The following is a 57671-nucleotide window of genomic DNA, read 5'->3' on the forward strand; positions in this document are numbered from 1 at the left end:
ATGTTAATGATAGAATGAAAGCGTTGACTAAGGTGGATTTATTCTCCGTTTCATTTATTTTTGTTGGTGTTCGTATCCTTTTTTATTTATTTGCTAAATACACCTAAATATTCGGGAGGGATTTCATGTTAAAAAAGTACGTTTTTATATGGACGATTATCTTTGCCATGATGTTTATGCAATTTCCAGGAGGTTCGATTATTTCAGCAAAAGAGATTGAAGTATCAAATATCACAGATATCAGTTACAAGAACCTAGCCGCAGGACTCGAATATACTTTATCTCGGTCTCCGATTGACCCACACAGTGATGCGGCAGGTAAAGAGTTAACAGATGGGCTTTATGGTGGAGTGGATCGCAACAATGCCAACTGGACCGGATTTAAAGGCGTACCTTTATCCGTCACCTTTGATCTGGGTTCCAAAAAATCAATCGAAAAAATTTCAGCCAACTTTCTTCGTGATTCGGCTAACAGCGTCTTTTATCCAGCTGCGATCACCTATTACGTATCCAATAATGGGAACGACTGGAGTGTCCTTTCGAATCAAAGTCCTAAAAATACCTTATGGGGTGCTGGACCTGCCGAAACAGACGATACGATTTGGAATGCCCAACTAGATGGTGTTACCAACTATCCGGAAGCATATTTTGTATATGCCCGCTATGTGAAGGTGGAGTTTATCCCGGAGAATTGGTCTTTACTTGATGAAATTGAGATTTGGGGATATGACGAATTGAAATCCGGAGCAGTAGAAATCCCTTATACACCTTCGACATTTACGACTCCGTCTCAAGAAACAACCGGAGGAATCAGTGATCTTGTCTTGTTGTATAATGGAAACTATGCAAATGCACAGGGAGATTGGACACGTGATGAAATCAAACCATATGTCTCCTATGTTGACAAAAATGGAAAAGCGCTGGATTGGCTTTACGATGGGGTCCTTTATCTGGCGATCACCGCACAGAGCGGCAATAATTTGGGAGGACTAACTTCTGCCAACCCTTCCAATAAGGAAGATTGGCAATGGTATATAGACAAAACATTTGCTGGAAATGGCGATCTCGAAGAGCTGAATCAAGCTGTGCAGGATGCAGGCGTTGAACTGAATGACCCTTCCCACAAAGTAAAAGTCGTATTAACCGTCCCCTATCCGAATATGTATCAAACAGACTTTGGCGATGTTGATGGTGACAGTCTTTCTGAAAACTTGAGTACTTATGAAGGAAAACAGAGAGTGGTAACCTGGTATTTAAATCAAATTTTCTCGAATTGGGAAGAAGCCAACTTTTCTCACTTGGAACTTAGTGGTATTTACTGGATGAACGAAAACATTGAAAATGACGTTCCTTTTGAAAAAGAAATAATTGAGTACACCAGTAATTTAGTTCATGAAGAACAGTTAAAATTCTTCTGGATTCCAAACTGGTATACCAATGAGATTCATGAGTGGCAGGAAGTTGGCCTTGATGCTGTAGCAATGCAACCCAACCATTTCTTCTATGATAACACTGAATATCGGGTCGAGTGGGGAGCACATCGCGCCAAGAATTATGGTACAGGTGTAGAAATTGAATTTGATGAGCGCTTAATGACTGATCCAAATTACTTTGAACGTTACTTGCGTTACCTAAACGGCGGCGTTCAGTATGGGTATATGACAAATACATTCAAGGGCTATTATCAAGGTAACGATACTATCCTAAGAGCTGCCTATGGCGAAAGAGCCGAGCAAAGAATGGCATACGATTTACTCTATGAATTCGTAAAAGGTAGTTATAAACCTAGACCTATCATTGAACTTACACCTTCCACTAGTGGAGCTACAAGTGAACCCATTGTTTTTACCGTGGAAGTAACCTTAACTGGTGAGGGTAATCATGTTGAGTCCATAAAATGGGCTGAGGGTGAACGGGATACTGCGTATTTCCATTCTAATGGAGTAGAGATAACGAATAACCAATTCACTGTCTTAAAAAATGGAACCTACTCCATTTATGTTAAAGACAGCCTTGGTATTGAAAGAGTACGAAGTTTCGAGGTTACCACGTTAATTCCTGCGGGATATACCAACCTGGTATCAGGCTTAGCTTATACGATTTCTCCTGAGGCGACTTTAGATCAACAAGGATTAACCGATGGAGTGTATAACGGAAGTCTTTGGAGTGGAAATTGGACGAAATTCCAATATACACCTGAAGCATCCATCGTATTCGATTTAGGTAAAATTAATACAATTCAAAAGATCAATAGTAATTTTAGTAATGGAGGTTATGGAATAGCTTTTCCTAATTCCATCACTTATTCTTATTCAGAAGATGGACTCACTTGGATACCGTTGAAGGAAGTTCAACCATCACGTAATGATTCTACTTCAAAGATGACCTGGGACGGTACCTCCGATGGAGTTCCTGGAGAAGAGGATACATCTGCTGTGTATGCTAGATATATTAAGATTGATATTATTCAAGATGCTGAATGGACATTTATGGATGAAGTTGAGGTTTGGGGATTAGATGGAATTCAATATTTAGATAGTCCTGTACTCTCGGAAACAACCAAACCACATGGACAAACTGCTGGAAATGTAAAAGTAGATATATCCGCAAAAGCGCTTGGTCTTGGAAATACAATTACTGAAATTAAATGGGCTAATGGGGAAAAAGATTCATTCTATTTTGCAGACGCCGGGAATTCTGTTAAGTTAAACAACCCATATTTAATGGTGCAAAGCAACGGGATATATACCATTTATGCTAAAGACTCAGCTGGAAATGAAGTACTGAAAACTGTTTCAATCACGAATGTTAAAGAAAAGTAAGTGAGTCACCTTAGACCCGGTGTTAAGTAGATATTCCTATATCCTCTTAACATCGGGCTTTTTTTATAGAATTTTATAACTATCTGTGATATTCAGTATCTATTAACAGAAACTTAATGATAAAGCCAAAAAAACTTATTTTTAAATCAAGATTTTCTATTAATTTGTTGCTAAACATCCAAGCATATGTTTCGCCCCAAGGAACGATGAAGTTGAATACATCAAGGTTTGGTAACGTAAAGCTTTAATTCAGGTCTAAAAAAAATGATATCCTAATAAAACATTAGGACATCCCATTACTCACTTTATTTCGTCTAAGGTTGGGATGGCAGAAATCGCCCCAACCTTGGTGCAAACAAGCGCACCTACTTTATTACTAAATGAAATAATTTTTTTAAGCACTTCAAAATCTTCTAATGCTGGTTTTACATTGGCGAACTGGTAAAGCGTTGCACCAACAAAGGCATCGCCAGCACCGGTTGAGTCAATGGATTTTACTTTTACACTAGGAACGATTTCGCTTTGGTAACCATTAGAGAGATAAGTTCCTTCACTTCCCAAGGTTATTGCGATTATTTTTGCACCCATTTGATGTAAGGCTTGCGTGCCTTCAGCTAAATCACTGATTCTTGTGATGATGTGTAATTCTTCTTCACTTACTTTTACAAAATCAGCTAACGCAATCCCCTTTTTAGCTAATTCGATAAATTCAGTCTGCTTATTTTTCCAAAGGTCGGTTCGAAAGTTAGGATCAAACGAAATAAACTTTCCCTTATTCTTTGCATTTCGCATTACAGTGAAGTACGTCGTTTGAAACGGATCATTTAATAAAGCTGTGGCCGATCCGAAGTGGTGAATAGCAGCATCATTCAGCTTATCCTCTTCCAGCTCCTCTTCTAGTAAAAAGGCGTCGGCACCGCGATTAAAAATAAAATCTCTTTCTCCATTTGCTTGTAATGATACAAAAGCCAATGTGGTCGGATGTACATCATCGAGCACAATCATTGATGTATTAACTTTGGCATCATCAAGTGTCTTTTTTAAAAAATGTCCGAACGGATCATTTCCAACTTTCCCACAAAATAGAGCTGTACCGCCTAGTTTTGCGATCGTGGCACACACATTTGCAGGTGCGCCCCCTGCTTGCTTTTGGAAATTTTCGCCTTTACTTAAATTAATATCGACATCTGTACAGAAAAAGTCGATTAATAATTCACCGATACATATAATTGATGAATTCATTCTAAACACCACCCTTTTATAAAAATAAAGCTCTAACCAATTACACGATTAGAGCATCAAATGGTTATTTCCAAATTGAATTAAGTTCAGTTAACGTTAAATTCAATACCTTTGTTGTTCCTTCATGCGAAAATAAAAGAAGTTCTTTGCTTCCCTCACTTGGGAAAAGTAAGCTCGTAATCGCAATCTCCCCGTCATTGGCAAAAACCTCAACGGATGAAGTATCCACGAATACCTGGAGCTTTAACCGTTGATGATTCAACTTCATTGGTGCCTCTTGTATGGCTGGAAAGGATGTCGAAAAGCTATTATCGCCAGACTTAGTTCGGTCCACAAATAATTTCTCTTCTAAAACATTATATCCAATCACCGTTTTTTCTTCCTCAGCATGGTTGATGACAAATCCAAACTGGTTTGAACTTCCTTTTTCAAATTCAATATTTATTTCCATTAAGGAAAATGTTAATGGAATTGTGCTGGCTTCATTCGTATAAATTTTCATTTCTTTTCTAATCGTACAAACTTCAGCCACCGGCTTTTGGAATAAGCGAACTCCATCCTCTGTTGCAGCTAACGATAATTCTCTTGGCAACGTCATCGCACTTCGCCACACTTCAGTGGGTACTTGATTGGCATAGCGCCAGTTGCTCATCCAGCCAAGATAAATACGTCTACCATCTTGAATATCAGACCAGCATACACCTGCATAATTATCCCGCCCGTAATCTAACCATAATACAGTGGTGTCAGCGTAATCATTGATAAAAGTCGTTCCATCAAATTGACCAATAAAATATTGCGTCCTTGAACCTTCAGCAGTCTTACCATTATCTCCAATGCTAACGATCATTACCCACTTAACCTTGCCATCTATAGGTAAGGCAAACAGATCAGGGCATTCCCACACACCATCATGCGAACCAGCGGTATGACCGAACTCACTAGCAAATTCCCATTCTTTTAAGTTTAGCGAAGTGTAAATGGTAATGGTTTGACCAGTTGCTAATACCATTACCCATTTTTGGGTTTCCTCATGCCAAAACACTTTTGGATCCCGATAATCAGTTATCGATACATTTGAAAGAACAGGGTTACCTTGATATTTCACCCACGTTCTGCCGTTATCCTTACTATACGCTAAGCTCTGCTGCTGAAGAGGACGGTCAGATTCTGGATAAGTGCCAGCACTTGTATAAATTGCAACTAATCCTGGTTGGTTTTTGTCAAAAAAGCCAGTGGTATTGTTCCAATCGACAACGGCACTTCCTGAAAAAACCGCACCTAACTCATCAGGGAATAATGCAATCGGTAGGTGTTCCCAATGAATCATGTCCTTACTTACCGCATGCCCCCAGTGCATCGGTCCCCACGTCGTACCATATGGATGATATTGATAGAACAAATGGTATTCATCATTAAAAAAGACCATTCCATTCGGATCATTCATCCACTTTTCTTCTGGTGAAAAATGAAATTGTGGTCGGTACAGCTCCTTATATCTTTGTGTCATCGTTTTCGCTCCTTATTTAAGTGAAAAGGCTGTAGCAATGCGCAAGCACTGTACAGCCTTATTCATTTTATTTTTGGTTTCGGTCATAACCTTTCTGTTTAATCTCTAAGAATTCTTGTAGTCCGAGTCGGTCTAATTCTGCTAGATATTCAGACCACTCTTTTTCAACGCCGCCATTGGCAATCCATTCCGCACGTTTTCTTTTAATATAAGCAAATAAGTCCGTTTCGATGGTTGAAAGTCGATCAAGGTCCTCAATGGAGAAGAATACTTTAGGATAAATATTTTCTGCTTCCATATAAGGAACCATAACTTCCTTCATTAAGTTCAATCTCCAAGCTGCATCGTCTGGTTTTGTTGTCACTGTTCCATAATAACTATCTAATATCGCTAACGGTCCGCCGACAGATGTTTTCTCTCTCAATTCAACCGGTGCCGTACCTTCTAATGGAAGGTGCTTTAACATTTTTGTACTGTCATCCCATTCAAAAATATTTTGCTGCTTCTCATCACCAAACGTACCCCAGTTATTTTGAACAGATTGTGCAGGATCATAAAGCTGGTCAATCCACTTCGCTGTTAATTCTAGATTTTTATTTGCTGAGGTAACAACCATCTTAGAACGATCAAAGCCCATTCCATTTGTTCTTGCTACGTTTTGATGTCCTTCAGGTCCCTTTAACGGGGCAAGAAGATCATAGTCGTCGCCCATTCCTGTAATATTGCCTTTATCCCATGTGAAATATAAACCATATTTTTTGTCTCTGCCTTTTGCAAGATACGTATTCCAATCATGTTCAAATGCTTCAATATCGATTAAGCCTTCATTATAAAGATCGTTGAACCAGCTGATTGCCTTTTTATAGCTTTCATCCGCAGCTGTAAGTTTTACTTCTCCGTCATTCGTTACTACCGTGAAATCCCAGTTATCACCTAGACCAAATGCGCCGAATAAAGAATGTGGATCTTGACCGCCATCATTGATAATGAAAGACATTGGGATCTCGTCCGCTTCGCCATTTCCATTTGGATCCTGTGTTTTAAAAGCGATTAAAGCTTGTTTTAATTCCTCTGTTGTTTTCGGTACTGCTAATCCTAATTTGTTTAGCCATTCCATATTAATCCACGGGAAAGCGTCAACAGAGTGAATACTTTCTTTTCCTTCTCCTAGCTCTTCAATCCAAGGGAAAGCATACATATGTCCATCAGGAGCTGTCATCATTGCCTTGTACTGCGGTGCTTTTTCAAGGACTGCTTGTAGGTTCGGCATATATTGGATTAAATCTTCAACCGGAACAATAACTCCATCCTTCGCATGCTTTAATAATTCATAGTCGCTGAAGGCAGCGTTAAGGATTGCATCTGGAAGCTCTCCACTAGCAATCGCTAGATTTCGTTTTTCACCAAATACATCACCCGTATAGTTTCTCCAATCAATTTTTACACCCGTTTGCTTTTCTAAGCGTTGAAAAATCAACTTATCATTTGGATCCTCTGGTGCTAAAGGCGAACTGGATGTCATAATTTTTAATGTTTTTTCCTCTTTTAATGGGAACGTTACGTCTTTTAGTCCATAATCCTTCGAAGAAAAACTCTCGCTGCTGCCGCTTTTACTGCTACAGCCAGTAAGTATGAGTGATCCTGAAAGAAGTAGCGCTGAAGCAGTTGTTAGAATTCTTTTTTTCATTATAAACCCTCACTTTTTTTATTTTAGTGAACCAACCATAACTCCCTTTTCAAAATACTTTTGGAAGAATGGGTACATAATCAATAATGGTAAACTCGCAATCACAATCGAAGAATAGCGGATCATTTCTGATATTCTCATCAATTCGTTCCGAGCCTGGACATCTGCAACCATTCCTGGCTGGACCTCGTTTTGAATCAAGATTGAACGCAGAACTAATTGCAATGGATATAATTCTCGGTCATCCAGGTAAATCATTGCATCAAAATAGGCATTCCATTGCCCAATAAAGGCATAGAGGGCAAGAACAAAAATGATTGGTTTTGATAATGGCAAAATAACACTTAGAAAAATTCTTAAATCTGACGCTCCATCTATTCTAGCTGCTTCCTTTAGTTCATTCGGAACCGCTTTAAAATACGTTCTGGCAAGGATAATAAACCAGACGTTGACGGCTCCAGGAATGATAATTGCCCAAATCGTATTGAGCATTCCTAAATCGCGGATGACGAAATACGTTGGAATTAAGCCTCCTCCAAAAAACATCGTAAATAAGAAGAAAATCATAAATGCCTTTTTTCCAATCAAACCGTCTACAGATAACGAATATCCTGCAAGAATAGAGACCGTTACGGTTACAATCGTAAATCCAACTGAATATAGGATTGAATTGATAAACCCTCTTACAATTGTGTCATCCGTAAAAATTCGCTTATATCCCTCTAGTGACCAATCCGTAGCGTTTAGCAAAAGTCCTTTTCGAATGATGGCATTCGGTTCTAGGAAAGAAGAGAGAAACACATACAACAGTGGTCCTACAATCGCTATAATAATGATGGTCAACAGGATATTATTGATACGAAGCAGGATTCGATCTCCCTTTGGATGCTTGATTTTGTTGTTCATCGTTTTCCTCCTTCCTTAGACGAGACCTTCGCCTTCGTTTAGTTTTTTAACCACTTGATTGACAAATACGAGTAAAAACACATTCACAACAGCATTAAATAATCCAACAGCAGTAGCAAACGAGTAATCCCCTGCCAGTAATCCTCGTTTATATACATAAGTGGCAATTATTTCTGATGATGGTGAATTCATTGGTGTTTGCATGAGATATGCTTTCTCAAAGCCAATTCCCATAATTCCACCAGCAGCTAAAATAAACAATACCGCCATCACTGGCTTAAGCGTTGGCAGATCAATATGCCAAATCCGTTGTAATAGGGACGCCCCATCAAGAGTTGCGGCCTCATGAAGCTGCGGGTCAACGTTAGCAAGTGCAGCAACATATACAATCGATGCCCATCCTGCTCCCTGCCATACTCCCGACCAAATGTAGATGGATCTAAAATAGTCTGGGTCCGACATAAACGAAATTGGCTTATCTAAAAAGGTTGATAACATAGCATTAATCGGTCCAACCGGTGATAGAAAAAGAAAGACCATTCCCGAAACGACAACCACGGATATGAAATGCGGTGCATAAAGGGCTAATTGAATGTTCTTTTTTACACTCGATTTTCTTAACTGATTTAACATCAGAGCTAAAATAATCGGAATCGGAAATCCTATCAGTAATTCAAATGAACTTAATTTAATCGTGTTCATCAAGATTTCCATGAAATTTGGTGATGTTAGGAAGTTGGTAAAATGTTTAAACCCAACCCACTCACTCCCCGCAATGCCTCGAATCGGGCTAAAATCCTTAAAAGCTATAGTCGCCCCATATATGGGGATGTACTTAAAAATAATTGTAAGAATAACTGCAGGAGCAATAAGCAAATAAAGAATATAGTTCTTTTTGATATATTGAAGGTTCCTGCTTAATTTAGTTGGTTTACTTGTATGAACCGGCATGACTTGCTCTGTTTTTACTACTACTTCATCCAATCTCTTACCCTCCCTTTTAAAAATTTGAAACCCCTTTCAACAAACTAAATATATCAAAATGGTAAAAAAGAAGAGTTTAATTTTTTTGGTTGAAGTAGTTTAATATTTTCGGGAGTTGATATCGCTTTCACACAGTATCCATTCAAACTTACATAAAAAATCCCCTAGTTAGTCAACTAGAGGATTTTATGGCTTTTTGATATCTTTTAAGCCATTATTAATCTTTTCCGCTGCTTGATTCGCAGCGGTTCCAACATCTTTACCTTCTTTACCTACATCCTCAAACAAATCTTTAATGGCTTCGCTGATAATGGGATAGGCTGGAGTTACCGGTCGACTTTTCGAGTAGTTTTGGTCTTGTTGAACAAAAATGTTTTTGGGATATTCATTGAGTTCGGGAAAGTCTTTAGCTACCGAATACCTAGCAGGTAAATCACCTGAGATTCCGACGAACATTTTAGCTCCCTCGTACCCTGTAGCGAATTTCACAAATTCCCAGGCTTCCTCCGGATATTTGGTTTTCGATGAGATCCCAAGGGCCCAGCCGCCATTCGGAACAACCTGATTTTGACCCCTAGGAAGCGGAGCAATCCCAAAATCTTCTCCTAGAATAAAACCAGGAGTTTGTTGCAATTCCGAAATAGCCCATGAACCCAATACCGTCATCCCGAGCTTATCTGTTTCAAAAGGAGTCGGAGGCATATCAACCGCCGCTACCCCATGCTTAAAATATAAATCTTGATAAAATTGTAAAGCTCTTAATGCTTCTTTAGAGTTGATATATCCATCTGCGGTTGTTCCATCTGGACTTATTACTTCTGCCCCAAACTGCCATAATATCGGCATTTTAAAATAAGCAGGACCTTCTCCAACATTAAAGCCTTGGGCAGGGTCAAGCCCTATCACACTATCTGCTGGGTTGTTGATTTTTTTAGCAATCTCTAACACCTCATCCCACGTCATGGGATTGTTCGGATCTCCTGATGGAAAAGGGATTCCAGCCTCCCTAAAAAGATTCATATTGTAAAATAAGGCAATACTCGATTCCACAATCGGAGCAAGGTAAATTTCATCTTTATAAGTTAAACCGTTTAGGACTCCCTCAGGTATATCGTCAATATTTCCTTCCTCTTTCATAAAGGAATCCATCGATAAGAGCGAACCAGAATTGGCATAAAGAGCCAGGTTTGGACTGTCGATGGCCATAATATCAGGATGGTTTCCTGCAGCCAGTTCAGTCCGCAGCCTTAATTCGTATTCATTTCCCCAGTGCATCGATTGCATATTAATCTTAATATTGGGGTGTCCTGCTTCAAAAGCAGTGACTACCTCTTCATAAGCTTGATTAAATGCTTGATTGCCTAAATTTCGTAAAAAAGTCAGCTCGACTTGTTTTTCTGTTTTCTCTTTATCTGGACGATCACTTGTTATTGATGAAAAATAGGCCAAAGCAAGACCTGCTATACTAAAAAGAATGATGACTGTTAACCATTTCTTCACCTGAATCTCATTCTCCCTTCAAAACCGACCTAATCCTCTATTGTGTTACGAAATTCAACCGGTGTTTGTCCAAAATGCTTTTTAAAGACGGTGCTAAAATACCCTGAGTTTGAAAAACCAACTAAGTTGCTGACATCAATAATTTTCAGCTGTTTGTCTTTCAGTAATTGTTTGGCCTTGTCCATTCGTAAGGTAACCAGATAATCACTAAAGTTCTGGCCGACATGATGTTTAAAGGTTTCCGATAAATGTGCACTATTAATGTGAAATAAAGTAGATAACGTGGTAAGGGATATTTCACTTGCATAGTGCTGGTCCAAATAATGGCGGATACTTTCGATTAATTTCTTATTAGAAAAACGAGCAAGGCGTATTTTCTCAATGATTAATTGTGCTAATTCAATCAAATCTTCTTTTACTTTATGTTGAGAATAAAGCTTCCAAATATTTTGTTGGCAATTCCAAATCGTATTTTGAATGTCTTTCGTCTCGATATCATACTTTTTGGCTAATGACCCTAATATAAATAACACTTGGTTGGCCGCAAATGAAAACGACATAACCGACCGACCTTCGGAACCTTCAAGAACCCTCTGTAAATTATCTTTAAAAGCCGCAAAATCGAGGTTTTCAATTGAATTCGTTATCCGTTTCTCGTAATCTGGAGAAAGATCAAACACCGCCTCGCTTGTGGCAGTTTGGTCCATAATCTGAGACTTCGATCCCAATTGGCTTTGGCTCCAAGCAAGTAAACTTGATATATATCCGCTCCTATATTCTGATAGCCCATTCACAACAGCACCTATACCAATGACAGTTTCTAATTTTAATAACTTGTTAACGTTCTGTTGAATGTGTTGAACGAGTTGATCGGTTGATGAAGAATCCGAACCCATTAGCTGTAAAAATTGAACCATATTAGGATAGCTTGGATCCGTAAATACATAGGTCGCTGGCTGCTGTTGAGCAAGTTCCTTACATAGCATCTGAAATGGAATCCTTAGTTCCTCTAGACGATTTGAATTGTGGCTTTCTCTAATTTCCACTGTTAAAAACTGTACTTTTCCATTTTCATTAGCCAGGCTTTCTAACTGCAGCTGCTGTAGCCTTTCCGATACAATCGGAAGCTGTAATACTTCCTCTTTTGCTAAATGAAGGATAAATTGTTCCTGCAATTCTTGTAAATGAGAATGAACGAGTCGGCTCATTTGCGCGAATTCAACTTGTTTTCTTTTCTCTTCCTCTACTTCTTTTCGAATCTTCCTTAATGCTTCCACTAATTCATCAGGGGCAACAGGTTTTAATAAGTAGTCTTTTACGCCTTGTTGCAGTGAATTCCGCACATAATCAAAATCAGAATAACCTGATAGGACGATGACTTTTACATGAGGAAACTCATGATGACAACGTTTTGCCAATTCTACTCCATCCATAATAGGCATTCGCATATCCGTAATCACTACATCGATATCCTTGGTTTGGAGGATTTCGAGAGCTTCTTTCCCATTTGACGCTTCTTCCACAAGTTGAAAACCCTCTTCTTCCCAGTCCACTTTTAAGCGTAATCCTTTACGAATTTGAATCTCATCATCCGTGATTAACACCTTCATCCTGTCCATCCCCCCTTTTCACATCAATTAGTAGTGTAATCTTAGTGCCCTCATTTTTAATAGATTCAATTCGATAGGAAAAGTTACATCCATAGGTAAGCTTTAATCGTCCAAGTACATTTCTGAGACCTATGCTGTTCCCTTTACTTTCCAGCACACTCATTGTTTCATCCGTTTGCTGTAAGTTTGAAATCATCTCTTTTGACATCCCAATGCCTTTGTCTTCCACGGATATGCAAATCTGATTACCAACCTTTTCAGTTTTAATAAATATATCTGCAAATGTCTTTTCACTGAAGCTATATTTCACAGCATTCTCCACGAGTGGCTGCAATATGAACTTAATGACAGGGAGCATTTCCGTGTCAGGGGCTACATCGATTTGAATCGTGATCATGTCCTCATATCTTAACTTTAATATGTTCGTGTAACTTTTGATATAGTTTAATTCTTCACCTAAAGAAACAATATTGCTGTTTGTATTTAATGAATACCGCAACATCTTCCCTAAATAGACGCTAACATTCATGACCTCTTTATTTTTTTCTTGAAGCGCTAAACTTCCAATAATTTCAAGCGTATTATTTAAAAAGTGAGGATTTATCTGCAGTAATAAGGCCTTGTATTCCGCATCTTTCCGGCGTAAATTTGCTTCATATTCCGTTTCAATTAAATTCTGTAATTGGTCAATCGTATGTTTCGTTACATTGATTAGGTAACCAATCTCATTATTTTGAGATTTAATATCCGGGATAAACCGTTTGGCTCCTGAAAAATCTCCCCGTTCGATGAACCCCATCGCTTTTGCTAGTTTTCCTAAAGGACTTGTAATATTGTTAGACATAATAAACGAAGCCACAATCGTTATGAAAAAAAGGAATCCACTCGTTAACAGAAGGTTCCGTTGCAAATGATTGGCCCTTGCGAACAATTCAGACTCCGTCACTTCACTGATTAAGATCCAATCACCTACCGGCAGCTTTTGAAAGAAAACTAGATATTTTTCCTTTTGATAAGCAGCCTCAATTAACCCTTCTTGTTCATTGCTACTGGTGATTTGTTTTAAACTTTGCTGCAAGACCGAATTAGGAGTCTTTATTTTCCCAGACAACATGTTTTCACCATGCTGATTTAACAAATAGGTATGCTCATTTTGTCCCTTCGATATTTTATTTAGCGAGGCTTCAAGTAATGCCGAAGGAAAATTCACCTTTATAACCCCTGCCGAAATCATCGTATTAGTATCAATGAGAGGAAGAATATAGCTATTGATCTTCTTGACTTGCATTTCATTACTTTGCTGAAAAGGATCTAAATGCGACTTTGCATAGCTTTGATTGTATTGGATATAGTCCTGATACCAATCCGTTTCATGGAATGAGGAATTTATCCCCCAAGTCCCGGTGCCATCATCAAGCAGCACCGAAATCGACATTGCATTAGAATTGTTAATCATAATCGAGGATAGCTCTTGTTTTAATTGATTCATCACTGAATCAAGTTCTTCCTTATCAGCACCTTGTCTATTTAATCTCAGCCATTCTTGTGTCGTCTGGTTCACAAGCACCTGTTTGCCCAAATCCTCTGCCTGTGTCGTGATAGAATCAACATAAAGCGAAAACTGATCCATCATTTCTATGGTTAATTCTTGTGTCTGCTCGCGGATCTCAGACGTAAAAAAGCTAGGAATAATGATTGATAGAATAACAAATGGAATCGTTAGCAAACATGTAAAAATAAGTAATAAACGATTGCGTATTGAAAAAAGCATGTTACCCTCCTTTTAAAAGAAGACGCGAAAACCCTTACAATTATTCATAAATAGGAATAACCCATTATAGCATTTAACGATTACTTGACTCTAGTACATGAAAAAATCGCTATCTTTCTGTAAAATTTTGCTACTATCCTTTGAATATGTCAAAATAAATGTTGATAACAAATTGTACTCAATTTTAAAATGGGAGGTCAGATACAATGAGAACGATGAAACTAGGAAGCAGCACATTAGAAGTCCCGGTTGTTGCCGTCGGCTGCATGCGCATGAAGTCGTTGGAAAAGAAAGAAGCCGAAACCTTTATTCAAACCGCTTTAGAGGAAGGCGCAAATTTCTTTGACCATGCTGATATTTACGGCGATGGCACAAGTGAGGAAATTTTCGCTGACGCGATACATATGAACGCTAATATTCGTGAGAACATCTTCCTGCAATCAAAATGCGGGATTCGTAAAGGAATGTTCGATTTTTCAAAAGAGCATATTTTGGATTCAGTAGATGGGATATTGAAACGACTGAACACCGAATATCTCGACACATTACTTCTGCACCGCCCGGATGCATTGGTAGAGCCCGAAGAGGTTGCTGAGGCATTTGATATCCTTGAATCTTCAGGTAAGGTAAGGCATTTTGGCGTTTCCAACCAAAAGCCCATGCAGATTCAACTGCTGCAGAAATACGTAAAGCAGCCGCTTGTTGCTAACCAGCTGCAATTAAGTATCACAAACACCAACATGATCTCAAATGGCATGAATGTAAACATGGAGAATGAATCTGCAATTGATCGGGATGGCAGTATTCTTGATTTTTGCAGACTGAATGATATCACCATCCAGCCTTGGTCACCGTTCCAATATGGTTTCTTTGAAGGCGTCTTCCTTGGCAGCGATAAGTTCCCAGAATTAAATCAGAAGATCGATGAAGTTGCAGTCAAGTATGAAGTGAGCAATACCACGATCGCGATTGCATGGCTGCTCCGTCATCCAGCAAAAATGCAGCCAGTTATTGGGACCATGAATGTGGACAGGTTGAAGGACTGCATCAAGGCAAGTGAAATTCACCTGACTCGTGAAGAATGGTATAGCATTTATCGGGCTGCAGGGAATATCCTGCCATAAAATATGGGTATAGCAAAAGGAGTGCCTGTTGAATTGGGGCACTCCTTCTTTTAATTGAATTCAAAGAAATATAACCCGTAATACAAGAAATGCATAGAAAATGACGTGTGAATTCACACGTCATTTGTAATGTAAGCAGCCATTTTAGGCATGTACTAATTTTACACTTTGACCAGGTCTGAGGTATGAAAGAAGCACGATATCTTCCTCGACAACTCTTCCCAAGACATTAACACGATCATCGGCAGGCCTGTCACAGAGTGTAATTTGAACCTCACCACGATAGCGGCCATATCGATCATTATCTCTCGTAATACTTCCAAGGATACGTTCCGAAGTATTCTCAGGAACGACCGAATCCACACTTCTCGTGTCCAAGAACCTAAGAACATCACGGGAAAAATCAGGACGGAGCCTGAACTCTCCTTCTTGAAACCCTTCAATACGAATTTCAATACTACCCTTAAGATCAAAGTCGATTAATTTCGTTAGAAGCTCCTCACTTACCCCTGGATCTCCGATATAGACATCCTCAACTCCAAAACGGAACAGCTCCAATGCTGATACAAATGGGTCCAACTCGCGGTGTTCTTCCAGTGTTGGAAGTCCTTCAAACAGCGGACCACGCTTTTCTCCATCACCCGGAATATAAGCACTAACCGGAATTCCATATTTTTTAAAAAGTTCATTTTGCCTTTGAAAAAACCAATCGGATAATCCCGTCTCAACCCTTGGATAAAAATTATGCCAAGCCATCAGCTGGCTAGCTTTTAATCCTCCATCCACTAGAGCCCGAATGTCCTCTTCAAATAAAATGCTGGCATTAAGAGCAAGTTTAAACTCTTTTGCAAGCTTCAAAATCAACTCCTGCTCAAAAAAATCATCAAGTCTGAGGCCGTTGACTCCTAGTGATTTTAACGCAAACAAGCTTTCTAAACCTAGGTGACCAGGTGTTTTTAATGATACATCCGCATAAACTTCTATCCCAGCTTCCTTCGCACAGCGAAGCAGCGCCATCGCCCGACTAGCTAAATCACCGGATTCTTCTGGAATGTGAAGCGAGGTAAACGCCCGCTTCACACCCAGTTTTCCTGCACGTTCAATCCGCTCTTCTGCTAATGGATCATTTAGATAGAAGGAAATACCGATCAATCAAATTCACCAGCCATCTCATCTTTAAAACCGAAAAGATACGTGAAGGCAAAACCAGCTGCATAGGCAATTAACACCCCGATTAAGTAAAGGGCAACTTGGCCAGCGACAACAAGGAACGCGAGTGGTAAACCAGATACCCCGATAGCAATCGTTGCGATACCAAAGTAAGCTTGGAACGCCCCACCGATACCAGCACCTAAACACGCAGTTAAGAACGGACGGCCTAATGGAAGCGTAACACCGAAGATTAACGGTTCGCCGATTCCAAGAATTCCTGCTGGCAGACCACCGCCAATAGCTTGTTTTAAACGTTTTTTCTTTGTTTTAACATAGATAGCAAATGCTGCACCTACTTGACCTGCACCACCCATTGCTAAGATTGGCAGAAGTGGGTCATCACCAATTGTATTAATTAACTCTAAGTGTATTGGTGTTAAACCTTGATGCAATCCAGTCACAACAAGAGGCAGGAAGGTTGCACCAAGAACAAATCCTGCGACTATACCGCCCATATCAAGTAAAGAAGTTAAACCTTTTGTGATAATATCTGAAACGAGACCACCAAGCGGCATAAATACAAGATAAGTAACAATACCAGTAACCAATAACGCAACCGTTGGTGTCAAAAATAGATCAAGAGATGTTGGAACATACTTGCGAACTTGTTTTTCAACTAAAGCGATAAAGATGGCGGCAAATAGAACACCAATTAATCCGCCGCGTCCAGGAAGTAAATCTGTACCAAACAAATGAATGCCCGCAACCGCAGGGTTAATAATTAAGATACCCGCAATTGCACCAAGTGCTGGTGAACCGCCAAATTCTTTTGCTGCATTCGTACCCACTAAAATTCCAAGATAACCGAATAAACCACCGCCGATAACGGATAAAATGGTCGCAAGCTGTGAATCACCTGCTAGCCAGCCAGCTTGAACAATTGCTTTTGTGATTCCGGTAATTAATCCTGATGCGATAAGTGCCGGGATTAACGGAATGAATATCCCAGAAATTTTTCGTAAAAACATCTTAAAAGGTGTTGCATTTTTTTTGTTGATTTCAGCCTTCGTGCTCGCTGCTTTTTCTTTTAAATTGATTCCACCTGAAGCATTAATCAACTTTCCGAACTCTTCAGTCACTTTGTTTACTTTTCCAGGTCCGAGGATGATTTGAAGTGTTTCTTCTTCTACCACTCCAAGAACCCCATCTATTTTCTTTAAAGCAGCCTTATCAACAACGGACTCATCATTTGGTGTAACACGAAGTCTAGTCATACAATGTGTATAGTTGCCAATATTCGTGGAGCCGCCTAATTGTTCAAGAATCTTTTCAGCTAAAACTTTATTATTTTCTCCAGCCATGTCATTTCCCCTACTCTCTGTTGTATTTTAATGCTTTTCCCAGTCAACACGATGCAAACAGTGTTCACATCACCTCCTGCAAGTCTAATTGCCTTCTTTAATAAAGCGAATCGCTTCTCTTGTTTGATCGATCGCTTGAATCGTGTGCTCATATTGAACGGTCGCCATCGATAAAAACAAAATATCGATCATATATAGCTGGGCTAGCCGTGAGGACGTCGCCCCGCTTCGGAAAGCCGCTTCCCCTGAATAAGAGGTAAAAAGTTTTATATCTGCTACCGATGCGACGGACGATTGGCCGTATTTTGTTAGACTAATCGTTTTGACGCCCCGCTCTTTCGCTAGTGACATCACCTTAATAACCTCTGCTGTTTCCCCAGAATGAGAGATGCAAAATACAACATCTTCTTTATTTGCATTCGCAATGATGGTGGCCACAAGATGGGTATCGGTAAAAGCGGTTGCATTTTTTTGGATTCTAAGAATCTTCATTTGAGCGTCCTTTGCGATAATATTGGAGGCACCAATTCCAAAGAAGTGGACGTTTTGGGCGGCAAGCAATGTCTGTACCGCTCGTTCCAATTCTTCGTAATTGATGATTTCCTCTGTATCGCGGATGCTTTGAATACTATTACTCGTTGTTTTCCGAGCGATGGAGAAAAAGGATTCACCAGGTTCGATGTCCCGATATCCTTGTTGGTCCACCGATTTCACCAAATCTCCAGCAATTCGAACCTTTAAATCCTGAAATCCATTTAAACCAAGTGATTTACACAAGCGAATGACCGCTGCTCCGCTTGTCTTTGCTTGGATGCCGATATCGTTAACGGTACTGTCTAATATACTGCGTGGATTTTCAAGTATAAAATGGGCAATTTTCCGTTCAGACGCCGGAAGTTGTTCAAGCATGTTTTGAAGCATTTTTAACCCGCCTGCTGACACACCGAATTCCACCTTTTATTTGGGCTCTTTTCTTAAGAAAAGAGCTGCAAACTAAATTCTAAAGCACAAAATAACTATTTCCACGTTAAAATCGGCTTTAAGATTTTAACAACAATCATTACGAAACAGCCTTTATTTTTCAACATTTTGGATTGCCATTTTCACATAACCATTAGCTTCTTCTAATAATTTCTCTGCTTCCTCTTTGGTCGTCTCTCCTTTAAGCATGACAATGGCTGTTTTCACTTGCAGGTCAGCTTTTTCAAGAGTCTTTAGTGCAACTTCATAGGAAACACCTGTGATTTTACGGATAATGCCAATGGCACGTTCCTTCAACTTTAGATTACTAACCTTTACATCCACCATTAAGTTCTCATACGCTTTACCGATAAGAATCATCGATGAGGTTGAAATCATATTCAAAATCATTTTATGAGCCGTACCTGATTTCAAGCGTGTAGAACCCGTAAGCACCTCTGGACCGACAATGACCTCAATGGCCTGGTCTGCTTCTTTACTAATCGCTGCATTTTTATTACACGAAAGGGCAACTGTTTTAGCACCAATGCTTCGAGCATAGCGAAGGGCTCCAATCACATAAGGTGTCCGACCGCTGGCAGCAATCCCAATCACCGTATCATTCTCTGTAAGTTCTAAATTTTTTAAATCGGTTACACCAAGTTCTAGATTATCCTCGGCTCCTTCAACTGCTTTCAAAAAGGCGCCCTCTCCCCCTGCCATAAGTCCCTGGACCATTTCAGGATCGGTGCTGAAAGTAGGCGGACATTCAACGGCGTCCAACACCCCTAATCTTCCACTCGTACCGGCACCTAGATAAATCAGACGGCCGCCCTTTTTAAAGGATTCAAATACATACTGAACCGCCGCCTCTATTTCAGGTAACACCTCTTTGACAGCGAGTGCTACCAATTGATCTTGTTCATTCATGATTCGTAATATATCGAGGGCCGCGGCCGTATCTATGTGCATGGAACTTTTATTTCGGGATTCGGTGGTTAGTAGTTCGAGATTTTCTTCGATCATATTCCTTCTCCTCCTGATTGTTTTTCTAGCTGTAAGCGATTACTATATTCACAGTATAATACTGTTGAAATGATAATTCAATATTTTTATTAAAAAGGTGAAATTATATTTCATAACCTACTCTAGTAAATACTTGCGGATAGCCTGTGCAACACCCGCATCATCATTTTTCCCGGTCACCACATCTGCCCATTTCTTTACTTCCTCAGGGGCATTTCCCATTGCAATTCCAAGCCCAGCAGCACGAAGCATAAGAGAATCATTATAATTATCCCCAATTGCAGCCATTTGAGAAATCGGAATAGCGTATTTTTCACTCAGTTTTACCAAGGTGGATGCTTTACTCACTCCTGAAGGTGAAATTTCTAAGTTTAGATAATTAAGACTGCTACTTACTTCCAGCCCTTCCATTTTTTCAGCAATTACCTTTGAAAAATCAGCAAGGCTGCCCTGTTCATGAAACACAGCGATTTTCGTTATCTTCGGCTGCTGGCTCTTCACATATTGATATAAATCTTCCACTACTTTCACCTGACATTGCCCACGAAACTGTTCAAGTTCGTCTCGTCTTCCTCCTGTTTTTTCAAGTGTTAGAATATTTCTCTCAATCCAATTCTCATTCCATTTCGTGACACGCGGAACTAACAATGTGTCCCCTTCGTAAAAATGGGCATAGATGCTTTCCCCTTCACATAATTCCCAGAAATTCAGAAGGTGGTCCTCCTTAAAAACGGACTGCTCACTGATTTCACCACTTTCATCGAGCATGATGGCTCCATTATAAGCAATGATTGGCTCCCCTTTTAACCCAATCGTATTGGCAATCCAGCGTGTTGAAAGCGGTGAACGACCGCTGCAAATGACCACCCTCCCCCCTTTTTGACGGAATTCATGAATCGCTTCTATATTTTCCACATCAATTTCACTTTGCTCATTTAATAATGTTCCATCTAAATCAGTCGCTAATAATTTATATTTCAAAAAACTCTCCCCTTTGTAATTTTATTTCATTATAATTATAGTAAATATTGAAATGAAATTTCAACAGAGGAGGAAATAACATGCTCTCTAATGAAGTAAAAGAAAAATTGATCGCAATTGTAACCAAAGATAACTTCGATGATTCTAAAATTGAACGTTTAGTCTATTCCTACGATGCCACACCGAACTACCAATCGATGCCGGATGCCGTCGTCAGCCCGCGAAATGCAGAAGAGGTTTCGCAAATTTTGAAAATCTGCAATCAATATAAGGTTCCGATTGTTCCGCGCGGTTCTGGAACCAACCTTTGTGCAGGAACCTGCCCAACGGAGGGCGGTGTTGTCCTTCTTTTTAAACATATGAACAAAATTCTTGAGATAGACGAAGAAAATCTAACGGTCACCGTTCAGCCAGGGGTCATCACCCTCGATATGATTCATGCAATTGAAGAAAAAGGTCTCTTCTATCCACCAGATCCAAGCTCAATGACCATCTCCACGATTGGCGGCAATATCAATGAGAACTCAGGCGGCTTACGTGGTCTTAAATATGGTGTAACCCGAGATTATGTGATTGGGCTTGAAGCAGTATTAGCGAACGGCGATATCATCCGAACGGGTGGAAAGCTGGCAAAGGATGTAGCTGGTTATGATTTAACCCGTTTATTTGTCGGCTCTGAAGGAACACTTGTGGTGATTACCGAAGCCACCTTGAAGCTGGTTCCCATGCCGGAAACCCGGAAAACGATGCTGGCTCTTTATCAAGACCTAGGTGCTGCCGCTCGTTCTGTTTCAAAGATTATTGCGAATAAAATCATCCCGACCACTCTGGAGTTCCTTGATCAAGCTACCTTAAAGGTAGTAGAAGATTACGCTCAAATTGGGCTGCCGACAGATGTCCAAGCTGTTCTGCTAATCGAGCAGGATGGTCCTCCGGAAGTCGTCGAACGCGATATTCAAAGAATTGCAGAAGTATGTAAGCAGGAACAGGCAGTATCCATTCAAATCGCCGTAACCGAAGAGGAAGCCATGGCACTCCGAACAGCGAGGCGTGCAGCACTTTCCGCGGTTGCACGGTTAAAACCGACGACCATCCTTGAGGATGCAACCGTTCCACGCTCCGAAATTGCCAATATGGTAAAAGCGATCAATGAAATTACTGAAAAATATCAGCTAACGATTTGTACCTTTGGTCATGCGGGTGACGGCAATCTCCACCCTACCTGTGCAACCGATGCACGCGATCACGAAGAAATGGAACGTGTAGAAAAAGCGTTTGCGGAAATTTTTGAAAAAGCCATTGAATTAGGCGGAACGATTACTGGGGAACACGGAGTCGGAGCCATGAAGGCACCCTACTTAGAGTGGAAGCTGAAGAAAGAAGGGATTGCTGCCATGATGGGAATTAAAAAGGCATTTGATCCCAATAACATCATGAACCCGGGGAAAGTCTTTGCGAAAGACAGCAAGAAACGAGTGGTGATTACAAGATGACAACCTTACTCGAACAAGAAAAGATTCAAGAACAATTTAAAGAGCGGATGAACGAGGATGAACTGTTAAACTGTATGCGCTGCGGTTTTTGTCTGCCAACCTGCCCAACCTATATTGAATCCGGCTTTAAAGAATCCCATTCGCCTCGCGGCAGAATAGCCATGATGAAAGCGGTCGTCGACGGCATCGTCGAACCCGATGAGGATTTTGAGCGTTCTCTCGAGCTCTGCCTTGGCTGCCGTGCATGTGAACCAGTTTGCCCTTCTGGCGTCAATTATGGTCACTTACTAGAAGAAGCAAGGGATATTATCAACCAAAACAAAAAGCACCCGCTGCGTGTGAGAGCGATTCGAAAAACGGTTTTTGAAGGGGTATTCCCACACCAAAACCGGATGCGTACGCTAGTTGGTCTGCTTGGCTTTTATCAGCGTTCGGGGATTCAAACCCTTGCCCGCAAAGTGGGGTATTTAGGCTTGCTGCCTGACAATTTAGCCACGATGGAAAAAGTACTTCCGAAAGTCCCAACGATGAAGGAAATGAAAAATAGACCTGAGCACCTGCCTGCCTTAGCGGAGAAAGTTCATAAGGTCGCTTTTTTCAGTGGCTGTTTAATGGATACGATGTTCATGAAAACAAACGACGCAACCATGAAACTGCTGCAGTTGGCTGGCTGCGAGATCGTGATCCCTAACGAGCAAACCTGCTGTGGTGCGTTGCACGGACATAGCGGCGAAAAGGACTCAGCGAAAGAGCTTGCCAAAAGAAACATTGCGGCATTCGAAGATTTAGGCGCCGATTTTATTATTACCAATGCCGGCGGCTGCGGTGCATTTCTCGTTGATTACGATCATTTACTGAAGGATGACCCGGTATGGTGCGAACGAGCAGCGACTTTTAAATCGAAAATTAAGGATATTTCTGAAATCCTCGTTGCTGTTTCTTTTCATAAAAAAGTGAAATTAGAACTTCCGGCAACAGTAGTTACCTATCAGGATTCCTGCCATTTACGAAATGTGATGAAAACCGCATCCGCACCTAGAACACTGCTACAATCTATTCAGGGTGTGCAGTACCAAGAGATGAAAGAAGCCGATCGCTGCTGTGGTTCCGCCGGAATCTACAATATCGTCGAGTCCGAAATGTCGATGGTGATGCTCGACTATAAAATGGTCCAGGCCAAAGCGACCCACGCGACGACGATTGTCACGGCCAACCCAGGCTGCCTGCTGCAAATGCAGCTTGGCATCGAGCGCGAAGGCTTGTCTGATAAAATGCGTGCGGTTCATATTGTAGATTTGCTCGCGGAAGCAGTGAGGTATTAAAGATGTCTTGTCCTTACTCGAGTAACCAGCAAAAGTAAAATAAGCGGAATTTTCCGGTTAAATGTAGAATGGAGCTCGTTTCGGGGTATATAAGCGGAATTTTCCGGTTATGCAAAGAAAAATCTCCCATTTTCGTATTTTTCGGGTCAATAGGCGGAATCTCTCCGTCTATTTAAGCCTTTTTTAATAAGAATTACTAATTAAGCGGAATTTGTCCGTCTATTTATCAGATCGGGTGATTAACTAAAAACCTAATCGATAAGTGCGGACCCGCTTGATTCTGTTGACAGGCACCATTTATACATGACTGTATATTTATTATGTGGGTTCCTCTTCGACAATTTCTTCCTTATTCGTTTCTTCTGTCTCTTCTTCCTGTTCTCTCTCTGTTTTTATTCTAGCAATTTCTTCATTTAGTTGCTCAAAGGCATTAAGTCGATAGTGGGCACATGCCAGCAGGTCGTCAATGATTTTAACGAATTTTTGATATGGAACTTTATTTTTGCTGCATTCAGTAATTAATTTATAGAAGTCTTTTTCAAATAAATGATACCGGTCTTTAAATGTTTTTGAATCCATTGTAAGAAAATACTCATCCTCAACAATAAATTCGTTAAATAGCTTTTTGGTTAACCGTTTTTTCGTAACCTCTATATCTAGTTTATCCTGATCTTTGTCATAATGGTCTTCATCCTCATACTCGGAGCAAAGTGTCTCATAGATTTTTTCCAGCAGCTCGGTCGGGTTTAGAAATTTCAACTCTTCCACAAAATCACCCCTACCTATATAGTTACCCAAAAAAGGAAATTTTCGACACGTGTTTTCTAACCCAAAAAAAGACGATTCGAGGGGGAGTCGAATCGTCTTTTTGATTATTTCTAGTTATGCAGTTGCTTTTGCTTTGTCTTTACCGATGTAAGTCTTAGCAGTTTTGCGAATAAAAGGCACTACCCAACGGTCTAAACCAATGCGGCCTGCGTTGTAACCTGCTGTTAAGATAATGAAGCCTAAGAAGATGTCAGTTGGGTTATGAGAAACTGTTCCTGCTAAGAAGAAGCTGAAGTTCATTACTAAGCCAAAGAACATGGCTGCAGTTGTTAAACATCCAAGCATAAGTCCTAAACCAATTAATGTTTCGCCCCAAGGAACGATGAAGTTGAATAAATCAATGTTTGGTAACGCAAAGCTCTCTAAGAAGTTTACATACCAGCTGTAAACCATATTGCCATCTGGACCTTTTACCGGATTAGCTATAGCTCCTTTTAAGAAACCAGAAGCGTCGAATGCACCGCTCTGTATTTTTCCTAGTCCTGCTGTGAACCAAGCGTAACCTAGATATAAACGAATAATAGTTAAAATAGCTGCAGAGATCTTATTTTCTCTTAAAAAATGATTAAACATAAAGCATTCCGCCTTTCAAATTTACTTGTTCTTGATACTTACACTATATTTCATTCCGAGCGTTAATAACATATGTACAGTGTTAAGTTCACAGTTTGTTTGAAATGATTTGACGGAAATTTGAACACAACAAATTCGCATATAAAGAAGGGTTTTGAAAAACACGTCGAAATAAGTCGAAAATCAATATATTTACGGTCTGTTTTTTTTATGTATATTCTCGTAAACTTATAGTAGAAGAAGGATTTACTTAATGAAAGGGGTAAAAACAATGGCATTATCATTATCCAAAGGTCAAAAAGTTGATTTAACAAAAACAAATCCAGGTCTTACAAGAGTTGTAGTAGGTCTAGGCTGGGACACAAATAGGTATGATGGAGGAGCAGATTTCGATTTAGACGCCAGTGTTTTTCTTTTAGATTCAACTGGAAAGTGCGCTACAGATGGCGACTTCATTTTTTATAACCAGCTAGAAGGTGGAAATGGCTCAGTCGTACATACTGGGGATAATCGTACTGGTGAAGGCGACGGCGACGATGAGCAAGTTAAGGTAAACTTAGCGAATGTTCCTGCAAACGTTCAAAAAATTTCCTTTGTTATCACGATTCATGATGCTGAGGGACGTGGACAAAACTTTGGACAAGTTTCGAATGCGTTCTGTCGTATTGTAAACGAAGACACGAATCAAGAAGTTATTCGTTATGATCTTGGTGAAGACTTCTCAGTTGAAACAGCGATTGTTGTTGGTGAATTATATCGCCACAATGGTGAATGGAAATTCTCAGCAGTTGGCTCAGGATATCAAGGTGGACTAGCCCGTATCGCAACAGATTTTGGTTTACAAGTTTAATACATACAATGACAAGGGGGGAATTTCCCTCTTGTCTTCTATGTTGTCAGCAAATTCAATCAGAAGGTGACTACTATAATAGGAATTCAATTATCAAAAGGTCAACGGATTGACCTGACAAAAGTTTGTGAGCTTTATGCCATGGAAATGATTGGAAACCCAATGCAGATGGAAGTGGCTTCTCTGGCGGACTTGCTGCTTTATGTAAAAACTACGGACTAAAAGTATAATAATTTTCTGGTTTATAGAAGGAGAATGTCATAATGGACATCATTAATCAAGTACTGGCAACGTACGCTTCATTTTTCGACTGGGGGATGTGGGTTCAAGTTTTATCCGACCCGGTCTCTTGGGGGTACATAGGTTCACTCGTCATCTTAGAAGGATTACTATCTGCTGATAATGCATTGGTTCTAGCAGTAATGGTTAAACATCTTCCTGAAAAGCAGCGTAAAAAGGCATTAACCTACGGACTTTTTGGAGCTTATTTCTTCCGTTTTATTTTCATTGGTCTTGGAATGCTTCTCATTAAGTTTTGGTGGATCAAAGTCCTTGGTGCAGCTTATTTAGCGTGGATTGTTGTCAAGCATTTCTGGCTGGGCGAGAAGGATGAGGACGCCGAAGAAATGAAAAAGGAAGGCTGGTTAGTTCGAACATTTGGAATGTTCTGGGCAACCGTTATTTCAGTTGAGTTAATGGATTTGGCTTTCTCTGCGGATAGTATTTTGGCTGCTTTTGCCGTATCCGAACAAGTGTGGATTCTATTAATTGGCGGTATGCTTGGGATTTTAATGATGCGTACGGTTGCTAAATTTTTCTTGGTTTTAATTGATAAGGTACCTGAACTTGAAACTACGGCATTTGTCTTAATTGCGATTATTTCTGCCAAAATGTTTGCAAGTGTTTTTGGATTCCATTTACATCACCTCGTTTTCTTTGGTTTGTTAATTTTAGCATTCCTAGGAACATTCGTTGTTCACCACTTTAATAAACAAAAGAAAGCGCAAGGTGAAGTAGCCGCTACTAAAAAGTAATCTTCAAGAATAAAGAATCAGAAGTGTAAGACGATTTGCGTGGAGCGAATCGTCTTTTTGTTGACTCGACATCGGGCAGGGTTGGTGTTTAAATGATAGTTTAGATAGCTAAACTATCTTTAGGAGGGAAAAAACATGACATCGATTAGTGATATTCAGCTGCGGATACAGAATATAAAGTATTCATCCCCTACCATTTACTCTGGTATTGAAATTCTCCTTGTATTAGATGGTGAACTAGTTGTTGAAACAGATCGTTCTATGCACAAGCTAAGTGAAGGTCATTTATTTGTGATCAATCGTAACCAACTTTATGAAATTAGCGGTATCCAAAAAAATACAGTACTGAAAATTGGTATTCCAGACTCTTTTCTATCCCACTTTTATCCTGAATATCGCTTCCATACATTCAATTTATTTTCCCCCGAAATTGACAGAGGGAAAGAAAATACAATTACAGAATTAAGAAAGCTCCTAGCCGAAGTGATGGTCATCCATTTTCGTCAAGAAGAAGGGTACAAACTAGAGATGAGTGAAAGGATTTGTAAAATCTTACTTATCCTAATAAGGCGATTTAAAGCGGATGAAACAATGGATATCGATGTAAATGTGGAAGATGATCGATTAAAAGGAATTATTGCCTTCATTGAACAGCATTATGATGAGCCTCTCACGCTAGAAGAGGTAGCAAATACGTTTTATTTATCATTTAGTTACTTTTCGCGTTATTTTAAAAAGCACTTAGGTATTGGGTTTACCCGATATATGATGAATATTCGCTTAAAGCACAGCTTAAAGGATTTACTATATACAAAAGACTCCATTACTTTTATCGCCCTGAAACATGGGTTCCCAAACGCAAAGGCATTTACAAATTTATTTAAAGAGATTTATGGAGAAACACCTGTTTCCTATCGTGAAAAAAATGCAAAAGAGCATGTTCATATAGTCCAGGATTATCATTTTGACGATAAAGAAGCACTTCTAAGTTCCCCTGAAATTTTGATAAAACTAAGACTATTAATCGCACAAGGGGAAGATACAAAAACGATTAGTGAGATTGAAACAAATTTTGACTCCATAAAAATTGATATCCAATCTCCTACTAAACGAAAATTATATCATCCAGATAATTTATTGATGATCGGTGAACTTAGAGAACTGCAGAAAGAAAGTGTACGAAATCAAGTATTATTAGCTAAAAATGGATTGCAAATCAAATATATTGGGATACATAAACTGCTAACAGGAAGAACCATTGCTCCTGACGTAGAAACGGATGAATTAATTCCGACAACGTCACCTTATTATAATTCAGATGAAGCAATTGAATTTTTAAAAGCTAATCAGTTATCATTGTATGTTCATGTTAGATATAATCGGATTGCTTCAGAGCAAGAGGAATATTTAGCAAAACTTCAGAGATTCATTAAACACTGTATAACCGTGTTTGGATACAGGTATGTAGAATCATGGTGCTTCTTGGTTACAGAGGCTTTAGATAAATACCCGAATAAAAAGGAACTAGAAATTTTTTATTTAAAAATACACAGATTACTAAAATCCATGACCCCTAACCTTAAAATAGGCGTTCATTTACCTTTCTCATTTAAAAAATCGACTATAAACAGTCATGATCATTGGATCCTGCAGCAAAGTGACTATATTGATTATATTGCTTTCCAGGCAAACATTCATGAAGTCATTGATTATAAAGAACTTGAAGACACGAACTTTGATTTAGCAAAAACCTTCATTAAAGAAAAGACGGAGAAACTAAAACGATATTTAAAACATTATTCTATAGAGAAACCACTTCACTTAATTACGTGGAATACGGTTTCGGGTAATACGCGCTATACAAATGGTACTTTTTTTCGCGGGGCATTGGTTTTTAACGATGCAATTAGTATTTCAGATACGATTGAAACGCTCGGTTTCTGGATCAACACGGAAACCCATGAAAAGAGTTTAGATCTGAATAGTATTCCATTAGAGGGGATGGAAATGTTCCATTATTTTAATGGCAAACGTCCGGTATTTTTTGCGATGTCATTTTTTAACAGGTTACAGGGGAATATTATCGCTAAAGGACCATTGTTTATTATGACAGAAAACGAAATAGGTTATCAGCTTGTCCTTATGAACTCAACGATTATCAACCCTTTCTTATCAATTGAGGAAACGTTTCTTCAAAAATTAATAAAAGAAATCAGAGTCACGATTAACGGTATTCCTAGCGGGACCTATCAAATTCGAAAATTTATTTTTGATAAAGATCATGGAGCATTATATAAATTGTGGTGGGAAAATAACAGTCAGTTTGGGATCGATCGAGAAATTATTGACTATATCACACAATCAAGTCACCCATCACTCGAAGTCTTTGATGAAACAATTGACGGGGAATGGTCATTTTATTCTTACTTAACTGCAAATGCCATTCACTTTTTTGAAATACGAAAAGTATTCATCTAATCTGGACCCCACTATGGTAAAAAAAATGTAGTCAATTTTCACCTCCTTTTTCTAAGTGTTAAGAATTTTATATAGTGATGAATAAAATACAACAAATAAAGCCTCTTGTTAAAAGGGGTTTTTTTTTATAATGAGTAGCGAAAAGAAAAACACCAGTAGTTACCTAATCTTTTCAAGGTCTAATTTTTATTCTTATTTGGAATTATAAAAGAAAAGAACGCTCAATTCAGGAGGCAGGAAATATGGAAACCAGTTATAAAGGAACAAATAAATTACTCACAGGGATTGTCTTTGGTGTTATCACATTCTGGCTATTTGCTCAATCTCTCGTCAATGTAGTCCCAGCAGTCCAGAAAGATTTAGGAGTTTCCCTTGGGACATTAAACATAGGTATCAGTTTAACCGCATTATTCTCAGGTATATTTATTGTAGCAATGGGTGGTATAGCTGACAAAATAGGTCGAAAGAAGATAACCAATCTTGGGCTGATTTTAAGTATCATCGGTTCTCTTTGTCTAGTTTTAGCGAATGGTGCAACTCTTCTCATTATTGGTCGTATTATTCAGGGTTTCTCAGCAGCATGTATAATGCCTGCAACGATTGCTTTAGTAAAATCGTATTATGAAGGTGCCGATCGTCAACGTGCCCTTAGTTACTGGTCAATCGGTTCTTGGGGTGGATCTGGTGTCTGTTCATTTGCCGGTGGTTTAATTGCTACCTACTTAGGTTGGAGATGGATTTTCATTTTCTCGATTGTTTTTGCCCTTCTCGGTTTGTTTTTAATTAAAGATACTCCAGAAAGCAAAGCAGAAACTTCAGGGAAATTCAAATTCGATTTTGTTGGTTTAGGTATCTTTATTATTGTCATGCTCGCATTAAACGTTTTAATCAACTACGGAACTGATTTAGGTTGGACAAGCCCAACTTCCATGATGTTGGCTGCAGTAACCGTTGTTGGGGCAATAATCTTTATTAAAGTCGAAAAGAGTAAAAAAGTAGTACTGATCGATTTCTCTTTATTTAAAAATAAGCCATATGCAGGTGCAACATTTTCAAACTTCTTGCTCAATGCGATTGCAGGTACAATGGTTGTTGCCAATACGTATGTACAAGTAGGTCGAGGATTTAGTGCCTTCCAATCAGGTATGTTATCACTTGGTTACTTAGTGGCCGTTTTAGCGATGATTCGTGTCGGAGAGAAAATTTTACAAAGAATTGGTGCTAAAAAGCCGATGATATGGGGAACGATTATTACAACCATTGGTGTCGCGATCATGGGCTTTACCTTCTTGCCTGATTTACCATATACAGTGGTTGTGTTTATTGGATACGCCTTATTCGGTCTAGGATTAGGGATTTATGCCACACCATCTACTGATACGTCAGTATCAAATGCTCCATCTAATAAAGTGGGTGAAGCGGCAGGGATTTATAAAATGGCAAGTTCACTAGGCAGCGCTTTTGGGGTGGCAATTTCAGCTACTATTTATGGCATCATGTCAGCAAATAGCCTAGAGGTTGGTGCAACTTGGGGAATCATTACCAATGTGATCTTTGGTATATTAGCACTTCTTTCCATCATGTTTATGGTTCCTAAAAATGCAGGTAAAGAAGATCAAGAACTTGGAAATAAGGCCGCATAATTTGTTTGGAGGTAATGACAATGAAAAATAATTTAATGCAGATGCTTGAAGACCGTAAAGATGAAATCATTCAAATACGTCGTCACCTTCATGAAAATCCTGAGCTTTCTTTTAAAGAAGAAAAAACGAGCAAATATATTGAGGATTTTTATAAGGGCAAGGATGTCAAGGTTGATACAAAGGTTGGCGGCGGCCATGGATTGATTGTCACCATTAAAGGCGGAAAACCTGGAAAAACAATTGGTCTCAGAGCAGATTTTGATGCCCTTCCAATAACTGAAGAAACAGATGTACCGTTTAAATCAAAAAATCCTGGTGTCATGCATGCCTGCGGACATGATGGTCATACAGCTTACCTGCTCGTTCTTGCCGATTGTTTGATTCAATTAAAAGCTGAAATCCCTGGTACGATCAAAATTATTCATCAACCTGCAGAGGAAGTTCCGCCTGGCGGAGCCATCGGCATGCTCGAATCAGGTTTATTAGATGATTTAGACAATATTTTCGGTATTCACTTATTACCACTAGGACCATCTGGTTTAGTAGGATATAACAGCGGCTATGTATTCCCAGGCCGCGCCTACTTTAAAATAAAAGTCCAAGGTGTCGGCGGACACGGTTCTTCCCCACATTTGGCAAATGACTCCATTGTTGCAGGGGCACACTTTGTCACCGCTGTTCAAACCGTGGTGAGCCGCCGGTTAAACCCATTTGATATGGGTGTTGTCACCATTGGTTCATTTGATGGAAAGGGCACCTTTAATGTCATTAAAGATAGCGTTGAAATCGAGGGCGACGTTCGCGCTATGACGGACGAAACGCGGGAAACGATTGAACGTGAAATTCGCCGTATTGCAAAAGGAATTGAAGAAGAATTCAATGTTACTTGCGAGGTAACCTATACTCCAGACTATCCGCCACTTTATAATGATCCTGAAGTGACAGAAATGGTAGCTTCTTACTTGAAAGAGGCAAACGACAAAGACATTGCAGAGGTTAAAGAATTTCCTCCAATGTCGCCATCAGAAGACTTTGCGCATTATGCAAAAAAATTCCCAGCATGCTTCTTCTACATTTGCTGTACACCAAAAGGGGTTGAAAAACCATACTTCAACCACCATCCTAAATTTGATATTGATGAAGATGCTCTTTTAGTCGCAGCAAAAGCAGTTGGAGCAGTCGTTTGTGGATATTACAATATTGATTAACTAGACTATGTACCAAAAAAGACCATGTTATTTCTCAACATGGTTTTTTTGATACCATTCGATGGTTCTGCTTATTCAAATGTGTGTAAAAGGTGTGGACAAGTTTCATAAATACGCAAAAATTCGATGAATTTCCTCTCCCAGATAGAAAAATAAGAAAAGCAGATTGTTTTCGATTATGATAAAGAAGAATGATGGTTAAAGGGGGAATTTATCAATGAAAATTCAAAAAATTGGTCAAATCGGGGTACCAGTGAAGGATTTAGAGCGTGCAATTCAATTTTATAAGAATAAGCTAGGTCTTCCGCACTTATTTACCGCAGGGAATTTAGCTTTCTTTGAAAGCAATGGAACTCGGCTTCTTCTGAGCCTTCCTGAAAGTGAGGAATTTGCTACTGCCAGCTCGATTCTTTATTTTCAAGTAGCGGACATTCATGCAAGCTATGCGGAATTACTCTCAAAAGAAGTTACCTTTACCGATGAACCCCATCTCATCGCAAAAATAGGACAAACTGAAACCTGGATGGCGTTTTTCAAAGACGGCGAAGGCAATACACATGCGTTAATGAGTGAAGTTCAAGTAAATTAAAAACAAGGCATGATTCAATCAAACGATGAATCATAAAAAAAGCTAACCCTCTATTAATAGAGAGGTTAGCTTTTTAAGCTGTAAGTTTTTGTTGTTCTTTCTTAACAAGTAAATACTTTAGGAGTGTTTTACATTGCGGCAGGGAAAAGCCTACGATTGGACCTAAGAAAAAGGCAATCATCACCGATCCAACCCCAACAGGCCCCCCTAATGCCCAACCTAGAATGAGTACGAGAGCTTCCATTCCATTCCGAACCCATTGTATACTCCATCCAGTTTTGTCCATGATCAAGAGCATAATGCTATCCCGTGGCCCAGAACCCAAATCAGCCGAAACATATAGTCCTACACCATACCCCATTAAAATGACTCCTAAAATAAAGAATAATAGGGCTCCTATTAAACTATCGGTATTGGGCAATAGCCACATAAAGAAATCTATGAATAAACCAAGTAACAGCATATTTAAAAAGGCACCGATTTTAGGTGATTTTTTCGTCGCGATGGAGGCAGCTGTTAGCAACAGAAATCCTACAATGATCGACCATGTGCCAATCGTCAGCCCCAGTTGCAGAAACATCCCATAATGAAACACATCCCAAGGACTTGCTCCTAATAACTTACCTTCAATCGTTAAGGCAGCACCCAACCCTAAAACGAGCAGTCCAAAAACAAAAAATGACCAGCGAAGAAACCATTCTTTTCTCATTATTTTCCCTCTAATCTTGATACTCTTTTAACGAGCTAACTATACCATATCGAATAGTCGGGAAACCATAAAAACATACTGGAAATTTCCAAATATGGTGATGTTAAAAAGATCATCTGTTATTCATTTAAATCGGAGACCTGTCTTACTTGTGCATAAGACCTTCTGACAATCGCCGCTTCTTTTTGAGGAGTGTTTTCTTTAATAACGCACCATTTCTTGTTTATGCTATACTGTATGAGGTTTGTTTTTAATAGAGAGGGGTATCTTCTTTTGCAGTTTTTAGACTCAAAAGCCAATACGAAATCAACGTATATATTTATGTTTATAACCGGGATTGTACTTGTGGCCTTTAATCTACGTCCCGCGATTACTTCATTAGGACCTTTAGTCGGTATGATCCAGGAGGATGTCGGACTTGCCCATTGGAGTGCAGGTTTATTGATGAGCTTGCCTTTAATCGTTTTCGCAATCATGTCTCCTCTTGTACCGAAAATAGCCAATCGGCTAACAAATGAAGTAACGTTAATCATCGGTTTAACAGCTCTTTTTATCGGTATTATCATTCGGTCGATTCCGATGACTTTCTTCCTTTTCACTGGGACCCTTTTAGCGGGATTGGGTATAGCAATAGGCAATGTTCTTTTACCTGCCGTGGTGAAAGATAAGTTCCCACAGAAGTTCGGTTTAATGACCAGTGTTTATTCAACCTCAATGGGACTGATCGCCTCCTTAGCATCAGGCGTAAGTATTCCTTTAGCCATTGATTTAAACCTTGGATGGCAGGGAGCCCAAACTGTATGGGCGATACCAGCCGTAGTGGCAATCCTAGTGTGGCTTTTTCTTCATAAGAATAATAAAAAAGATAACAAAGTACGACAACAGAACCAGGGCGCTGGCACTAATCGACTTTGGCGCAACCCTCTTGCCTGGCAGATCGCCATCTTTATGGGATTTCAGTCGTTTTTATTTTATGTAACGATTTCATGGTTACCGGAAATTTTGCATAGTCATGGATTGAGTATGGAAGCCGCGGGATGGCTACTATCCTTTACCCAATTAATGGGTTTGCCAGCTAGTTTTATCATTCCTGTTCTTGCTGGACGTGCTCAATCACAAATATGGCTAGCCTTCACGTTAGGTATGTGTTCAATTGTTGGGTACAGCGGCTTACTATTAGGCACATCCTATCCGATTTTAATCGTAAGTATTATTCTTATTGGACTGGGATTGGGAGGAAGTTTTCCCTTAGCTCTAACCTATATAGGACTTCGTGCTCGCAATGCAAATCAAGCAGCGGCGCTATCAGGGATGACGCAATCATCTGGGTACCTCCTTGCAGCAGTTGGCCCTTTGTTTATAGGCTCTTTATATGATATCGCCCAATTGTGGACCATTCCAATCATTACCCTCATCATCGTTTCGGCCATCGTTATGATTTTTGGAATGCTGTCCGGACGTAATCGGTTTATATAAGAAATTTGAAAAAAGACGATTCGGGATATGAATCGTCTTTTTGATCTGCTAATTATGCTTGTGGTTGCTCTAACTTTGCCACTGTAAATCTTAGCTGTGCTATTTCTCCACAATGATTTCATCAATTTCTTCGCCTAGATGACGTCCAGGCTTGTCCTGAATACACATGATTCGATCTCCTGCTTTTAAATCAAGTATAGAAACTTCACCTTTTTGCTCCTCAACTAAATAAACGCTAGAGGACTTTTGTAAGGTTGCCGAGATATTTCCCTCTTCACCACAGCATTCTACTCGTACAAACGGTCTTTTTTCTATTTTTACTCTTCCAACTGGGATGGATTTTTCAGCCTCTTCCCCGTTAACCGTTAATTGTACACCTGGGTTAATTTCATGAAGATAGAATGTTTTTCCATTTTGAAATAAATATTGATGAAACGATCCACAATTAATTCGAAATGGACGTGGGGGATAACCTTCTGAATGGCGGTTTTCTGATAAGACTTTCACATATCCATGACCAGTGTTCCCGACAAACATCCCATCCGATTTCTCTAAAATATCCACGAAGTCAACGCAAACTCGCATTCCTTCGCCAATTTCCTTTATTTCGATGATTTCTAGAAATGTCTTATTTTCAAGTTCTGTCATATCTGCTCACTCACCTTTTACTGTTAAAAATCATCATCTGTTTCATCATTAGTGCGTTTTACTTCAAATTCTGAGCTTACTTCCTCGCAGTATATACCGATCATAGTAGATTGTTCAAGTATCCCAAATTCTAAACTGGAAAAAAGGAGACTATCTACCTAGTTACTAAAAAACGGATTCCATTTTCCATCATGTTTTTTTCTAACAAAAAGACGATTCGAGGGGGAGTCGAATCGTCCTTTTGTTGCTGCTAGTTATACCGCTGCTTTTGCCTTGTCTGCAGCCTTCTTGTTGAATGTTTTGCGGATGAATGGAACCACCCAGCGGTCTAAACCGTATTTTCCTGCGTTATAGCCTGCTGCCAAAATAATGAAGCCTAAGAAGATGTCTGTCGGGTTATGAGATACTGTTCCTGCTAAGAAGAAGCTGAAGTTCATGACTAGACCAAAAAACATCGCAGCTGTTGTTAAACAGCCAAGTAAAAGACCTAAACCAATAAGTGTTTCGCCCCAAGGAACGATGAAGTTGAATAAATCAATGTTTGGCAGGGCGAAGCTTTCTAAGAAGTTAACATACCAGCTGTAAACCATGTTGCCGTCTGGGCCTTTTACTGGATTAGCAATCGCATTTCCTAAATAGCCTGATGCGTCAAATCCGTCTGTGATTTTATGAAAACCAGCTGTGAACCAAGCGTATCCTAGGTACAAACGAATAACAGTTAGTATAGCTGCTGCGACCTTATTTTCTCTTAAAAATTTGTTAAACATAAAGCATTCCGCCTTTCAAATTTAACTTGTTTTCTATACTTTTACTATATTGGATTTTCATGGTTATTAACATAGGTATAGTGTTAAGTTCACAGTTTGTTTGAAATGTTTTGACGGATCGTTGAACGGCAGATAATTATGGTCGCCCCCCTAAATATTGACTAAATAACAGCTGCCGCTAATACTCTTACACCTTCTTTTAACCACGGCTGCATATTCAATAAGCTCTTCCACACTTTCAAAGGCTTGATCCTGATTGGTCACAATCGCAATAGACAATGATACCAGTGCTATTTTTTCAATTACACCCTGCCGATTTTCTGCAATTACATAATGCTGTGAGAGGTGGTTGGCCGTATAAAAGTCAGTAATAATCTTATCAAAATCAGTAAGGAGCGATTCGCAAATAGAACGGATATCATGATGATTTACGACAGCGATAAAATCGTCTCCACCAATATGTCCTAAAAATGAACCTTTATTAGTAAATTCTCTTTTAAGAAGCTCTGCAGTCGATTGGAGAAGATTATCCCCCTTTTTAAAACCGTATGTATCGTTATAGGCTTTGAAATGGTCTAAATCGAAATATAAAATACTGAACTTTTCCTGATGGATGATTTCTTTTAGTTTTTCTTCGATGGTATGATTCCCTGGCAGTCTGGTTAAAGGATTTAAAAAGCTTGCAAATTCAACTTGAACTTCAACTAACTTCATTAGTAATCTTTGAATACTTACAACCCCGATATATTTATTCTCTTTCGTCACAATGACATAATCGTATCGATCCTTTTCATCCCTTTCCATTGCTAGTTTACTAACCTCTGTTATCGATTGAAAGTAATCGACAATAAGAGAATCAGAATTCACGATTAATTCAATGGGTCTCCCCATATAGAGATGGTAACCATATTGAGTTCCCAATTTTTGATAAAAATGTGTTCTAGATATAAGAGAAATTGGGGTTTCGTTATTTACGACGACTATCCCTTGTATTCTTTTATTTTCTTTAAATAGTTTATCCACAGCACTATTTACTTCAAATGGAGGAATACAAGGTACCTGTTCTACGAGATCACCTATATATGCAACGATTGTCCTCATCTTCTTTCTACTACACTGTTTTTAACAATAAATTCCTCGGAGTAATTTCATGATGATGACTATAGTGTTGTGGGATTATCCCCGGTTTAATTTCCTGTTTTGGTTTACCTAAAGCATATCCTTGACCGTAATGGACTCCTTGTTCACATAGAAAGGCCAAATCCTCGATTCTTTCGATTCCTTCTGCAATAATTTCCGTAAATGACTGCTTGGCATAATCAATAATAAGTTTCACCAGCTGCTGCTGTTCTTTATTCTGATCAATATGTTGAATTAGCGCTTTATCTAGTTTGATAAATTCAGGTTTTAAATAAATTAATGTTTTTAGACTATTATATCCAGACCCTACGTCATCAATGGCAATTCGAAACCCTTGTTCACGATAATTAGAAAGAACCTGTTCAAACAGTTTAAAATCTGTAACCGCACTTTTCTCAGTTAATTCAAAAACGACCTGTTTTGGTTCAATCCCAAGTCCAGATAATAGTTGGAGTGTTTCTCCACTATGATAGGTAGAGTCGAGTAAGACATGGGGATGGATATTAATAAAAATCAATGAAGTTTGATCTTGTTGATTCACTTTGTATCTTTCAATAAAACGTTTAAGCGAAAGATTTCTACAAAAACATTCAAAAAAGAATACTTGATTCGTTTGTCCGACAAAATCATAAAATATTTCCGTGTCCGAAAATAGGTTGTTTGCAGCAGGACGATTTAAGGCTTCATATCCTATCGTTTCTCCTGAATTCAATTTAAGGATGGGCTGAAAAAACGTATTCAAGGATTCATTTTTTATAATTTTTTGTAGTTCCTTCAACCTCTTAAAATATAAAATATCGTTTTTTCTTCTGTTATTTAAATACATAAGATAGGAATAAAAGTGGTTAGTCCTTATATTTGAATGTATTTGTCTATTTATTTGACTATACATAGCCTGCACCTACTTTATTTAGTTACCTATATTCTACTCGTGGTTTGTAAAGTGAATGTAAAATTTTGTCGGATTTTATGTTAACTTCGTATTGAATAGACATAATGGCACTTCCTAATCAGTAATCTAGGACTCAATACTCCTGTTAGCAACAAAAAAAGAAACCGAAGGAAAAATCCCCCGGTCTCATTTTAGTAAACGATTATTTTATTTCAGCTTCCACAGTCACTTCTTCTTCAATAATTACTGTTTCTTCAGTTTCTACTACAGTATCAACTTCCGGAGCTTCTGTTCCTGCTTCTACAGCTACTTCTTCAGTAGTTTCTTCACTAGCTAATACCGCTGAATTTGCTGCTGCATGTGCTTTAGCTGTTGCACTAGCTTTAACACTAGCTTGAGACTTCGCTTTGTTTGCTGCAGATGGGTTTACTTTTTCGGTTACAACCACTTCTTCTGCAACTGGAGCCTCTTCTGTTACTTCTGTCTCTTCATCAGCTACTGGAGTTTCTTCTGTTTCACCTTCAACTACAGGAGCTTCTTCTGTTACTTCTGACTCTTCTTCTACAACTGGTGTTTCTTCTGTTTCTGTTTCACCTTCAACTGCTTCTTCTTCAGTGACTACATCTTCTGCAGCAACTTCAGATGCAACTTCAGTTTCTTCCAGAACATTTTCTTCAGCAGGTTCCACTTCCGTAACTTCTTCGCCCGCTAATACAGCTGAATTTGCTGCTGCATGCATTTTTGCAGTTGCGCTTGCTTTTACACTAGCTTGAGACTTCGCTTTGTTTGCTGCAGATGGGTTTACTTTTTCAGAATCGTCCTCATCTTCAACAGCTTCGACTACCTCGTCGTCTTCCGTTTTTACAACTGCATCGGTTTCAAAATTGATAGTTTCAGAGTCTGAATCTTCATCAGTATCATCTTCATCTTCCGTTTTAACAGCTACATCAGAATCAACATCTGTGTCTTCTTCCTCTTCTTTTGCTGCATTTTCATCATCTTCTGATTCAACAGCTGCATCTTGATCATTAAGGTCTACAGTTGCTTCAGAATCCGCATCAATATTTGATTCAGTCGCCGGTATCTCAGTTGGCACTTCCGTTTCTGTATCAATCACCTTAGTTTCTTCAACGGTAGTTTCTTCAACTGGAATTTCTTCTACTGGCGCTTCTTCCTGTATTACTTCTTCAACAACCACATCTTCAGCCTTATCTCCCTTGCCAAGAACAGCTGAGTTCGGAGCAGCATGCAATTTTGCCGTTTCGCTCGCATTCACACTTGCCTGGGATTTACTAGCTTTCTCTTTTGATGCCACTGGAACTACTGGTGTAGCTTTTACATTCTCATTTACACGACTAGAATTTTTAACTTGAACGGTTTTTTCAGACTTAGCATGATCCGGTCCTGCTGCTTCGGTAAACTGTCCTCCAGCAAAAAGTCCAAACGATAATGCTCCTGCCAGTACAAAAGATTTTGCAATTTTATTTGAGTTTAAGTAATGTTTCATTTTTAATTCGCTCCTTTTATTATCATAATCCGTGGCTTTTAGCTGCGGGTAACATTAGTTAATAAAGGAGTTTCTGCGGTGGTGGTGCTGGTGGAGCATTCACCCATTGAGTATTCAATAAAGCCTGCCGGGAAATGTAGGGCTGGACTAAATTACTTTCAAACAGGTTATTCCATTCAAACCATTTATCCAATACGCTTATATTACTTAATCCATTGCTGAGTCGATCATTTGATTGACCCCCTGAACTGTTGCTTCGCTGGGTTTGGCTCTGCTGGTTGACCTCTGGAATCTCTTCCTTGTTAGCAGGACCCTTTTTTTGCTCTTGCCCATCAGATTCTTTTTTTGTTATCACTGAAATTTCACTATATACTTTGGCCGTATCTGCCAATATCGCTGGTTTAGCTTCTTCAACCTTCACTACTTTATTAGTAGCTGATAAGGAAGTTGTATCCATCGATTTATCTTTTAGACCTTGGCTATCTGAGTTAACAGCTGCCGTTTCTGTTCCTGTTTCCTTAAGAATCTTTTCATTCTCATTTAGATCAGACTTAACGTTTCCTTTTGCCTGATCTGGCAAATTTTTAGCCCCAGCTTGGATTGGAATACTTTTGGATGTCTGCTGTTTCGCCTCAGCTTTATTGATTTGAGCATGTTCAGGTACTGCAGCATGTTCGGGTACTGAAGATTTTTCAGTTACAGTAGCATGTGCCGATGCAGCTTTTTCCTGTAGATTTGCATTTTGGGATTTTGGCGGAACGGCTATCTTTATTTCTTCCTTTTCACTTTTTACTGGAATAGCAGCCTCCCCCTTTTGAGAACTTGGTACATTCTTTTCAGCAAAAGCAAGGTCAGGAAAAAACATCGCCGCCCCAGCCATTAGCACAGATATAAGAAACTGGCGGAAGTGCACGATTTCACCCCCTTTCAATAATTGTCATGTTCATGGACAAGTTTCGATTAAAGATGTCATCTTTTGTCCAGAATTCTAAAAAACGATTCTTTTCACCTAATTTCTCTTATTGATAATGGGTATTTTTTATTATTAATAGAACAAATTGTCTTATTCTGAAACAAATTATAAAAAAAAAGAGACATTCGAGTTGACAAATCGACAGGTAATATACGATAATAATAATTGTATTAGAATTATTCTAATTTAAGTTTTACTTTATTTGAGGAAAAAATTTCAAAACATATACTTAGGAGGAAATTGATTATGTCATTAATCGGTAAAGAGGTACAAGCATTCACAGCTAACGCGTACAAAAATGGAGATTTTATCACTGTTTCAGATGCAAACTTTAAAGGTCAGTGGAGTGTAGTTTGCTTCTACCCAGCAGACTTTACATTCGTTTGTCCTACTGAATTAGAAGACCTACAAAACGAATATGCAACATTAAAAGATCTTGGTGTTGAAGTTTACTCTGTATCAACAGATACTCATTTCACACACAAAGCATGGCACGACAACTCACCTGCTATCGGCAAAATTAAATATACGATGATTGGTGACCCATCTCAAAGACTTACTCGTGCATTTGATGTACTTGATGAAGAAGAAGGTCTTGCACAACGCGGAACGTTCATCATCGATCCAGATGGTGTTGTACAAGCTATGGAAATCAATGCAGACGGTATCGGCCGTGACGCAAGCACACTTGTAAACAAAATTAAAGCAGCACAATATGTTCGTAACAACCCAGGTGAAGTTTGCCCAGCTAAATGGCAAGAAGGTTCAGAAACACTTAAGCCAAGCCTTGACCTTGTAGGAAAAATTTAAGGAGTAGATAAAATGTTACTAGATGCAGATATTAAAGCACAGTTAGCCCAATATCTAGATTTGATGGAGGGCGATGTCCTTCTAAAAGTCAGCGCTGGATCCGATGAAGTATCGCGCGACATGCTGCTTTTAGTAGACGAATTAGCTACCATGTCCTCCCACATTAAGGTTGAGAACACAGAATTACAAAGAACACCAAGCTTTAGTGTAAATCGTATCGGCGAAGATACTGGCATAACTTTTGCTGGTATACCTCTAGGACACGAATTTACTTCATTAGTTTTGGCTCTCTTACAAGTTAGCGGAAGAGCCCCTAAAGTGGATCAAAAAGTCATTGATCAAATTAAAGCCATTAAAGGTAACTATCACTTTGAATCCTACATCAGCTTGACTTGTCACAACTGTCCAGATGTTGTCCAAGCCCTTAACTTAATGAGCCTTCTCAACCCTGGAATTACGCATACCATGATTGATGGTGCAGCTTATAAGCAAGAGGTTGAAAGCAAAAACATCATGGCTGTTCCAACGGTTTTCCTCAATGGAGAAAATTTTGGCGGCGGCCGTATGACGGTTGATGAAATTCTTGCAAAGATGGGTTCTGGTGTAGATGCATCCGAGCTTTCTGATAAGGAACCATTCGACGTGCTTGTCATTGGCGGCGGACCAGCCGGTGCTAGTGCAGCTATTTATGCTGCACGTAAAGGCATCCGTACTGGTATTGTTGCTGAACGCTTCGGCGGACAAGTAATGGACACGATGGGGATTGAGAACTTTATCGGTACGAAATATACAGAAGGTCCGAAAGTCGCTGCAAGTCTTGAAGAACATGTTAAAGAATACAACGTTGATGTGATGAATTTACAGCGTGCCAAAACGTTGGAAAAGAGAGATTTCGTTGAAATCGAACTTGAAAACGGCGCTATTTTAAAAAGTAAAGCTGTCATCCTTTCAACGGGTGCCCGCTGGCGTAATGTTGGCGTCCCAGGTGAAGCCGAGTTCAAGAACAAAGGTGTAGCCTACTGCCCTCATTGTGATGGTCCATTGTTTGCTGGAAAAGACGTTGCTGTTATTGGCGGCGGTAATTCCGGTATTGAAGCAGCCATTGACCTGGCAGGTATTGTGAATCATGTCACAGTTCTTGAGTTTGCACCAGAGTTGAAAGCTGACTCTGTCCTGCAGGACCGACTTAATAGTCTGCCGAACGTTACAGTTATTACGAATGCTCAAACAAAAGAAATTACCGGTACTGACAAAGTTAATGGTATTACCTACATTAACCGTGAAACCGGAGCAGAGAAGCATATCGAATTACATGGTATCTTTGTTCAGATCGGTCTTGTACCAAATACGGATTGGTTAGGCGATACCATTGAACGTACGCGCTTCGGTGAGATCGTTGTCGATAAGCATGGTGCTACAAACGTCCCTGGCGTATTTGCAGCTGGCGACTGTACCGATAGTGCCTATAAGCAAATCATTATTTCAATGGGATCTGGTGCGACTGCAGCATTAGGTGCATTCGATTATCTTATCCGCAATTAATTTGCTATAAAACCTACCTAAGAGCCTAATTCCGTTTTGGAATTAGGCTCTTAGTATTGATTCAAGTTGTTTGGCGGAAACTTTGTTGCTTCCATTCTGCGATGAGTATGGGTCATTTTTACTATCAAAAAGACGATTCGCGGGGGAACGAATCGTCTTTTTGTGTTACTACAAGTTATGCTTCTGCTTTTGCTTTGTCTTTTTTAATGTAAGTCTTAGCTGTTTTGCGGATGAATGGAACCCCCCAGCGGTCTAAACCGTATTTTCCTGCATTATAGCCTGCTGCCAAGATGATGACGCCTAAGAAGATGTCTGTCGGGTTATGAGATACTGTTCCTGCTAAGAAGAAGCTGAAGTTCATGACTAGACCAAAGAACATCGCAGCTGTTGTTAAACAGCCAAGTAAAAGACCTAAACCAATTAGTGTTTCGCCCCAAGGAACGATGAAGTTGAATAAATCAATGTTTGGCAGGGCAAAGCTTTCTAAGAAGTTAACATACCAGCTGTAAACCATGTTGCCGTCTGGGCCTTTTACTGGATTAGCAATTGCATTTCCTAAATAGCCTGATGCGTCAAATCCGTCTGTGATTTTATGAAAACCAGCTGTGAACCAAGCGTATCCTAGGTACAAACGAATAACAGTTAGTATAGCTGCTGCGACCTTATTTTCTCTTAAAAATTTGTTAAACATAAAGCATTCCGCCTTTCAAATTTAACTTGTTTTCTATACTTTTACTATATTGGATTTTCATGGTTATTAACATAGGTATAGTGTTAAGTTCACAGTTTGTTTGAAATGTTTTGACGGAACGTTGAACAGCTGAAATCATATCTTTCACCGGTTAAAAAACAGGGTAGAACATTGCTTTCAACATAGTTACAAAAGGGATCGGATCACATTGTAAAAATTTAGACGTTATTACAAAATAACATGTTCCCCACCTTCACGAATACGAATGATAGCAAGTTAGGTAGACGATCCTCCATACAAACTATCCTAAAATTATTTACCCTTTTTTTAATTTTTCTACTATTTAAATGGCTGTTCACATCGTGATAGAACTATGTTACTATCACTAAGGTTTAGGATCATCCTATCGAAACCATGATCAATACTATATAAGAGGTGTATGATGGAAGCAGAAAAATTTATTCACGTTGAAAACACGAACCTTCTAATGGACATAATCAATCTAAAAATAAAACTAGGCGAATTATATAATCAAACGGGACCTTCCACTTCCGAGTATGTAAGTCTATCTATCCAATTAGCTAAACGCATGAATGAATATTTTGATGAAAAAGTAGCCCAACTAAATTAATCCGTAAGAGACCTGCTAACTTTAGCTGGTCTCTTTTTTATTTATTTTTCGATACCATGTCCTTTTTACCTGCTTTTTCCTATATTAAGGGTGAAAGGAGGTGATAACGATGGCACAAGCAGTATTAGCAACATCTAAGTTACGTTTAGTGTTCCAAGTGGGCATGGACGATGACGGTAAACCGCTTTTGAAGGCGAAGACTTTTAGTAATATCCAGAAATCTGCTACACCTGATCAACTTTTACAAGCAGCGCAAGCCATTATTGGTTTGTCCAGCGATGCTCTCAGCAGCATCGAGAGAGTCGACAATTCCGATTTACAAGCTTAATAGAAAAATAACTAGGATAGGAGGTGAATAAAATGGCTAAAACACTAGAATTGGAGTTCGTAACTGAGCTAGGAAAATCCACCCGAATTTCGGTAGAAAATCCTAAGGAACCGATTGAGGAAGCAGTGGTGAAGGCGGCAATGGAGGAAATTATTGCTTCTGGAGTTTTCACATCTGCAAACGGTAATTATGCTTCTGTTAAAGGAGCACGCGTAATTGATCGCAATGTAACCCAATATGAAATGGTGTAATCGAACAGTAGGCCGGGTTCCAATGGAATCCGGTCTTTATTAGAGGTTGAAATTTATAATAAAGAAAGGAGTGGATTTTCGTGGAGCAAATGATCCCTCTCATCAGTGAGGTAGGATTTCCAATCGTCGTCACCCTCTATTTGCTATACCGGATTGAGTCGAAGCTAGATATGGTGGTCCAATCGATTCAAAATCTTCCCGAACGCATGAAGGGCTAGTCGTACCCGGTGGCGGCATTTTAATATTAATAGAACCTTAAAGCTTTGTTCATAGTTTGTTCATACTTTAACGGTAAGATAAATACATGAAGAGGACAACCTTTTTAATTCTCTCTTCCATAACCCCCTTTTATAGATTTCTTTTGGATCCGGCAACTGGCCGGATCTTTTTTTTGTCATGGGGTACCGACCACTTTTTTTCAATGTAGGCAAAAAAAATCTGGAAACCTGCTAAATAGGTCTTCCAGATCTTTCTTAAAAAGAAATAATCATCCCGTCTTTACCTGCATAGGTCCCCATTGTAGCGCCCATGTAATTGACAATGATATCCTTTGGATGAAATCTCTCTGTCAATTCCTGTTTCAGCGCTTCTACTTCTTCTTCATTTCCGGTGTGAGTAATTCCAAATATAGTAGTTGAAAAATCGGTTCCTCTTTCTTGAATCACATCTAGCACTCTCTTTTGGAACTTCTTTTTACCGCGGATTTTTTCAAAAATCTCTACTTTCCCGCCTTCAACTCTTTCTAGTAGCACTTTGATATTGAGGAGTTTTGCCAACGAGCCTTGGAACTTACTAAGTCGTCCGCCTTTTACGATATTCTCTAATGTATTTAATAAGACGAGTATATTCATATTTTCACGGTACTCCATTAAATCAGCAACAATTTCATCCACTGTTTGCCCCTGTTGGGCCAATTCTGCCGCACGGATAATTTGGAGCCCATGCCCGAGTGAGCCTGCAAGTGTGTCAAAAACAGTTACCTTTGCGCCGGAAAGATCCTTGCCAATACAGGCAGATTGATAAGTCCCGCTGAGGCCGGATGAAATCGTAAAACAGAGGATTTCCGTGTCAGTGCCAAAAAGGGAGAACGCGTCGGCAAACGAGGCAGGCGAGGGTTGGGACGTCTTCGGAAGCACCTCAGACGAAAACATTTTTGCGAAGAATTCCTCTGGGGAAAGATCAACCTTTTCTAAATAATCCTGTCCTTCAATCGTCACAGTCAAAGGCACTAATGTAATATCATATTTTTCTAATAAATTTACTGGTAAATCAGCCGAACTGTCCGAAATAATCTTTATCATGCTACTCTCCACCTTTAGTACAATTTACACAATACAATTATACCAATCGGAATTATTATTTCGCTAAGAAAAAGGCTTTGTAAGGTTTTTTCCCAAAAAGGGAATAAAAGTAAAACGGCGAATATAATGAAGAGTGATGAAAACAAATTTAGAAATCCAATCATATGTTTACTTGAAGGGAGTTTTCCAACATGCAGAGGATAAAATGGATGATTCAACTTTTCTTAAATGAGCCTTTGTGGTTTAAACTACTAATCTGCTTAACTTTACTTGCCTCGATTATTTTTAGCAGTTCCTTTTTTTCAAATAACCTATTGTATCAAGGCATTAGCAAATTAGCTGCTGCAATCTTTTTTGGTGCTTATGGATTTAAATTTAGGATGAATCGATTAACATCAATTCTCTTCTTTGCTGTAGCTGCTATATGCATATTCCTTGCTATTCTGGCACTGTTTTTGGGATAACTAGCTAATGCAAAAACACTCTGGGCTTGTTACGAAGGAGGTTTATTTTGTCTCACGTATTCAGGTTAGTCCAAACTTATTCATTTCTATCATTTAAGATGATTCCCGTAAAATTTCCTATCAATACTTGTTTCTCATTCTGATTTGTACATAGGAAAGATGCTGCAATTGATATTCTATTATGATCTTGTTTTTCATATTTATCGATCGTTACTTCACATAGTATTTTATCTCCTGTAAAAACTGGTCTTAAAAACTCATAATTCATAGAACGAGCCAGTACATTGTTATCTCCTCCAACTTTTGTTGGTAATGTCGCCGTCAGCAAGCCTTGTATGACAAGTCTTCCCTGTTCATCAGGAGTTGTATGGTGTGTACCTTCATCACCTGAAATCCTCGTAAACAATTCAACATCTTCTATTGTAAAAGTCCGTTCAAATGTTATGATATCGCCTACATGTAAAGACAATGTCATTCCTCCTATACGATTAAATAATAGAAACCTTCCATTTATGGGAATGTTATTTATCTATCCAATTCAACACAAAAAACATTAATCCTTCTTGACGTGATTGTCTGTAGATGCAAAATAGGTCCCAACTATCATAATTAGCAAGGCAATAATAAATGACAATGTAGGTATCTCAAGAAACATAATAAACGAAAGTCCAACGCCAATAAAAGGGGAAATGGCATAATATGCACTTGTCTTGGCTGCTCCAAGATACCGTTGTGCGTATACATATAAATATATACTTAACCCATAAGCCACAAATCCCAGTAAAAGCGTAGCAAGTATATAAACTACATTAGTGGTAGTTTCATTAATAATAAACGAGATTAGTAAAGAACCTAAACCTGAACCAAATCCTTTAATAATGACAATCTCTAATGGGTCTTTTACCGACAACATTCTGGTAAAGTTATTTTCTAGTCCCCAACAAATAGCTGCAAGCAAAACAAAAAGAGAACCAAAAGAAAAAGAGATACTACTAAAATCTTCTACTGAAAGAAAAATACTTGCAACTGTAATCAAACCAATTGCTATCCATAATCTTTTATTGATCGTTTCCTTGAAAATTACAAGTGCAATCAATGAAGTGGCAACAATTTCAAAATTGTTAAGAAGCGAGACTGTTGCAGGAGTAGTCATTGTTAACCCTATCATAAGGAAAATAGGTGCTGCTATGTCTAAAAGAACCATACCCATTGTGAAAGGCATTTCTTTCTTTGTTAATCTCATTTCCTTTTTCAATTGTCCTGTGTTGTAACGAAACAAACCTATTATGGACATTCCAATACCTGCACCAAGATATAAAAGTGCTGCCATCATAGTTGGAGGAATTTCATTTAAAAGTATTTTGGAAAATGGCGCACTAATAGCATATAGGCCAGCCGCCAGAACTGCCCAAAGCATTGCAGTATTTTTCTTTTTCTTCAAAATTCCAACCCCCTTATCGTATGAAGTTATCTAATGCCTTTTTAATATCTTGTAAAACTTCTTCTTCATTTCCTTGTTGTACAGCGTCCACAAGACAATTCTCCATGTGGTCTGTGAAAATAATTTTTGCAGCATTGTCTAGGGCTTTTCTTATGGCTGCAATTTGAAGAAGAATATCTGGACAATCACGTCCATCAACTGCCATTTGTTTAACTCCTCTTACATGTCCTTCAATTCTAGCAAGCCGATTAATAACATTTTTTCTTTGCTTATGCTCGTGGTTATGTTGATGATTATCTGTGTTCATAAATTATCACTCCTCAATGTAAGTATCCCCCCCTAGGGGATACTTAGTCAAGTAAAAAAAGGACCAATTCGATTGAATTAGCCCCTAAAAATGCGTAAGTCTTATTAAACTTTCTGCCGGTTAGTAGTATCTATTGACACAGCCTTTTCTAAAAAACATCCTACTAATTATGTTGAATGACCGATTTTAGTGATAAAATCTCTCTTGCCTCTTCAGGCGTTGCTAGCTCTTTTCCTACCTCATTTACCAATCTCTTTGCTTGTTCTACAAATTCCACATTCGATGCAACCTACAAATATCGACAAAGTTACAATCCCCACTCTGGTAAAATATAGTAGACAAAGGTTTAAAATAGAATGTCGCAGGTTGTGGGGGGAATATACATGGGCAGCATCGTAGAAAAAAAAGTTGAAGGAAATCTCCCTTCACAGAAATGGTTCAAAAATTGGAAGGTTATCACCTTAAGTACCATTAGTATCATTACACTTATTCTTGCCGCCATCTGCTATTATCAAGCCACTCACTTTAATACCAACATAAGGATTAATGGCGTCGAGATTGGTGGCATGACGGCAGACCAGGCTTTTGAAAAGCTACAAACGTCTGTTTTATCAAATGAAATCTACGTGGGTGATCAACAAATAGTAGATGGAAAAGATACGAAGATGGAATTTGCCAATGACGACTTGCAGGAAGTCAAAAGACATTTAAAAGACCAGTGGTCATTCCTTCCCTCTTTTAAGGAAAAAGAGTATACCTTAACGCCTAACCAGCAGGATCAATATCGCAGCGAAACACTTAAAAACGAACTGGAACAAAAACTTACCTCAATGAATCAGAGCTTAACTGCTCCTGTTCATGCACATGCGTCCCTGGTACAAGGAGAAATCGTTGTCTCGAAAAGTGTGGACGGGAATCAATATGATGTCGCTCGTCTACTGGAGGAATTCGAAAAGCATGGATATACGAGTGAGATTCATCTAAATCCTATCTACCTGCTTCCATTCAACGAAGACAGCGAAAAGGTAAAAAAAGAAGAACAAAAACTGCAGGAACTTCTTCAACATTCCGTTGAATATAAAGTACAGGATACAGTACATACATTAAGCGGCAGCGAATTTATAAAAAATGCAACAATTTCTGAGGATTTGAAGGTTTCGATTGACCCGAGCACGATTCAAAATAAAATCGCCGAAATTAATGATACCCAGTCCACATTGGGGAAGGATTTTAGCTTCAAGACCCATTCCGGTTCCATTATATCTGTGAAAGGGCAAGGGTATGGCTGGGCGCTCGATGTGGAAAAAGAAACATTGCAAATTCATGCAGCATTCGAAAAAGGAGAAACATCAATTTCCGCTTCCACTATTCATGGAAATGGCTGGAGTGGAGAGGGCTATGGCTATGAAACCACAACAAACAATGGGATTGGCGATACCTATGCGGAGGTGTCGATTGCTGAACAGCGGATTTGGATTTACAAAGCCGGACAGCTAGTCCTGACCACCAATGTCGTTACAGGTAAACACAGCACTGGGGAAGATACATCTCCAGGAGTGTGGTATATCCTATTTAAACGGACACCTTACACACTTAAAGGAAGCGCCGTCGGCAAAGCCGATTATTCCGTTCCAGTCAGTTATTGGGCACCCTTCACAAACAGCGGCCAAGGTTTCCACGATGCGGGCTGGCGGACAAACTGGAGCAGTACTGCCTATTTAACGGCAGGCTCCGGCGGCTGTATCAACGTAACCCCTAGTGTCATGAAAGCTGTCTATGATCATCTTAGTGTGCATCAGCCAGTTGTTGTGTATTAGGAATGAAAAACGGCTTAATTCGAGTTGAGTTAAGCCGTCACTTTTTTTGAACACCATTCTAATTTTAGTTATAATCTCCGCATATTACAGATCAATTACACCATAAACCAACGGCGGTACTCGAACTTCATTTTGTGAAACGGTATAGGCTGCATAGACTAGATTTTTCATTTCTGTTACTTCCTGTTTATTGCTGTGAATCGTCACAAGTGATTCGCCTCTTTTTACTTGGTCACCTATTTTTTTCCTTAAAACAAGTCCTACTGCTAAGTCTATTTCAGACTCTTTTGTTACACGGCCAGCCCCTAAAAGACTTGCTGCAATCCCGATTTTGTCTGCAATAATTTCTGAAACAATCCCATCTTCCTGTGCTTCGACTTCAAATGTATAGGAAGCATATGGAAGTTTAGTAGGATCATCCACAATACTGCTGTCTCCACCCTGAGCAGTAATAAATGTTTTAAATTTTTCAATGGCGTTTCCTGTTTTGATTGAATCCTCTAGCATTTCCCGTGCTTCTTCAGTAGTTGCTGCTTTTCCGGCAAGATAAACCATTTTACTGCCGAGTGTTAAGCATAATTCATGAAGATCTCTAGGTCCGTTACCGTTTAGTGTGTCAATCGCTTCTTTAACTTCTAACGCATTCCCAATTGCAAACCCTAACGGTTGATTCATATCAGTAATAACAGCGATCGTTTTACGGTCAGCACCATTACCGATTTGGACCATTGCCTGCGCCAATTCTTTTGCTCCCTCTAAATCCTTCATAAAGGCTCCAGATCCTGTCTTAACATCCAACACAACGGCATCTGCACCTGATGCAATTTTTTTACTCATGATCGAACTAGCAATAAGTGGAATAGAATTCACTGTTCCTGTGACATCACGTAACCCATATAATTTTTTATCAGCAGGTGTTAGATTTCCACTTTGACCAACAACAGCCACTTTATTCGTATTAACAAGGTGGTTAAAGGTATCATTATCCATTTCCACTTGGAAACCAACAATGGATTCTAATTTATCAATCGTACCTCCAGTGTGACCAAGTCCACGACCTGACATTTTTGCAACAGGCACTCCTACAGAGGCAACAAGTGGAGCAAGGATCAGTGTTGTTGTATCACCAACCCCGCCTGTACTATGTTTATCGACCTTAATCCCTTCGATGGCTGAAAGATCTATTTGATCACCAGACTCCACCATTGCCATCGTTAAATTCACACGTTCAGAAGCGGTCATGTCATTAAGATATATCGCCATAGCAAGAGCCGACATCTGATAATCTGGTATACTCTCATCTGTGTAGCCTTTAATAGCAAACTCGATTTCTTCTTTAGTCAATTCAAAACCGTCGCGTTTTTTTTCAATAATATCAATCATTCTCATCATAAAAAACTCCTTTTACTTTCTTACCCAATTGTTCATGCATTGCCAAGAATATAAACGTCGAAGTAACCGGGTTCTACTTCGACGTTGAGTCTTAATTTATGCACTTAATTTTGTATCATTCTTCATTTCAACACGGTTATTCTTTTCTTTAAAACTTACCGCAAAAATGACAGCGAGTATAGCTGCATACGCTGCAAACACTAACCAAACGGTTTGCCAGTTAATGATGCCATCAACAGTGAAATAGTCTACGATTACTCCACTAATAACGGCGCCTAAATATGTTCCAACTCCGTTAACCATTGTCATAAATAACCCTTGTGCACTCGCACGCATCCGGGTGTCTACTTCTTTTTCTACAAACATAGATCCAGAAATATTAAAGAAGTCAAAAGCAGCACCATACACAACCATAGATAATAGCAATAAGATAAAGCCGCCGCTAGATGGGTTACCGTAAGCGAAGAAACCAAATCGTAATACCCATGCCACCATACTCATGATCATGACCTTCTTGATTCCAAATTTACGTAAGAAAAATGGAATGGCAAGAATAAAGAATACTTCTGACATTTGCCCCATGGATGATAAAATGGCTGGATATTTCACAACAAGGCTATCTGTATATTCAGGATTTAATCCAAAATCATGTAAAAACGGGTTGCCGAATGTAACATTAATCTGTAGTGCAGCACCTAAGAGCATGGCAAAAATGAAAAAGACCGCCATTCTCTTTTGTTTAAAAAGCACGAAAGCATCAAGACCCATCCGACTAACCAACGATGACTTGTCCTTTTTGACTGTTGAAGTAGGACAGTCAGGCAGAAACAATGAAAACAGTGCAAGTAAGAAGGCAGCGCCAGAGGCAATGTATAGCTGCATGTTACTTAACTCAAATCCACCAAGACTAATGGACCACATAGCAAGAATAAAAGCAATAGTTCCAAACACACGAATAGGTGGGAAGTCTTTCGTTGTATCCAACCCTGCTTTTTCTAGGGAAGAATAGGCAATGGTATTGGATAAAGCAAGAGTGGGCATATAAACCATTGCGTTAAAAAACATCACCCAAAACATCATACCGGGATCTGAAGTCTTTGCGGCAATAAATAATGCTATCGCCCCAAGGAAATGAAGGACACCATATAGACGATTTGCCTTTACCCAACGATCCGCAATAATACCGACAAGACTTGGCATAAAAAGTGCAGCTATCCCTGCTGAGCTATAAACGATTCCTACTTGTGTACCAGTAAATTGCAAAGTACCAATCATATACGAGCCAAATGTAACAAGCCAACTTCCCCAAATGAAAAACTGAAGAAACATCATAATTTTAAGTCTCGATAATACAGCCATTGCTTCCTCCCATGAGCTTCTTTCTGAAGCTACTTTTTAGAATATTCCGTAAATTATTTTATCCAATAGGTAATAACATTGATATGGTTACAAACTGTAGACCTTATCAACCATTTAAACCAGAACAACTAACGATTAAACGATGATAGCCTTTTCAAAACCCATTCCGCTCGCTAACTTCAAAAGTTCCTGCATATATGCGTCATCCGGTGTTGGAGTATTTTGCAAGCGTCCCCTTACCCCATAACGTCGAAATTTAATCAGCTTTAATTTTACGCTTTTTACCTTTTCACCAATGGTGTCAGCAATTCCACTGATGACAGCTTCCGCGTCCACCTCGCCAGGCAAGCAGACAATTCGTAATTCCTCTAATTTGTTGCACTCCGCAAGATACTTAAGATTCTTCTTAACGACAGAATTAGTTAACCCTGCAGTAAGCTTTCTGTATACTTCTTCATCCCAAGCCTTCACATCCAGCATGACCCCTTGAGAGAGCTCCATCAATTCGGGAAAGCGGGTGAAATCTGTCGTTCCATTGCTGTCAATCAAACAGGTAAGTCCATTTTCTCGAGCTTTTGCAAACAATTCTTTTATAAAATTAGGGTACAGAGTGCATTCACCACCCGATACCGTAATCCCCCGGATAAATGGAATATTCTTTTGAACCTCCTCGAAGACCTCGTCTGGAGTCATATTTCTCACACGCGGCGAGGCAAATGACGGACAAACGGTAATACATTGGTCACATGAGATGCATACTGCAGGATCCCAGTTTACACGGCCCCCAGCGATGGAGAGTGCACCCGATGGGCAGCCACTCACGCAAATACCACAGTGGTTGCATAGTCTTTGCGTTTCCGGATTATGGCAATAGGCACAGGCCAGGTTACATCCTTGCAAAAAGATCGAAGTACGGTTCCCCGGCCCATCTACAAGGCTTAACGGGATAATCTTATTGATTGGAGCTCTCGTCATACCCCTCTCACCTTTCTATCTTTAAGGCGGTTATGATCGTAGTTTGGTGCACCAAGATGTGTCGTATCGTGCAGTACTACCTGCTCATTTCTGTATTTTTCCATCTCGCTGCGTTTTACTAAATAACCGGTAATACGCACCAAATCGCTATTCTCCTCATAAAAACTAATGTACTTTGAACCTACTGAAAATGCTCCTTTGACAATGTCAAGAATCGCACTAGGATTATTTCGGCCAGTGGTTTCAAATGGGAAAATATCTCCACATCCAGTCGTAATTTCTCTATGGAATCGCGCACTATGTCTTAGGTGGTCGTAAATATTCTGTAATTCATCACCTACAGGGATCCGCACACCCGAAGTGATTCCGATATCGTAGTCCATACCAACCTGTGCATGGAGCATTAAATGTCCATTTGAAATAGTTGAATACTTAGCAGGGAACTGTGCTGCAAAATTTGAAATAATCGTCATAATTTGATCAGCAAGATCATCAGCCTCGACATCGTGTCCATAGCGCTTACCATTGTCGCTTAATAGGATGTTGGCACACTCGGCTAATCCAGTAATTCCTAACATGCCAATAAAGTTGTCAGGATGAATCAAACCTTCCTTAGCAAGGAAAGACGTCTCAAAAAAGCCAGATTGCTCGACTAAAAAACTTATCCGTTCATTCATATAATTTCCTAATGACTCTAGACAATCAGGAAGAAGCTCGTTTAAAAACTGTTCGGTAGAAGTCGCAACCTTTGCAAGCCCAGGAAGAGTTAATCTCGAAAGCGTATAAGCGCCGCCACAAATCGGTAAAATATTATAACAGCTTGAAATTCCATAATCAGTTGAATAGGTCTTCATATGCACCTTATGATTACACATAGCAGGATTCGCACAGAAAAGACTCGTGTAAATTCCTAGTTCAGCAAAATCATCAGGTGTAATATCCGGGTCATATTTCAGCGTAAAGTTAGGAACAGCATTCTGCAGCTCTTTTTCTAGCTCTAGAATCAACTTTCCGGCGCGAGTGGCTTCCGGTCCGATATTCGCATGACAGAAAGAATCGGTAATCGTCCGATCAAGAAAGTTTAGAAATAAACGAAGCTTTTTCTTTGCATCCTCATCACTTACACCATCCAAAAACGGTTCAATCAGCTTATCAATGTTACCAAGATAGACTGGGAATCCAGTGATCGATGGAACATGCTTATAGAGAATCATCAAGGAGTTCAACAATTCATCCAAATCGCTCGGTGGTTCAATCTGTAAAAACTGACTGCCGTTTTTTACAAACCTTTCATAATCAGGCATAATATAACGTGGACGATAAGGTGCATGTCCTTCATATAGATCATCGATTGCATTTATTTCAAAATAATATTTCGTTTTCTCTGGAATATTTAAAATAGACAAAGTATCTTCTGCCGCATGTGCAAGTGCCATTACTTTTTGTTCGTAGGTATGTTTTTTCGATGTAACAATATCTAAAACGTGATTCAATCTTTACACTCCCTTTTTGATTTTTATTAAATTCTATATTCATAGAGTTGATGCATATTAATATTGCAAATCTTCCGGTGAGAATGCTCCTGGCAATAATTCTTCGACTGTCATTTCCTTAATCTCACCATTAAGGTTTGTTAAAATAACCTTCATATCTTTGTTGCAAAGCTCCGAAATCACTTGGCGACATGCTCCACAAGGGGTAATCGGTCTCTTCGTATCGCCGACAACAACCAATGCTTCATACTGGGTATCCCCATCAGCATAGGCTTTAAACAAAGCCGTCCGTTCAGCGCAATTCGCCACACTATATGCCGCATTTTCAATATTACACCCATGAATCACTTTCCCATCTACTGTCAATAAAGCAGCACCAACCTTAAAGTTTGAATACGGTACATATGCCTTATCCCTTGCTTTCTTTGCTTCTTCAATTAACATCATTGTATCCATATTAAAAACCCCCTTTCATTTACTTAATTTATTATCCATTAATTCTAAAAGTGTTTCGTATTGTCTCTCAGAGATGACGATTTTTCCTTCTTTCTTTGAAATCAGGCCATCGTCTAAAAGCTTTTTGATTGATCGATTAACGGTTTTCACGCTGAAGCCCGTTTGTTCTGCAATTTGTTGACGTTTCGTTTGGATGATGCATAGTTTGTCTTTTGCATGCTCTTGGTAGTAGTTTGTCATGTAAAGCACGAGGCGATCGATTCCGTCAAGGAACAAATAGGCTCGATCATTTTTCGACTCTACCAGAACATGACTCATAATAGCTCGTACCCGTAAAAACAAGGCCTCCGCATCATGCCGGATCCAGTTTAAGTAGTTATCCATTGACAAAGTGATAAACGTACAATCTGTAGACGTTACTAACGTTACTTTGTAATAAGTGATACCTGATAACCCTTCCATTTCACCGAACAACTCTGGTGCTTGAAACTCAGTAAAAACATAAACATCACCTGAAATTTGCTCTTCAGTTGCTCTAACTTGCCCCTCGATTAAAATCCAGATTGTATTGCAGGGTTCATTCGCAGATACAAACTTAGTATCCGCTTTCATTTTTATCACATGACAGGAACGACTAGATATGGGGATGTGTTTAAATAATTGCTGCAAATATTCCCGTTGAGGCTGTGGTGCCATACCGATTGCTGCGATTATATCCTCCATACTTTATCTCCTCCTTTAGCCAAATTATATCGACAGAATTTTTTCATCAAAAGGACATCTGTCCTCTATTTTTTATTTTTTCTTTTAAATAACAGGTATGTTCACGAATTGTTCTTAAGTGTATATACACGTTGGAAATAGTAGATTACCACAAGAATGCCACAGGGAGTGTTTCTCGTGGTACTTAACACTACTATTTTTGCGATGTTTTTTTCAAAAAAGCAATTACTTTTTCAAAATAAAGATTATTACTTATTACGAGTGACCGTTCTCTCTTCTTTTCGTTGTTCTCGGGCTCTCATTAAATAATGGTGCCAGGCACCCGGTTCTATATGGTAAACCTATTTAATTCTAATTTCTATAATTACCTGTAAAATTTTCGCAGGATGTTTCTGGTAGACAGACAGGAGTGTCCACCTGAGGTGGAAATTGTCCACGAGCGGTGACAGGCACCCGGCTCTAGTCGATTACTTCCTTATTCCTTTTAGCCTTCTTCACCGTGTAAAATAAATATAGTCCAATTAATACATACGTGATTACCATGCTCGTAATTAACTGTGTTATTACAGTAAAAGTAGTAAAAGATAATAAAAATGTCGGCAGGTGAAGTGCTAGTAATGTTACAGGCAAAATGGCAGTCTTGGCCCAAACAGAAAATAGGATAATAAAACATAGAAGAAACAATCCAATGACCCAACTGCCTATCATTCCAAAATCAATCATGGGCGTTTTATAAATAGAATCAACGAATAGTACTCCTACGAAAATAAGCATACTAAGGATAATCGGCAATAATAAAATGAAAAACTCCATTATTCTCGATACTTGATTTCTAGCTACATAGCGATAAGCAAACATTACTCCTCCAAAGAACAGGATACTATATACAAGCGTTCCGATAATTTTGAATAAACTATAGCTTAA

The 57671-nt window shown here is 39.2% G+C and carries 55 protein-coding genes (1 of these 55 running past the window's edge); 20 read left to right on the forward strand and 35 right to left on the reverse strand.

Annotated features, from left to right (window positions below):
- The first annotated feature begins 125 nt into the window (after window positions 1-125).
- Entirely contained in the window at window positions 126-2822 is a 2697-nt protein-coding gene (locus V7124_RS16815; RefSeq protein ID WP_335491234.1) for a DUF4855 domain-containing protein, read from the forward strand.
- A gap of 300 nt (window positions 2823-3122) precedes the next feature.
- Here V7124_RS16815 and V7124_RS16820 read toward each other — a convergent pair whose 3' ends face one another.
- From V7124_RS16820 to V7124_RS16855, 8 genes are all read right to left on the reverse strand, one after another.
- On the reverse strand, window positions 3123-4064 hold the full coding sequence (locus V7124_RS16820; protein ID WP_335491236.1) for a carbohydrate kinase family protein: 942 nt from the start codon (window positions 4062-4064) through the stop codon (window positions 3123-3125).
- Window positions 4065-4128: 64 nt separating this feature from the next.
- Entirely contained in the window at window positions 4129-5574 is a 1446-nt protein-coding gene (locus V7124_RS16825; RefSeq protein ID WP_335491238.1) for a glycoside hydrolase family 32 protein, read from the reverse strand.
- A 67-nt stretch (window positions 5575-5641) separates the two neighbouring features.
- Window positions 5642-7261, reverse strand: a complete 1620-nt coding sequence (locus V7124_RS16830; protein ID WP_335491240.1) for an ABC transporter substrate-binding protein — start codon at window positions 7259-7261, stop codon at window positions 5642-5644.
- 18 nt (window positions 7262-7279) lie between these two features.
- Complete coding sequence (locus tag V7124_RS16835; protein ID WP_335491243.1) at window positions 7280-8167, reverse strand: carbohydrate ABC transporter permease; 888 nt, start codon at window positions 8165-8167, stop codon at window positions 7280-7282.
- A 15-nt stretch (window positions 8168-8182) separates the two neighbouring features.
- Window positions 8183-9118 (reverse strand): ABC transporter permease, encoded by a 936-nt coding sequence (locus tag V7124_RS16840; protein ID WP_335491347.1) that lies wholly within the window; start codon window positions 9116-9118, stop codon window positions 8183-8185.
- Window positions 9119-9337: 219 nt separating this feature from the next.
- A complete protein-coding gene (locus V7124_RS16845) occupies window positions 9338-10651 on the reverse strand; it encodes an ABC transporter substrate-binding protein (protein WP_335491246.1) in 1314 nt (437 codons plus the stop codon).
- Window positions 10652-10680: 29 nt separating this feature from the next.
- Window positions 10681-12261 carry a response regulator transcription factor gene (locus V7124_RS16850; RefSeq protein ID WP_335491249.1) on the reverse strand — a complete coding sequence of 527 codons (1581 nt, stop codon included), beginning with the start codon at window positions 12259-12261 and terminating at the stop codon, window positions 10681-10683.
- Window positions 12239-14032: a sensor histidine kinase gene (locus V7124_RS16855; RefSeq protein WP_335491251.1), complete on the reverse strand. Its 1794-nt coding sequence runs from the start codon at window positions 14030-14032 to the stop codon at window positions 12239-12241. The genes V7124_RS16850 and V7124_RS16855 overlap by 23 nt, the downstream gene beginning before the upstream one ends.
- Window positions 14033-14238: 206 nt before the next feature.
- Here V7124_RS16855 and V7124_RS16860 point away from each other — a divergent pair, with 206 nt between their 5' ends.
- Entirely contained in the window at window positions 14239-15156 is a 918-nt protein-coding gene (locus tag V7124_RS16860; RefSeq protein WP_335491253.1) for an aldo/keto reductase, read from the forward strand.
- Between the two features lie 144 nt (window positions 15157-15300).
- Here V7124_RS16860 and V7124_RS16865 read toward each other — a convergent pair whose 3' ends face one another.
- The 5 genes from V7124_RS16865 to V7124_RS16885 form a co-directional block, all read right to left on the reverse strand.
- Complete coding sequence (locus tag V7124_RS16865) at window positions 15301-16308, reverse strand: MupG family TIM beta-alpha barrel fold protein (RefSeq protein ID WP_335491255.1); 1008 nt, start codon at window positions 16306-16308, stop codon at window positions 15301-15303.
- The gene (locus V7124_RS16870; RefSeq protein WP_335491258.1) at window positions 16305-17669 is read right to left on the reverse strand and encodes a PTS transporter subunit EIIC; all 1365 of its coding nucleotides are present in this window, start codon (window positions 17667-17669) and stop codon (window positions 16305-16307) included. The genes V7124_RS16865 and V7124_RS16870 overlap by 4 nt, the downstream gene beginning before the upstream one ends.
- Window positions 17670-17753: 84 nt before the next feature.
- Window positions 17754-18611, reverse strand: a complete 858-nt coding sequence (locus tag V7124_RS16875; protein ID WP_335491260.1) for a MurR/RpiR family transcriptional regulator — start codon at window positions 18609-18611, stop codon at window positions 17754-17756.
- A gap of 132 nt (window positions 18612-18743) precedes the next feature.
- Window positions 18744-19655, reverse strand: coding sequence for an N-acetylmuramic acid 6-phosphate etherase (murQ, locus tag V7124_RS16880; protein ID WP_335491263.1), 912 nt, complete (start codon window positions 19653-19655; stop codon window positions 18744-18746).
- A gap of 117 nt (window positions 19656-19772) precedes the next feature.
- Complete coding sequence (locus V7124_RS16885) at window positions 19773-20636, reverse strand: Cof-type HAD-IIB family hydrolase (RefSeq protein ID WP_335491265.1); 864 nt, start codon at window positions 20634-20636, stop codon at window positions 19773-19775.
- A gap of 80 nt (window positions 20637-20716) precedes the next feature.
- On the opposite strand from V7124_RS16885, the gene glcD reads away from it, so the two are divergent.
- Both glcD and V7124_RS16895 read left to right on the forward strand, forming a co-directional pair.
- On the forward strand, window positions 20717-22129 hold the full coding sequence (gene glcD, locus V7124_RS16890) for a glycolate oxidase subunit GlcD (protein ID WP_335491267.1): 1413 nt from the start codon (window positions 20717-20719) through the stop codon (window positions 22127-22129).
- The gene (locus V7124_RS16895; protein WP_335491269.1) at window positions 22126-23451 is read left to right on the forward strand and encodes a (Fe-S)-binding protein; all 1326 of its coding nucleotides are present in this window, start codon (window positions 22126-22128) and stop codon (window positions 23449-23451) included. Before glcD ends, V7124_RS16895 begins: the two co-directional genes overlap by 4 nt.
- A 318-nt stretch (window positions 23452-23769) precedes the next feature.
- Here the strand turns inward: V7124_RS16895 and V7124_RS16900 are convergent, their stop codons facing one another.
- Complete coding sequence (locus tag V7124_RS16900) at window positions 23770-24219, reverse strand: hypothetical protein (RefSeq protein ID WP_335491272.1); 450 nt, start codon at window positions 24217-24219, stop codon at window positions 23770-23772.
- 114 nt (window positions 24220-24333) lie between these two features.
- Window positions 24334-24852 (reverse strand): DoxX family protein, encoded by a 519-nt coding sequence (locus V7124_RS16905; RefSeq protein ID WP_335416701.1) that lies wholly within the window; start codon window positions 24850-24852, stop codon window positions 24334-24336.
- Between the two features lie 271 nt (window positions 24853-25123).
- On the opposite strand from V7124_RS16905, the gene V7124_RS16910 reads away from it, so the two are divergent.
- From V7124_RS16910 to V7124_RS16940, 7 genes are all read left to right on the forward strand, one after another.
- The gene (locus V7124_RS16910) at window positions 25124-25702 is read left to right on the forward strand and encodes a TerD family protein (RefSeq protein WP_335416699.1); all 579 of its coding nucleotides are present in this window, start codon (window positions 25124-25126) and stop codon (window positions 25700-25702) included.
- A 66-nt stretch (window positions 25703-25768) separates the two neighbouring features.
- Window positions 25769-25924, forward strand: coding sequence for a hypothetical protein (locus tag V7124_RS26295; RefSeq protein WP_420490558.1), 156 nt, complete (start codon window positions 25769-25771; stop codon window positions 25922-25924).
- Window positions 25925-25965: 41 nt separating this feature from the next.
- The gene (locus V7124_RS16920; protein WP_335491275.1) at window positions 25966-26736 is read left to right on the forward strand and encodes a TerC family protein; all 771 of its coding nucleotides are present in this window, start codon (window positions 25966-25968) and stop codon (window positions 26734-26736) included.
- A 135-nt stretch (window positions 26737-26871) separates the two neighbouring features.
- The gene (locus tag V7124_RS16925; RefSeq protein WP_335491277.1) at window positions 26872-29214 is read left to right on the forward strand and encodes a helix-turn-helix domain-containing protein; all 2343 of its coding nucleotides are present in this window, start codon (window positions 26872-26874) and stop codon (window positions 29212-29214) included.
- A gap of 242 nt (window positions 29215-29456) precedes the next feature.
- Window positions 29457-30857, forward strand: a complete 1401-nt coding sequence (locus V7124_RS16930; protein ID WP_335416693.1) for an MFS transporter — start codon at window positions 29457-29459, stop codon at window positions 30855-30857.
- Between the two features lie 20 nt (window positions 30858-30877).
- The gene (locus V7124_RS16935; RefSeq protein WP_335491281.1) at window positions 30878-32065 is read left to right on the forward strand and encodes an amidohydrolase; all 1188 of its coding nucleotides are present in this window, start codon (window positions 30878-30880) and stop codon (window positions 32063-32065) included.
- 217 nt (window positions 32066-32282) lie between these two features.
- Window positions 32283-32654, forward strand: a complete 372-nt coding sequence (locus V7124_RS16940; RefSeq protein ID WP_335491284.1) for a VOC family protein — start codon at window positions 32283-32285, stop codon at window positions 32652-32654.
- A 73-nt stretch (window positions 32655-32727) separates the two neighbouring features.
- Here the strand turns inward: V7124_RS16940 and V7124_RS16945 are convergent, their stop codons facing one another.
- Window positions 32728-33363, reverse strand: coding sequence for a YczE/YyaS/YitT family protein (locus V7124_RS16945; protein ID WP_335416687.1), 636 nt, complete (start codon window positions 33361-33363; stop codon window positions 32728-32730).
- Window positions 33364-33684: 321 nt separating this feature from the next.
- Here V7124_RS16945 and V7124_RS16950 point away from each other — a divergent pair, with 321 nt between their 5' ends.
- Window positions 33685-34839, forward strand: a complete 1155-nt coding sequence (locus V7124_RS16950; RefSeq protein WP_335491349.1) for a CynX/NimT family MFS transporter — start codon at window positions 33685-33687, stop codon at window positions 34837-34839.
- Between the two features lie 99 nt (window positions 34840-34938).
- On the opposite strand, the gene V7124_RS16955 is transcribed toward V7124_RS16950, so the two are convergent.
- The 6 genes from V7124_RS16955 to V7124_RS16980 form a co-directional block, all read right to left on the reverse strand.
- Window positions 34939-35487, reverse strand: coding sequence for a 3-dehydroquinate synthase II (locus V7124_RS16955; RefSeq protein WP_335416685.1), 549 nt, complete (start codon window positions 35485-35487; stop codon window positions 34939-34941).
- A 254-nt stretch (window positions 35488-35741) separates the two neighbouring features.
- Entirely contained in the window at window positions 35742-36254 is a 513-nt protein-coding gene (locus tag V7124_RS16960; protein WP_335491287.1) for a DoxX family membrane protein, read from the reverse strand.
- 150 nt (window positions 36255-36404) lie between these two features.
- Window positions 36405-37355, reverse strand: a complete 951-nt coding sequence (locus V7124_RS16965; RefSeq protein WP_335491289.1) for a GGDEF domain-containing protein — start codon at window positions 37353-37355, stop codon at window positions 36405-36407.
- 10 nt (window positions 37356-37365) lie between these two features.
- Window positions 37366-38286: an EAL domain-containing protein gene (locus tag V7124_RS16970; RefSeq protein ID WP_335491292.1), complete on the reverse strand. Its 921-nt coding sequence runs from the start codon at window positions 38284-38286 to the stop codon at window positions 37366-37368.
- A gap of 202 nt (window positions 38287-38488) precedes the next feature.
- Window positions 38489-39793, reverse strand: a complete 1305-nt coding sequence (locus tag V7124_RS16975) for a hypothetical protein (protein ID WP_335491295.1) — start codon at window positions 39791-39793, stop codon at window positions 38489-38491.
- 58 nt (window positions 39794-39851) lie between these two features.
- Window positions 39852-40706, reverse strand: coding sequence for a hypothetical protein (locus tag V7124_RS16980; protein WP_335491297.1), 855 nt, complete (start codon window positions 40704-40706; stop codon window positions 39852-39854).
- A 306-nt stretch (window positions 40707-41012) separates the two neighbouring features.
- On the opposite strand from V7124_RS16980, the gene ahpC reads away from it, so the two are divergent.
- Together ahpC and ahpF are read left to right on the forward strand one after the other, a co-directional pair.
- Window positions 41013-41576, forward strand: a complete 564-nt coding sequence (ahpC, locus tag V7124_RS16985; RefSeq protein ID WP_335491300.1) for an alkyl hydroperoxide reductase subunit C — start codon at window positions 41013-41015, stop codon at window positions 41574-41576.
- Window positions 41577-41588: 12 nt separating this feature from the next.
- Window positions 41589-43118, forward strand: a complete 1530-nt coding sequence (ahpF, locus tag V7124_RS16990) for an alkyl hydroperoxide reductase subunit F (protein WP_335491305.1) — start codon at window positions 41589-41591, stop codon at window positions 43116-43118.
- A 175-nt stretch (window positions 43119-43293) separates the two neighbouring features.
- Here the strand turns inward: ahpF and V7124_RS16995 are convergent, their stop codons facing one another.
- Window positions 43294-43809 (reverse strand): DoxX family membrane protein, encoded by a 516-nt coding sequence (locus V7124_RS16995; RefSeq protein WP_335491307.1) that lies wholly within the window; start codon window positions 43807-43809, stop codon window positions 43294-43296.
- Window positions 43810-44251: 442 nt separating this feature from the next.
- Here V7124_RS16995 and V7124_RS17000 point away from each other — a divergent pair, with 442 nt between their 5' ends.
- The 4 genes from V7124_RS17000 to V7124_RS17015 all read left to right on the forward strand — a co-directional run bounded on the left by V7124_RS17000 (window position 44252) and on the right by V7124_RS17015 (window position 45237).
- A complete protein-coding gene (locus V7124_RS17000; protein ID WP_335412753.1) occupies window positions 44252-44440 on the forward strand; it encodes a hypothetical protein in 189 nt (62 codons plus the stop codon).
- Between the two features lie 109 nt (window positions 44441-44549).
- A complete protein-coding gene (locus V7124_RS17005; RefSeq protein WP_335412752.1) occupies window positions 44550-44768 on the forward strand; it encodes a DUF1659 domain-containing protein in 219 nt (72 codons plus the stop codon).
- 32 nt (window positions 44769-44800) lie between these two features.
- Window positions 44801-45019: a DUF2922 domain-containing protein gene (locus V7124_RS17010; RefSeq protein WP_335491309.1), complete on the forward strand. Its 219-nt coding sequence runs from the start codon at window positions 44801-44803 to the stop codon at window positions 45017-45019.
- A gap of 80 nt (window positions 45020-45099) precedes the next feature.
- Entirely contained in the window at window positions 45100-45237 is a 138-nt protein-coding gene (locus V7124_RS17015; protein ID WP_335412749.1) for a YvrJ family protein, read from the forward strand.
- A 255-nt stretch (window positions 45238-45492) separates the two neighbouring features.
- Here V7124_RS17015 and V7124_RS17020 read toward each other — a convergent pair whose 3' ends face one another.
- Window positions 45493-46320: a DegV family protein gene (locus tag V7124_RS17020; RefSeq protein WP_335491311.1), complete on the reverse strand. Its 828-nt coding sequence runs from the start codon at window positions 46318-46320 to the stop codon at window positions 45493-45495.
- A 191-nt stretch (window positions 46321-46511) separates the two neighbouring features.
- On the opposite strand from V7124_RS17020, the gene V7124_RS17025 reads away from it, so the two are divergent.
- Window positions 46512-46784 carry a hypothetical protein gene (locus V7124_RS17025; protein ID WP_335491313.1) on the forward strand — a complete coding sequence of 91 codons (273 nt, stop codon included), beginning with the start codon at window positions 46512-46514 and terminating at the stop codon, window positions 46782-46784.
- A 76-nt stretch (window positions 46785-46860) separates the two neighbouring features.
- Here the strand turns inward: V7124_RS17025 and V7124_RS17030 are convergent, their stop codons facing one another.
- The 4 genes from V7124_RS17030 to V7124_RS17045 all read right to left on the reverse strand — a co-directional run bounded on the left by V7124_RS17030 (window position 46861) and on the right by V7124_RS17045 (window position 48809).
- A complete protein-coding gene (locus tag V7124_RS17030; protein ID WP_335412743.1) occupies window positions 46861-47253 on the reverse strand; it encodes an enoyl-CoA hydratase in 393 nt (130 codons plus the stop codon).
- An 84-nt stretch (window positions 47254-47337) separates the two neighbouring features.
- Complete coding sequence (locus V7124_RS17035) at window positions 47338-48225, reverse strand: DMT family transporter (RefSeq protein WP_335491316.1); 888 nt, start codon at window positions 48223-48225, stop codon at window positions 47338-47340.
- Window positions 48226-48238: 13 nt separating this feature from the next.
- Complete coding sequence (locus V7124_RS17040) at window positions 48239-48532, reverse strand: metal-sensing transcriptional repressor (protein ID WP_335491319.1); 294 nt, start codon at window positions 48530-48532, stop codon at window positions 48239-48241.
- Between the two features lie 163 nt (window positions 48533-48695).
- Window positions 48696-48809, reverse strand: coding sequence for a 3-keto-5-aminohexanoate cleavage protein (locus V7124_RS17045; RefSeq protein ID WP_335491321.1), 114 nt, complete (start codon window positions 48807-48809; stop codon window positions 48696-48698).
- 106 nt (window positions 48810-48915) lie between these two features.
- On the opposite strand from V7124_RS17045, the gene V7124_RS17050 reads away from it, so the two are divergent.
- Window positions 48916-50349, forward strand: coding sequence for a L,D-transpeptidase family protein (locus V7124_RS17050; protein WP_335491324.1), 1434 nt, complete (start codon window positions 48916-48918; stop codon window positions 50347-50349).
- Window positions 50350-50433: 84 nt separating this feature from the next.
- Here the strand turns inward: V7124_RS17050 and V7124_RS17055 are convergent, their stop codons facing one another.
- From V7124_RS17055 to V7124_RS17085, 7 genes are all read right to left on the reverse strand, one after another.
- Window positions 50434-51738 (reverse strand): pyrimidine-nucleoside phosphorylase, encoded by a 1305-nt coding sequence (locus V7124_RS17055; RefSeq protein WP_335491351.1) that lies wholly within the window; start codon window positions 51736-51738, stop codon window positions 50434-50436.
- A 99-nt stretch (window positions 51739-51837) separates the two neighbouring features.
- Window positions 51838-53100 (reverse strand): nucleoside permease, encoded by a 1263-nt coding sequence (locus V7124_RS17060; RefSeq protein WP_335412715.1) that lies wholly within the window; start codon window positions 53098-53100, stop codon window positions 51838-51840.
- A gap of 135 nt (window positions 53101-53235) precedes the next feature.
- The gene (locus tag V7124_RS17065; RefSeq protein ID WP_335491329.1) at window positions 53236-54075 is read right to left on the reverse strand and encodes a YjjW family glycine radical enzyme activase; all 840 of its coding nucleotides are present in this window, start codon (window positions 54073-54075) and stop codon (window positions 53236-53238) included.
- Entirely contained in the window at window positions 54072-55568 is a 1497-nt protein-coding gene (locus V7124_RS17070; protein WP_335491331.1) for a YjjI family glycine radical enzyme, read from the reverse strand. The genes V7124_RS17065 and V7124_RS17070 overlap by 4 nt, the downstream gene beginning before the upstream one ends.
- 57 nt (window positions 55569-55625) lie before the next feature.
- Window positions 55626-56024: a cytidine deaminase gene (locus V7124_RS17075; protein ID WP_335491334.1), complete on the reverse strand. Its 399-nt coding sequence runs from the start codon at window positions 56022-56024 to the stop codon at window positions 55626-55628.
- Between the two features lie 15 nt (window positions 56025-56039).
- Entirely contained in the window at window positions 56040-56747 is a 708-nt protein-coding gene (locus V7124_RS17080; protein WP_335491336.1) for a Crp/Fnr family transcriptional regulator, read from the reverse strand.
- Between the two features lie 459 nt (window positions 56748-57206).
- Window positions 57207-57671, reverse strand: the 3' portion of a protein-coding gene (locus tag V7124_RS17085) for a DUF1129 family protein (RefSeq protein WP_335491338.1). 306 nt of this gene lie beyond the right edge of the window; 465 of the gene's 771 nt are visible here — the last part of the coding sequence; its start codon lies off the right edge, out of view; its stop codon occupies window positions 57207-57209.

The sequence above is a fragment of the Neobacillus niacini genome (genome assembly GCF_036961885.1).
Classification (GTDB): domain Bacteria; phylum Bacillota; class Bacilli; order Bacillales; family Cytobacillaceae; genus Neobacillus; species Neobacillus niacini_H.

Bases quoted from the DNA above. Each gene is read 5' to 3' on its own strand.
- V7124_RS16925 (WP_335491277.1), top strand. From the start codon at position 26,872: ATGACATCGATTAGTGATATTCAGCTGCGGATACAGAATATAAAGTAT.
- V7124_RS16940 (WP_335491284.1), top strand. From the start codon at position 32,283: ATGAAAATTCAAAAAATTGGTCAAATCGGGGTACCAGTGAAGGATTTA.
- V7124_RS17065 (WP_335491329.1), bottom strand. From the start codon at position 54,075: ATGACGAGAGCTCCAATCAATAAGATTATCCCGTTAAGCCTTGTAGAT.
- V7124_RS16995 (WP_335491307.1), bottom strand. From the start codon at position 43,809: ATGTTTAACAAATTTTTAAGAGAAAATAAGGTCGCAGCAGCTATACTA.
- V7124_RS17000 (WP_335412753.1), top strand. From the start codon at position 44,252: ATGGAAGCAGAAAAATTTATTCACGTTGAAAACACGAACCTTCTAATG.
- V7124_RS17010 (WP_335491309.1), top strand. From the start codon at position 44,801: ATGGCTAAAACACTAGAATTGGAGTTCGTAACTGAGCTAGGAAAATCC.
- V7124_RS17040 (WP_335491319.1), bottom strand. From the start codon at position 48,532: ATGAACACAGATAATCATCAACATAACCACGAGCATAAGCAAAGAAAA.
- V7124_RS17050 (WP_335491324.1), top strand. From the start codon at position 48,916: ATGGGCAGCATCGTAGAAAAAAAAGTTGAAGGAAATCTCCCTTCACAG.
- V7124_RS16855 (WP_335491251.1), bottom strand. From the start codon at position 14,032: ATGCTTTTTTCAATACGCAATCGTTTATTACTTATTTTTACATGTTTG.
- V7124_RS16965 (WP_335491289.1), bottom strand. From the start codon at position 37,355: ATGAGGACAATCGTTGCATATATAGGTGATCTCGTAGAACAGGTACCT.
- V7124_RS17055 (WP_335491351.1), bottom strand. From the start codon at position 51,738: ATGAGAATGATTGATATTATTGAAAAAAAACGCGACGGTTTTGAATTG.
- V7124_RS17020 (WP_335491311.1), bottom strand. From the start codon at position 46,320: ATGATAAAGATTATTTCGGACAGTTCGGCTGATTTACCAGTAAATTTA.
- V7124_RS16870 (WP_335491258.1), bottom strand. From the start codon at position 17,669: ATGGCTGGAGAAAATAATAAAGTTTTAGCTGAAAAGATTCTTGAACAA.
- V7124_RS16910 (WP_335416699.1), top strand. From the start codon at position 25,124: ATGGCATTATCATTATCCAAAGGTCAAAAAGTTGATTTAACAAAAACA.
- V7124_RS16825 (WP_335491238.1), bottom strand. From the start codon at position 5,574: ATGACACAAAGATATAAGGAGCTGTACCGACCACAATTTCATTTTTCA.
- V7124_RS16860 (WP_335491253.1), top strand. From the start codon at position 14,239: ATGAGAACGATGAAACTAGGAAGCAGCACATTAGAAGTCCCGGTTGTT.
- murQ (WP_335491263.1), bottom strand. From the start codon at position 19,655: ATGATCGAAGAAAATCTCGAACTACTAACCACCGAATCCCGAAATAAA.
- V7124_RS16950 (WP_335491349.1), top strand. From the start codon at position 33,685: ATGTTTATAACCGGGATTGTACTTGTGGCCTTTAATCTACGTCCCGCG.
- V7124_RS17005 (WP_335412752.1), top strand. From the start codon at position 44,550: ATGGCACAAGCAGTATTAGCAACATCTAAGTTACGTTTAGTGTTCCAA.
- ahpC (WP_335491300.1), top strand. From the start codon at position 41,013: ATGTCATTAATCGGTAAAGAGGTACAAGCATTCACAGCTAACGCGTAC.
- V7124_RS16815 (WP_335491234.1), top strand. From the start codon at position 126: ATGTTAAAAAAGTACGTTTTTATATGGACGATTATCTTTGCCATGATG.
- V7124_RS16960 (WP_335491287.1), bottom strand. From the start codon at position 36,254: ATGTTTAACAAATTTTTAAGAGAAAATAAGGTCGCAGCAGCTATACTA.
- V7124_RS16850 (WP_335491249.1), bottom strand. From the start codon at position 12,261: ATGAAGGTGTTAATCACGGATGATGAGATTCAAATTCGTAAAGGATTA.
- V7124_RS16895 (WP_335491269.1), top strand. From the start codon at position 22,126: ATGACAACCTTACTCGAACAAGAAAAGATTCAAGAACAATTTAAAGAG.
- V7124_RS16975 (WP_335491295.1), bottom strand. From the start codon at position 39,793: ATGAAACATTACTTAAACTCAAATAAAATTGCAAAATCTTTTGTACTG.
- V7124_RS16930 (WP_335416693.1), top strand. From the start codon at position 29,457: ATGGAAACCAGTTATAAAGGAACAAATAAATTACTCACAGGGATTGTC.
- V7124_RS16970 (WP_335491292.1), bottom strand. From the start codon at position 38,286: ATGTATAGTCAAATAAATAGACAAATACATTCAAATATAAGGACTAAC.
- V7124_RS17075 (WP_335491334.1), bottom strand. From the start codon at position 56,024: ATGGATACAATGATGTTAATTGAAGAAGCAAAGAAAGCAAGGGATAAG.
- V7124_RS16945 (WP_335416687.1), bottom strand. From the start codon at position 33,363: ATGAGAAAAGAATGGTTTCTTCGCTGGTCATTTTTTGTTTTTGGACTG.
- V7124_RS17080 (WP_335491336.1), bottom strand. From the start codon at position 56,747: ATGGAGGATATAATCGCAGCAATCGGTATGGCACCACAGCCTCAACGG.
- V7124_RS16820 (WP_335491236.1), bottom strand. From the start codon at position 4,064: ATGAATTCATCAATTATATGTATCGGTGAATTATTAATCGACTTTTTC.
- V7124_RS16905 (WP_335416701.1), bottom strand. From the start codon at position 24,852: ATGTTTAATCATTTTTTAAGAGAAAATAAGATCTCTGCAGCTATTTTA.
- V7124_RS17060 (WP_335412715.1), bottom strand. From the start codon at position 53,100: ATGGCTGTATTATCGAGACTTAAAATTATGATGTTTCTTCAGTTTTTC.
- V7124_RS17025 (WP_335491313.1), top strand. From the start codon at position 46,512: ATGCAGAGGATAAAATGGATGATTCAACTTTTCTTAAATGAGCCTTTG.
- V7124_RS16955 (WP_335416685.1), bottom strand. From the start codon at position 35,487: ATGACAGAACTTGAAAATAAGACATTTCTAGAAATCATCGAAATAAAG.
- V7124_RS16835 (WP_335491243.1), bottom strand. From the start codon at position 8,167: ATGAACAACAAAATCAAGCATCCAAAGGGAGATCGAATCCTGCTTCGT.
- V7124_RS16920 (WP_335491275.1), top strand. From the start codon at position 25,966: ATGGACATCATTAATCAAGTACTGGCAACGTACGCTTCATTTTTCGAC.
- V7124_RS16840 (WP_335491347.1), bottom strand. From the start codon at position 9,118: ATGCCGGTTCATACAAGTAAACCAACTAAATTAAGCAGGAACCTTCAA.
- V7124_RS16830 (WP_335491240.1), bottom strand. From the start codon at position 7,261: ATGAAAAAAAGAATTCTAACAACTGCTTCAGCGCTACTTCTTTCAGGA.
- ahpF (WP_335491305.1), top strand. From the start codon at position 41,589: ATGTTACTAGATGCAGATATTAAAGCACAGTTAGCCCAATATCTAGAT.
- V7124_RS16935 (WP_335491281.1), top strand. From the start codon at position 30,878: ATGAAAAATAATTTAATGCAGATGCTTGAAGACCGTAAAGATGAAATC.
- glcD (WP_335491267.1), top strand. From the start codon at position 20,717: ATGCTCTCTAATGAAGTAAAAGAAAAATTGATCGCAATTGTAACCAAA.